The organism is Chroococcidiopsis sp. CCALA 051 (genome assembly GCF_003015105.1).
GTDB classification, from domain to species: domain Bacteria; phylum Cyanobacteriota; class Cyanobacteriia; order Cyanobacteriales; family Chroococcidiopsidaceae; genus Chroococcidiopsis; species Chroococcidiopsis thermalis.
Genome location: NZ_PYCI01000022.1, coordinates 1 through 57,671, shown reverse-complemented (window position 1 = coordinate 57,671; position 57,671 = coordinate 1). Strand labels below are relative to the sequence as shown.

44 protein-coding genes, 1 tRNA gene and 1 pseudogene (1 of these 46 running past the window's edge) are annotated in these 57,671 nt (G+C 44.8%); 23 read left to right on the top strand and 23 right to left on the bottom strand.

Annotated elements, in window-relative coordinates; genetic code table 11:
- From C7Y66_RS07730 to C7Y66_RS07715, 4 genes are all read left to right on the top strand, one after another.
- Positions 1-1,187, top strand: partial view of an EAL domain-containing protein gene (locus C7Y66_RS07730; protein ID WP_106545110.1) — the 3' portion only. The gene continues 1,144 nt to the left of window position 1, outside the view; the window shows 1,187 of its 2,331 coding nt (coding positions 1,145-2,331); the start codon falls outside the window, past its left edge; its stop codon occupies positions 1,185-1,187.
- A 27-nt stretch (positions 1,188-1,214) separates the two neighbouring features.
- Positions 1,215-2,021, top strand: coding sequence for an ABC transporter permease (locus tag C7Y66_RS07725; RefSeq protein ID WP_233222569.1), 807 nt, complete (start codon positions 1,215-1,217; stop codon positions 2,019-2,021).
- 66 nt (positions 2,022-2,087) lie between these two features.
- Positions 2,088-3,170, top strand: coding sequence for an ABC transporter permease (locus C7Y66_RS07720; RefSeq protein ID WP_106545109.1), 1,083 nt, complete (start codon positions 2,088-2,090; stop codon positions 3,168-3,170).
- Between the two features lie 439 nt (positions 3,171-3,609).
- A complete protein-coding gene (locus C7Y66_RS07715) occupies positions 3,610-4,500 on the top strand; it encodes a phytanoyl-CoA dioxygenase (RefSeq protein ID WP_106545108.1) in 891 nt (296 codons plus the stop codon).
- A gap of 93 nt (positions 4,501-4,593) precedes the next feature.
- On the opposite strand, the gene C7Y66_RS07710 is transcribed toward C7Y66_RS07715, so the two are convergent.
- The 4 genes from C7Y66_RS07710 to C7Y66_RS07695 form a co-directional block, all read right to left on the bottom strand.
- Positions 4,594-5,010 carry a DUF2358 domain-containing protein gene (locus C7Y66_RS07710; protein ID WP_106545107.1) on the bottom strand — a complete coding sequence of 139 codons (417 nt, stop codon included), beginning with the start codon at positions 5,008-5,010 and terminating at the stop codon, positions 4,594-4,596.
- Between the two features lie 89 nt (positions 5,011-5,099).
- The gene (locus C7Y66_RS07705) at positions 5,100-6,254 is read right to left on the bottom strand and encodes a glycoside hydrolase family 10 protein (protein ID WP_199197298.1); all 1,155 of its coding nucleotides are present in this window, start codon (positions 6,252-6,254) and stop codon (positions 5,100-5,102) included.
- Between the two features lie 3 nt (positions 6,255-6,257).
- Complete coding sequence (locus C7Y66_RS07700) at positions 6,258-7,076, bottom strand: DUF1206 domain-containing protein (RefSeq protein ID WP_015157053.1); 819 nt, start codon at positions 7,074-7,076, stop codon at positions 6,258-6,260.
- A gap of 722 nt (positions 7,077-7,798) precedes the next feature.
- Positions 7,799-7,870, bottom strand: a tRNA-Thr gene (locus C7Y66_RS07695).
- A 34-nt stretch (positions 7,871-7,904) separates the two neighbouring features.
- On the opposite strand from C7Y66_RS07695, the gene C7Y66_RS07690 reads away from it, so the two are divergent.
- Positions 7,905-8,183 (top strand): DUF3493 domain-containing protein, encoded by a 279-nt coding sequence (locus C7Y66_RS07690; RefSeq protein WP_015157054.1) that lies wholly within the window; start codon positions 7,905-7,907, stop codon positions 8,181-8,183.
- 40 nt (positions 8,184-8,223) lie between these two features.
- Here the strand turns inward: C7Y66_RS07690 and C7Y66_RS30945 are convergent, their stop codons facing one another.
- Both C7Y66_RS30945 and C7Y66_RS07685 read right to left on the bottom strand, forming a co-directional pair.
- Positions 8,224-8,388 carry a hypothetical protein gene (locus C7Y66_RS30945; protein WP_158265883.1) on the bottom strand — a complete coding sequence of 55 codons (165 nt, stop codon included), beginning with the start codon at positions 8,386-8,388 and terminating at the stop codon, positions 8,224-8,226.
- Between the two features lie 385 nt (positions 8,389-8,773).
- Positions 8,774-10,438 (bottom strand): DUF1565 domain-containing protein, encoded by a 1,665-nt coding sequence (locus C7Y66_RS07685; RefSeq protein WP_106545113.1) that lies wholly within the window; start codon positions 10,436-10,438, stop codon positions 8,774-8,776.
- Positions 10,439-10,755: 317 nt separating this feature from the next.
- Between C7Y66_RS07685 and C7Y66_RS07680 the strand changes: the two genes are divergently transcribed.
- Positions 10,756-11,286, top strand: coding sequence for an alpha/beta hydrolase (locus C7Y66_RS07680; protein WP_106545105.1), 531 nt, complete (start codon positions 10,756-10,758; stop codon positions 11,284-11,286).
- A gap of 72 nt (positions 11,287-11,358) precedes the next feature.
- On the opposite strand, the gene C7Y66_RS07675 is transcribed toward C7Y66_RS07680, so the two are convergent.
- The 8 genes from C7Y66_RS07675 to C7Y66_RS07640 form a co-directional block, all read right to left on the bottom strand.
- Positions 11,359-11,559, bottom strand: a complete 201-nt coding sequence (locus tag C7Y66_RS07675; RefSeq protein ID WP_039715142.1) for a hypothetical protein — start codon at positions 11,557-11,559, stop codon at positions 11,359-11,361.
- Positions 11,560-11,565: 6 nt separating this feature from the next.
- Complete coding sequence (locus C7Y66_RS07670) at positions 11,566-12,201, bottom strand: low-complexity tail membrane protein (RefSeq protein WP_106545104.1); 636 nt, start codon at positions 12,199-12,201, stop codon at positions 11,566-11,568.
- Between the two features lie 44 nt (positions 12,202-12,245).
- Complete coding sequence (gene infB, locus C7Y66_RS07665) at positions 12,246-15,278, bottom strand: translation initiation factor IF-2 (protein ID WP_106545103.1); 3,033 nt, start codon at positions 15,276-15,278, stop codon at positions 12,246-12,248.
- Between the two features lie 468 nt (positions 15,279-15,746).
- Entirely contained in the window at positions 15,747-16,004 is a 258-nt protein-coding gene (locus C7Y66_RS07660; RefSeq protein WP_015157060.1) for a YlxR family protein, read from the bottom strand.
- Between the two features lie 65 nt (positions 16,005-16,069).
- On the bottom strand, positions 16,070-17,404 hold the full coding sequence (gene nusA, locus C7Y66_RS07655) for a transcription termination factor NusA (protein WP_015157061.1): 1,335 nt from the start codon (positions 17,402-17,404) through the stop codon (positions 16,070-16,072).
- 145 nt (positions 17,405-17,549) lie between these two features.
- Positions 17,550-18,011 carry a ribosome maturation factor RimP gene (gene rimP, locus C7Y66_RS07650; RefSeq protein ID WP_015157062.1) on the bottom strand — a complete coding sequence of 154 codons (462 nt, stop codon included), beginning with the start codon at positions 18,009-18,011 and terminating at the stop codon, positions 17,550-17,552.
- Positions 18,012-18,239: 228 nt separating this feature from the next.
- Positions 18,240-19,607: a hypothetical protein gene (locus C7Y66_RS07645; RefSeq protein WP_106545102.1), complete on the bottom strand. Its 1,368-nt coding sequence runs from the start codon at positions 19,605-19,607 to the stop codon at positions 18,240-18,242.
- A 200-nt stretch (positions 19,608-19,807) separates the two neighbouring features.
- On the bottom strand, positions 19,808-20,833 hold the full coding sequence (locus C7Y66_RS07640; RefSeq protein ID WP_015157064.1) for an ABC transporter permease: 1,026 nt from the start codon (positions 20,831-20,833) through the stop codon (positions 19,808-19,810).
- A gap of 164 nt (positions 20,834-20,997) precedes the next feature.
- Here C7Y66_RS07640 and C7Y66_RS07635 point away from each other — a divergent pair, with 164 nt between their 5' ends.
- Positions 20,998-21,843: an AraC family transcriptional regulator gene (locus C7Y66_RS07635; RefSeq protein ID WP_106545101.1), complete on the top strand. Its 846-nt coding sequence runs from the start codon at positions 20,998-21,000 to the stop codon at positions 21,841-21,843.
- An 81-nt stretch (positions 21,844-21,924) separates the two neighbouring features.
- On the opposite strand, the gene C7Y66_RS07630 is transcribed toward C7Y66_RS07635, so the two are convergent.
- The gene (locus C7Y66_RS07630) at positions 21,925-24,342 is read right to left on the bottom strand and encodes an ATP-dependent helicase (RefSeq protein ID WP_106545100.1); all 2,418 of its coding nucleotides are present in this window, start codon (positions 24,340-24,342) and stop codon (positions 21,925-21,927) included.
- A gap of 373 nt (positions 24,343-24,715) precedes the next feature.
- Here C7Y66_RS07630 and C7Y66_RS07625 point away from each other — a divergent pair, with 373 nt between their 5' ends.
- Complete coding sequence (locus C7Y66_RS07625) at positions 24,716-24,937, top strand: hypothetical protein (protein WP_106545099.1); 222 nt, start codon at positions 24,716-24,718, stop codon at positions 24,935-24,937.
- Positions 24,938-25,050: 113 nt separating this feature from the next.
- On the opposite strand, the gene C7Y66_RS07620 is transcribed toward C7Y66_RS07625, so the two are convergent.
- Entirely contained in the window at positions 25,051-26,385 is a 1,335-nt protein-coding gene (locus C7Y66_RS07620; RefSeq protein ID WP_106545098.1) for a GIY-YIG nuclease family protein, read from the bottom strand.
- Positions 26,386-26,598: 213 nt separating this feature from the next.
- Here C7Y66_RS07620 and C7Y66_RS07615 point away from each other — a divergent pair, with 213 nt between their 5' ends.
- The 3 genes from C7Y66_RS07615 (at position 26,599) to C7Y66_RS07605 (ending at position 30,335) form a co-directional block, all read left to right on the top strand.
- Complete coding sequence (locus tag C7Y66_RS07615) at positions 26,599-28,083, top strand: TldD/PmbA family protein (protein WP_015157072.1); 1,485 nt, start codon at positions 26,599-26,601, stop codon at positions 28,081-28,083.
- A gap of 184 nt (positions 28,084-28,267) precedes the next feature.
- Complete coding sequence (locus tag C7Y66_RS07610; protein WP_106545097.1) at positions 28,268-29,608, top strand: TldD/PmbA family protein; 1,341 nt, start codon at positions 28,268-28,270, stop codon at positions 29,606-29,608.
- 148 nt (positions 29,609-29,756) lie between these two features.
- A complete protein-coding gene (locus C7Y66_RS07605) occupies positions 29,757-30,335 on the top strand; it encodes a hemerythrin HHE cation-binding protein (protein WP_106545096.1) in 579 nt (192 codons plus the stop codon).
- Positions 30,336-30,411: 76 nt separating this feature from the next.
- Here C7Y66_RS07605 and C7Y66_RS07600 read toward each other — a convergent pair whose 3' ends face one another.
- The gene (locus C7Y66_RS07600) at positions 30,412-31,842 is read right to left on the bottom strand and encodes a lipid-A-disaccharide synthase-related protein (protein WP_106545095.1); all 1,431 of its coding nucleotides are present in this window, start codon (positions 31,840-31,842) and stop codon (positions 30,412-30,414) included.
- Between the two features lie 162 nt (positions 31,843-32,004).
- On the opposite strand from C7Y66_RS07600, the gene C7Y66_RS30465 reads away from it, so the two are divergent.
- From C7Y66_RS30465 to C7Y66_RS07580, 5 genes are read left to right on the top strand one after another with little or no spacing between them, the layout of a single operon-like run.
- The gene (locus tag C7Y66_RS30465; protein ID WP_146149751.1) at positions 32,005-32,253 is read left to right on the top strand and encodes a hypothetical protein; all 249 of its coding nucleotides are present in this window, start codon (positions 32,005-32,007) and stop codon (positions 32,251-32,253) included.
- Positions 32,254-32,310: 57 nt separating this feature from the next.
- Positions 32,311-34,128: a serine/threonine-protein kinase gene (locus C7Y66_RS31645; protein ID WP_199197295.1), complete on the top strand. Its 1,818-nt coding sequence runs from the start codon at positions 32,311-32,313 to the stop codon at positions 34,126-34,128.
- Between the two features lie 17 nt (positions 34,129-34,145).
- Positions 34,146-37,313, top strand: coding sequence for a DEAD/DEAH box helicase (locus C7Y66_RS07590; protein WP_106545094.1), 3,168 nt, complete (start codon positions 34,146-34,148; stop codon positions 37,311-37,313).
- A gap of 5 nt (positions 37,314-37,318) precedes the next feature.
- Positions 37,319-38,158, top strand: a complete 840-nt coding sequence (locus C7Y66_RS07585; protein ID WP_106545093.1) for an SWIM zinc finger family protein — start codon at positions 37,319-37,321, stop codon at positions 38,156-38,158.
- A gap of 59 nt (positions 38,159-38,217) precedes the next feature.
- A complete protein-coding gene (locus C7Y66_RS07580; protein WP_199197294.1) occupies positions 38,218-40,899 on the top strand; it encodes a glucosidase in 2,682 nt (893 codons plus the stop codon).
- A gap of 26 nt (positions 40,900-40,925) precedes the next feature.
- Here the strand turns inward: C7Y66_RS07580 and C7Y66_RS07575 are convergent, their stop codons facing one another.
- The 4 genes from C7Y66_RS07575 to C7Y66_RS30940 form a co-directional block, all read right to left on the bottom strand.
- A complete protein-coding gene (locus tag C7Y66_RS07575; RefSeq protein WP_015157079.1) occupies positions 40,926-41,306 on the bottom strand; it encodes a phosphomannose isomerase type II C-terminal cupin domain in 381 nt (126 codons plus the stop codon).
- A 220-nt stretch (positions 41,307-41,526) separates the two neighbouring features.
- Entirely contained in the window at positions 41,527-41,739 is a 213-nt protein-coding gene (locus C7Y66_RS07570; protein WP_106166625.1) for a hypothetical protein, read from the bottom strand.
- Positions 41,736-42,671 (bottom strand): SPFH domain-containing protein, encoded by a 936-nt coding sequence (locus C7Y66_RS07565; protein ID WP_106545092.1) that lies wholly within the window; start codon positions 42,669-42,671, stop codon positions 41,736-41,738. The genes C7Y66_RS07570 and C7Y66_RS07565 overlap by 4 nt, the downstream gene beginning before the upstream one ends.
- Before the next feature lie 87 nt (positions 42,672-42,758).
- Positions 42,759-42,899: a hypothetical protein gene (locus C7Y66_RS30940; protein ID WP_158265882.1), complete on the bottom strand. Its 141-nt coding sequence runs from the start codon at positions 42,897-42,899 to the stop codon at positions 42,759-42,761.
- 93 nt (positions 42,900-42,992) lie between these two features.
- On the opposite strand from C7Y66_RS30940, the gene gatB reads away from it, so the two are divergent.
- From gatB to argJ, 7 genes and pseudogenes are all read left to right on the top strand, one after another.
- Positions 42,993-44,477, top strand: coding sequence for an Asp-tRNA(Asn)/Glu-tRNA(Gln) amidotransferase subunit GatB (gene gatB, locus C7Y66_RS07560; RefSeq protein ID WP_041463524.1), 1,485 nt, complete (start codon positions 42,993-42,995; stop codon positions 44,475-44,477).
- Positions 44,478-44,963: 486 nt separating this feature from the next.
- Positions 44,964-45,977: a helix-turn-helix transcriptional regulator gene (locus C7Y66_RS07555; RefSeq protein ID WP_106545091.1), complete on the top strand. Its 1,014-nt coding sequence runs from the start codon at positions 44,964-44,966 to the stop codon at positions 45,975-45,977.
- A 104-nt stretch (positions 45,978-46,081) separates the two neighbouring features.
- Positions 46,082-48,670 carry a TonB-dependent siderophore receptor gene (locus C7Y66_RS07550; protein ID WP_106545111.1) on the top strand — a complete coding sequence of 863 codons (2,589 nt, stop codon included), beginning with the start codon at positions 46,082-46,084 and terminating at the stop codon, positions 48,668-48,670.
- A 118-nt stretch (positions 48,671-48,788) separates the two neighbouring features.
- Positions 48,789-49,808, top strand: coding sequence for an AraC family transcriptional regulator (locus C7Y66_RS07545; protein WP_106545090.1), 1,020 nt, complete (start codon positions 48,789-48,791; stop codon positions 49,806-49,808).
- A gap of 97 nt (positions 49,809-49,905) precedes the next feature.
- Positions 49,906-50,244: pseudogene (locus C7Y66_RS33315) on the top strand (AMIN domain-containing protein); the annotation flags it as partial.
- Positions 50,245-50,481: 237 nt separating this feature from the next.
- Positions 50,482-51,366: a TonB-dependent receptor domain-containing protein gene (locus tag C7Y66_RS33310; protein ID WP_370143929.1), complete on the top strand. Its 885-nt coding sequence runs from the start codon at positions 50,482-50,484 to the stop codon at positions 51,364-51,366.
- 100 nt (positions 51,367-51,466) lie between these two features.
- Positions 51,467-52,801: a bifunctional ornithine acetyltransferase/N-acetylglutamate synthase gene (gene argJ / locus C7Y66_RS07535; protein ID WP_106545088.1), complete on the top strand. Its 1,335-nt coding sequence runs from the start codon at positions 51,467-51,469 to the stop codon at positions 52,799-52,801.
- A gap of 34 nt (positions 52,802-52,835) precedes the next feature.
- Here argJ and C7Y66_RS07530 read toward each other — a convergent pair whose 3' ends face one another.
- Entirely contained in the window at positions 52,836-53,927 is a 1,092-nt protein-coding gene (locus C7Y66_RS07530) for a response regulator (protein WP_106545087.1), read from the bottom strand.
- A gap of 134 nt (positions 53,928-54,061) precedes the next feature.
- Positions 54,062-57,436 carry a PAS domain S-box protein gene (locus tag C7Y66_RS07525; RefSeq protein WP_158265881.1) on the bottom strand — a complete coding sequence of 1,125 codons (3,375 nt, stop codon included), beginning with the start codon at positions 57,434-57,436 and terminating at the stop codon, positions 54,062-54,064.
- Between the last annotated feature and the right edge of the window lie 235 nt (positions 57,437-57,671).

Genomic DNA, 57,671 nt, shown 5'->3' with positions numbered 1-57,671 from the left:
GCGACGCTCTTCGAGTTCGACAAATTGCAGAGCAAATTCATCGAGAATTGTCAACCCCATTTAACCTCAAAGGCAATGAAGTTTTTTGCACCGCTAGTATTGGGATTGCTTTAAGTCATAGCGGATACGAACATTCGGAAGACGTGCTGCGAGATGCCGATATGACCATGTATCGTGCTAAAGCTATGGGTAAAGCGCGATCGGAAGTCTTTGAACCTGCCATTCACAGCCAAGCGATCGCCAGAATGCAGCTCGAAATTGACCTGCGGCGGGCGCTAGAACACAAAGAGTTCATGGTAGTCTACCAGCCGATTGTCTCGCTCAACAGCGGACGAGTTGCCGGATTTGAGGCATTAATTCGTTGGCAGCATCCCCAACGAGGTTGGGTATCACCCGTAGAATTTATTCCTGTAGCCGAAGAAACTGGGTCGATCGTCCCGATTGGTTGGTGGATACTCGAACAAGTGTGTCAGCAGTTACGCACTTGGCAACAGCATTCTGTAGTTGACTCTCGATTAACAGTGAATGTCAATCTTTCTGGCAAGCAATTGACGCAACCCGATCTGGCGCGGGAGGTTAAACAAATTCTGCACAAAACTGGACTTTCTCCCAGTAGCTTGAAGTTAGAAATTACTGAAAGCGTACTAATGGATAATGTTGATGCTGCGGTTATTATTTTGCAGCAGTTGAAGACCTTGGGAATCCAATTGGCGATCGATGATTTTGGCACGGGATATTCTTCCCTCAGCTATCTCCATCGCCTACCCATAGATACGCTGAAGATCGATCGTTCTTTCGTTAACGATATTGATTGCGATCCAGAAAAAATTGAGATGATCCGTACTATCGTCTCTATGGCGTGGAACTTGGGTATCAATGTAGTTGCTGAAGGGGTAGAAACGAAAAAGCAAATGTATCAATTGCAAGCCTTAAGATGCGATTACGGACAGGGTTATTTCTTCTCGCGTCCGGCGGATGCTGAAGCTGCCAAGACTCTACAGTATTTTGAGATTAGGGGTAGCCGTTCTTCGCGCAGATCGAAACAACATATGCCAACACGTCATATCGATTTGATGGAAACTCGTCACGTCGATTTATTGGAAAATAGTTCTCAACACGCAACAAAAACATTTAGCCTACCAGATTTAGTCGATCTGGGCGGGCATGGATTAACCGATCGCAGATAAGGAGGAATATCTCGTTTAGAATTAGGAATGACGACCAATAACAGCCTTAACGTGAATCGATACTTAGATATAATTAAGCTGTTGTGGAGTGCCGCGATCGCGGCTGAGTTAGAATACCGCGCTAATTTTGTTTTAGCAACCCTCACCAGCCTCGGCAATCTTGCAGGCAGTTTATTCGGACTTTTCCTGTTCTATCGCACCGGTTATACTTTTGAAGGCTGGCGTTGGCAAGAAGCCTTAATCGTACTGGGTGTTTTTACTGTACTTCAAGGCTTTTCCAGTACGTTTCTCTCGCCTAATCTCAACAAAATTGTCACCTACGTCCAACAGGGAACGTTGGATTTCGTGCTGTTAAAACCAATTAATAGCCAATTTTGGCTTTCTACCCACACCCTTTCCCCTTGGGGAGTTCCCGATATTCTGTTTGGTAGCATCATCATCGGTTACGCTGGTAGTTTACTCGGTTTAACAATTGGTGACTACTTCCTGAGTGCAATTCCATTAATCTTTGGTTTTATCAGCCTCTACAGCTTGTGGTTTATGCTAGGGGCGACAAGTATTTGGTTTGTCAAAATTTATAACGTCACCGAGGTATTACGAGGATTATTAGAAGCAGGACGGTATCCAATGGTAGCTTATCCAATTGCCTATCGTTTCTTCTTTACCTTTGTCGTTCCCGTCGCTTTTCTCACCACAGTTCCCGCCGAGACAATGTTAGGAAGAGTTCAGATAGGCTGGGTAATTGGTGCAGGACTGTTAGCACTATTTCTATTTGCGATCGCTACTGTATTTTGGCGGTTTGCTTTACGGTTTTACACCAGTGCTTCGAGTTAGTAAGATGTAGGATAAGTTACCTTGTTAACGCAGCCCACGAACTTAAAATAAAGATTAATTTTAAAATTGCAGAAGATTTTTCAGCAAATATTGGCAGTTTTCCCATCTTTGCTACCTCCAGTAGTCGCGATCGCTTCAGCGTTACTTGTAGGTGCGGGATTGATGTTAGTTGCAGGGGCAAATCCGATCGCGGCTTATACAGCCCTATTTCAAGAATCCCTCTCTACTTATTTCGGTTTTGGCAATACGCTCACAAAAATGGCTCCCCTACTACTAACCAGTCTAGGGGTTCTAGTCGCTTTACGAGCTGGACAATTTAATATTGGCGGCGAAGGACAGATTTATATGGGGGCGTTGGGTAGCGCGATCGCAGGATTATCTATCAAAGGTATACCTGCATTAATTCACGTCCCTTTAGCACTACTAGCGGGTTTTCTGTTTGGGGGAATTTGGGGTTTAATTCCTGGTTATCTGAAAGCAGTGCGGGGAGTCAATGAAGTCATTACTACGCTGTTGCTCAATTATATTGCTTTCAACTTAGTCAGTTACCTCGTTCAGGGACCGTTAATGGCTCCCAATGCACCTAGCCCTTATTCTCCCATCATTGCCCGTTCTGCCCAATTGCCGATTATTCTACCAGGCAGTTTAGCCCATGCAGGAATTTTAGTCGGACTCGTAGCGGCTGGGGTGTTATGGGTACTGTTACAGCGATCGCCTTTCGGTTATCGTACCGCTGCTGTGGGGATGAATCCAGTTGCAGCCCGTTATGGTGGCATTTCCGTACAGCGCACCATCATGCTCGTCATGGCGCTGGCGGGTGGTTTGGCGGGGTTGGCTGGTGCATCAGAGGTGATGGGGTTGAAATTTCGTTTGTTCGAGCAAGTTTCACCTGGTTACGGTTTCGATGCGATCGCGATTGCTTTTTTGAGTCGCGGTAGCGTTCTCGGAGTTGTTCTCACTTCTCTATTTTTTAGCGCCCTCCGTAGCGGCGCAAATGTCATGCAACGCAGCGCAGGTGTTCCCGTAACGATTGTTTTTGCTATTCAGGGGTTAACCGTGTTGTTCGTGGCTATTAGCCAGCGTTGGTTAGTTAAACCACCGCAGAGAGAAAGCATTGTTCAAACAGTCTCTCCTGCTAACGAATTGTAAAATTGGCGATCGCCGCGCTTGACGGTGCAGTAGATGACGCGATGTATTGCCAATATTCACGAGTTTTTCGTAACAATATATTACATCTATGTGAAATTGAGCTATATTTCGCGGAATTTGCTGATGACAAACAGTATTTTAACTAAATCCACCTCTAGCAAGCGCGCATGACTTCCATTCACACAAAGCCTCGTTCACAGCGAGTACAGCAAAAGTAAGCATCGATCGCTCTCACTTGCATTTTCCACTCGATTCTAGAGCGGCGATCGTCAAGCACTTCATCGTTTCTTCAACTTAAATTTACACTCATTTTATCTCGTCACTCTATCCAAAGAGGTAGTTTGAGTGTATGTTAGAATTTATACATAATATAGAAATGATCGATTAGCCCTGTTAAACAAACACTTTTAAATCAAGAGTAAGCGTATAAGTAACTGAGATGCTCATAACAAAAAGAATACATCAAGTACGTAATAAAATCTTAAGAAAGATTTTTGATACTCCAGTATTTACAATTCCCTCAGAACTTGCTTATAAAGAGGCAGTTGAGCAGCATACTCATAAGTTACCCGTACTTACTCCCAACGACTCTCAGATTGTTAAGACACTTAAACAAGAAGGAATTTTTATAACTTCCTTAGAAGCATTAAATATTTCTTCTACACCTTCAGTTCTGGCATCTGTAAAAAAAATACTGCCAACCTTACGAAACGTTTTACCCAGCAACAAACAAGAATTTGCCCTTCACGCCAGCAACGCACAAATTATAGAACATCCAGAGCTTTTTCTCTGGGGATTAGAAGATAGATTGCTGGATATTACCGAGAATTACATTGGTTTACCGATCTCGTATCACGGCGTATACTTTCGGAAAGATTTAGCAAATGATGTCAAAATTAAATCAAGACTTTGGCACATAGATACAGAAGATCGCTGTGTGTTTAAAATTATCATTTATTTAAATGATGTCAGCGAGGGTAACGGTCCTTTTCAATACATTTCTAAACCTTTGACTGCGCTTTTATCTAATTCGCTGGGATACAAACACGGCTATCTACAAGATAAGACTGTAGAACCAATTATTCCTCAATCTGAATGGATCTCATGCACTGGTGCGGCTGGTACAGTAATTTTAGTGGATACTGGCAGTATTTTCCACCGAGGCAAAGTGCCGGAGAATAGCGATCGATTTGCTCTCTTTTACGATTACAGTTCGAGAGAACCAAAATATCCCTATTACTGCAAGTCTTCTCTACCGCAAAAAGATTTACTTACCTTGATGCCGAGATTATCCACACATCAACAGGATTGTCTTTGGAAGGATAATTAGTCAGCTATAGCGGACTAGTATTGTCAAGAGTTCTTTATACTGAACGCACAACAGTGGTTTGCAGGGTGTGTGGATGATACATCATCCAATTTTTTACCGTCGTAAAAACTGCTGTAATATTTCTTTTGGTGGGCGATCCCAGGTGTCGATATGTTCGTAAATTAAACCATTGTCATTTAATTTGTAGTTGGAATAGCCGTTAAAAAATACTTTAGCTTTCCAAGGTACGCGCAAGACTCCTCGAACAGTCCAAGTTGCTAGAATCGTCTGTTCGTCTTTCTGATGTACGTCGTGTACGTCGAAGTAGATTTCTGTGAAAAATAATTTGGCGTGAAATCGTAACGTCCAAAAGATGATTCGATAATTGAATTTATATTTAAATTTATTAACTGGGTCTTGAAAGTAAATATTTTGTGTATAGATATCGTAGGAAATATCCCGTTCAAACAGAGTTGGTAAATCGTGTTTGAGCGTGGCAATATTTTGTTTTACCTGTAATTGATATTCCATTTATCCCTATTTATTACCGTTTTGTGTTGGGTGAAATCGCGGTTGGTAGTAGGGACGCACAGCTGTGTGTCCCTACAGAGAATTTGTCCTTAAAAGCGATTTTGCCACAATTTGAATAAATTCTGAATTCCTCTAGCTACCGAAGAATCAGCGTTCTCAGGCTGGGGCTGGGCAAGGTTGGCAACAGAGGGAAAGGCAGCAGATTTCGCATAAGCACCGTTACGTAAAACTTTAGCTAAAGCATGATTATCCGATCGCAAGCCTTCGTAAAAGAAAAAGACTTCTCCATTGATACCGCAATAGCGATTGTGGGCGATCGCCTGCGATAAATATTGAGGAGTCATGCGGTAGGAACTAATATTGAGTAAAACACCTGGGGCGACTCGCGATCTCTGTTGTGGGGTAACTTGTTCTCTAACGAGGCGAGCGATAATCTGTTTGTAGCTATTGAAATCGCGCCGATAAGCTTGGGGATGGAGTAGATCGACTAATCCTCGTTGCAGCCAAGTTTGAGAATCTTGCAGATATTCTTTATAACCCCAATCGTAGATACTAGGAGCCATTGATATGAGTAAATTGGGATTAACGGCTTTGACTTCTCGATTCAGACGGGCGAGAAAGTTAGTTAAAATATCTGCCCGCCATTGTAGCCAACGCCGATCCTGGGGGTTTGAGGGCGGTTGACGGCGAAATTTTTGGCGATAGCGGGCTACAGTTCCCGCGTCGTAGCCGCCTTCACACGGCATAGCAGGAATGCGATCGTCGCCTTGAATGCCATCTATATCGTAATTATTGACAACTTCTAAAATTAAACTCAGCAAAAAATCTTGTACTTGGGAATCGAGGGCATTCATCCACTCAAAACCATTCTTTTTCAGTAGATTACCGTTACAATCGCGGGCTGCCCATTCTGGTTTTTTTGCTAATAACTGTCCTCCGTTTTGATTGTAGGAACTAGCAAAGCCATATTCAAACCAGGGAATAACTTTCAGTTCGACTCGTCTTGCTTCAGCTACCAGTTCGGCTAACGGATCGCGCCCAGTGTAGCGCGGATCGATCGCCAAGCCAAACTGCGATCGCATCACTTGACTGGGATAAACTGTAGCTCCTTTACTCCACACAACGGGAAACACCACGTTAAATCCCGTCGCTGCCAAGAAATTCATCGCCTCGGCAATATTAGCTTGAGAGTCGAGAACTGCACTATCGGTATTGGTAATCCAAATGCCTCGTATTTCACTCACGATTTAATCTACTTTCAATCGGCGATATCGTGCTTGCAACACCATATAAATACTGTAAGCAATTAATCCCAAAGCTACAATTCCTAAAATCCACTTACCAAAAGGTTGTTGGGATAGCACCTGTAGCGCCTCACCCAGTCCTCTTGCTTCGTTAGGGTTATTATTTCTTGCCGCTTGGATCAGAAAAAAGCCGATCGCGCAAAATACGACTCCCCGTGCTGCCGTGCCAAATCCACTAATACCTAGTACCCATTTTTTCTCAGTTTCACTTAATTGATGCAGATCCATTTCTTGACGAAATTTAGCCTTAAAAGCGCGGTAAAACTGATAGAAACCCATGCCAATAATAAATGCACCTACAGTTCCAACCAACCATTGTCCGAAAGGTTGAGAAAGTAGCCTTGCCGTCCAATCTTGAGTTGCATTACCACCACTCCCACCGCCAGTTCCAGCAACTAATTGAATTGCAGTAAAAGCTAATCCAGCGTAGATAAAACCATTAATTGCATAACCAAGTCGCTGAAAAATTCCCTTAGCATTTGTACCTTTATGTTCGGGATCTTTAATTGCCTGGACGAACCGCCAAAGCGCGTATCCGAGTAAACCAAGAGCGATTGCGGCTAGTAAAAATTTTCCGAATGGCTGAGTTAATACCGTTTGTAATGCACCTTCGGTATCTGTTGTTTTTCCACCTGCGCCAAAAGCCGCTTGTGCTGCCAACAATCCAACAATACCGTAAACCACTCCCTTAGCTGCATAACCAAATCTCGCCAGTCGCTCCACCCAAGTTGAAGGGTCTTGCCTCGTCAGCTGTTGTGTCATGGTACGTAGTAGAACTCATGTAAGTTCTTTAGCAGTAAAGCATTAATAATTACATCTATCCAAGTGTTTAGCTACGATTTTGATAGCTCGTTGCTTGGTCAGTTGTTAGGATCGATACAAGCGCGATCGCAAATATTATGCCAACTGCTAATTGCAATAAATCCGTAGAGGCGCACATCGGTGCGCCCCTATAGAGTGTAATGCTCAGAGAGCAGGACATAAGCTAGATTCTGGCAAAGAATCTTACTCCGTAAGGCTTTCAGACTTTGCACAAAATTTACGTACGTTAAGCGTACAAATATACACGAAATGTATGTAGAATTTTCTGTACGGAGTAAATAAAACGTTCGTACTATGCGCACAAAAAACGTACAATCATGCCATCCAGCTATCTATTCTCCCAAACCACTTAGAGTATTAACTTAAAGTAGTAGTGCTATTTAGGAAAGGCTAGAGAAAAAAGAATAGGATAGGCGCTCCAACGGTCGGTGTAAAGCACAGCACACTGGACGGTACATCGGTGGCATCGAGTTCCAGAACGCTTTTGCACAGTTGCCACTACGATCGCCAATGTGCAAGCCCACAATCTCTCGTGTTACAACATCTAATGATAACCACACCCACTGGTCATTGCCTTTGCGAAAGTCGATAGGTCTACTTGGCTTACACCACTTTTACACCAATTTTGCAAGTCTACACCACTCATTACTCTCTCTTTCTTAAGCCGATGGCGGGATTTGAACCCGCGACCGCTCGATTACGAATCGAGTGCTCTACCACTGAGCCACATCGGCGCTGCCAAACCTTTATTATACTATCAAAACTTTGATGATAGAGCAAAATCCTAAAAATCGCGGCGACAAACGGTTGACATCAGAACAATACGCTCGGTTGAGAGCAGAAGCAGCCGCTCCTTATCGAGGATTGAGAAAATTTATCTACTTTTCTTTCGGAGCATCGGGTTTAATTGGCGCTGTCATCTTTTTAGCTCAACTAGCAGCGGGACAAAACGTCAGTAATGCTTTACCCAATTTTGCTCTCCAAGTAGGAATCGTTGCCTTGATGATTTTCCTGTTTCGTCTGGAACGGGGGCGAGCAAAGTCGTAGTTAATAGAGACAAGGAGGACTTGGGGGACACGGGAAACTCTTAGACTTCAAAAATCTGAATTCCCCTCACTCCTTCTAAAGAAATTTGGAAGAAATACTCAGGATTATCTCTTGTCAAATGTATACTATTCTCGTTTTGGCAGCTCGGCGGCGCGATCGCCCTGTTAAACAGACCGCTCCTTAAAGAAAGTTCAAGTTCATTCACAACTCTCAACGGTATCGTAGAAAAAATAAAGAAAACATTAGAAAAGTCATTACTTCAGATAGAGTTTGTCATACTATATACATAGGTTCAAACGGGGTCAGCTTATATAAAGACCCTGACTATATCTCCGCTAACTCAAAGGGGTCAGCCATAAATATATAAAGACCCCACTGCATATAAGAAGCAAAATAGCGCCAGCATTTCGACAGGAATGCTGGCGTTGTTAATTCAGTTATCAGTTGTCAGTTACCAGCGATCGGGGTGTGGGGAAAATTCGGAATTCGGAATTCGGAATTCCGAATTCATTGTGACTTGTGACTTGTAATTGCTCCCTCAGCTCTCTTCTTTCCCTGCTCGTGCGCTCGCGCGCTCTCTGCTCCCCGATCTAGGGTAGGCTAACGAGGTAAGGTGAGGGAATCGCTTTAGCTCGTCCGGCGTTCACGAGTGCTTGATAGACAAAAGCAGCAACCTCAGCACGGGTAGCCTCGCGATTGGGATTTAACTGAGTGGGTGTAGGATAGTTGATCACCAATTGTTTCTGAGTGGCAGCGGCTACGGGTTGAGTGGCGTAGTTGGGAATTTGAGCTGCGTCAGTATAAACTGCGATCGCGCTGGAGTTATCCGCACTCAAATTCAGACCGTTTGCTAAGGAAACCAGCGCTTGAACTCTGGGAATTTTCTGCTCCGGTTCAAATAAATTGCCAGGATATCCAGCCACAAAACCACCTTGATATGCCGTTTGGATCGCTTGGTAGCCCCAATATTTACGCTGAACGTCCTGAAAATTAACGGCTGGGCGTTGTCCTTTGGGTGTAAAGGCTTTACTGACAATTGCGGCAAATTGGGCGCGGGTGACAGGTTCGTCTGGCTTAAAAGTACCATCAGGGAAACCAGCAATAATATTTTTAGCAGCTAAGGCTTCAATATAAGGCTGCGCCCACAAACCTTTGATATCGCGCAGAGCAAATTGAGCAGGGGTAAATGTGACTTTGCCAGAAATGCGCTTGGGATCGATATCGTTACCAATTGCAACCAGAGCGTTGCTCCGCGTGGCATTGTATAGGTCATAGCGCTTATTACCGCGAATCAGATTTTGTCCGGCGTTATCAGCGGAACCAATATCGGGTTGAGCGTTGACAGTGGCGACAACTCCATCGCGATCGTTATTTTGAATCACGTTATTGCGTAAAATCGGTTGAGCCGCCTCGGAAACATAGATACCGTCTTTATTTTGTTGAATTTGGTTATCGCTGACTAAGGGTGATGACGTACCACCAATTGCGAGTCCAAAACCTGTAGCTTGAAAGACGTTGTTGCGAATTTCTCCCTGTGCTGCCCGTGCTACAGAGATTCCGTTCCCACCATTTTTAATGAATCGGTTTGCTTCTATTTTGGGGCTAGCCGTTCCAGTTACAAAAATCCCGTCTCGATTGCTGTTGGCAAAAGTACTGTTCGTTACCGTAGGATTAGCTGATTCAATCCACAAGCCCGTGCCGCGTGTATTAGTGTTAGTCACGGTGACACCACTAATTGTTGTTTCTTTCTCAGCACGAATCGTGACGTTCTGTCGGGCAAAGGTAGGACTGATATACTCTCCACCACCACTGATGATAATATTCTCACCTTTAGTTGCTTCATCACCGCGTAGCGTCACGCCGGATTTGAGAGTGAGGGGAAAGGCTTCTCCAGTTTCGTTAGTGTAGTTACCAGCAGCAAGTTGAACGACCGTGCCAGGTTCGGCTTGAGTTAAGGCAAAAGTAATAGTTTTGTAAGCAGATGCTTCGCTCGTACCAGCACCAGGAGTATCCGTACCGACTTCGGGATTGACGTAAATAACTTTGGCAGTGGTGGGAGCGGCAATTGGAGGTGTAGTTGGCGCTTGAGCGTGTACGATAGAAGTATCTGCTAGTGTAGCGATGGGGATCGTGCAACTGGCAACTAACAGTAAGGCGGTTAGTCCAGTTCGCCAAGGAAATAACGAGCAAACAAGCGGTTTGACGGACGAAGCGCGATTGGCAGACGAGAAAATTGGAGAATCTTGGCGTGTCATACTTGTAGGATGTGTCATGTGCTGACGATCTGCATCTAGTAAGACAAGCGATCGCAAAAATTGCACAAAAATTTTACTTTTATTAACATTTTTGTGGAACGAGTTCGCTTGTCCTGAGATTTGAGCTGATGACACATATCACTGCTACTATGTTCCGCAATTTTCTATAAATCTTTCGCAGAGTAGATAGTACCTGCTTTACCAAACTCGGTTAGTTGTGAGAAACAATCTTGTAGGATGAGTCTTGACTGAAAGCAACCGTGCTACCGTGTTGAAGTTAAAACAATACAAACAACTTAAATCTTAACTTTTAATGAATGCGCTTATTTTCGTTGTTGCTGCGTTATGGTTTTGCCTCCTGGGTAAGTGCAGCAATTGTATTTTCTAGCACCTCCGTTTTTGCAGCCGAACGAGTCGTACTCAAGTACCGAGTTTTTCGCGAATCGATCGCGGTTGAGGATTTGACAAAGTTTGCGCGCACTGGAGAAATGTCACCCGATCTACGGGTAAACTTGGCATTAGCACGACAAGATCCCCAGACAATTCGCCAGTCTCTTACAAATACAGTAACGGTCGATCCAATCTTGTTAGATCGATTTCTCAACAATGCTTTAGGAGAATTATTGTTAGATGAAATAGGTAAAACCGTTCATCCACCTTCGCGCCAAGCAAATCGACAAGCTCTACGCGCTGCCATTACCTTATCTGCTCGCGATCGCCAGCTCTCGCTACTGGAAATTCTCCAAAACTACCCGACAACAGATGTGGAAGTGGAAGGCGATCGCCTGGAAGCCGTTTACAGCCAACTGCGTCGCCTAGAAGGAACTCTGAAAAATTTTTTGAAATAGTCCGGTGAGAAACAAGGAGAGTCAACCTAAAATTTGCCTTTTCCCTACTTCCTGCTCCCTGCTCCCTACTCCCTAATAAGCCAAAGTTTCCAGCGTTTCGCGCAAATATAGACTTACTTGACGATCGAGGTTCACCTCTTGCAGTTGGCGATCGCCAGACATCTTTTCTAACCGCCAGCGCTGAAAGCCGGAGCTAGCAGCGATTGCGCCTTTTAGTTCGTCCCAGATTTGGCTATCTTCGGATCTGCTGGTGTCTGTAGCTGGATGAGCCATGTTTCCTCATTCCTTTACTTGAGCTGTTACTTGAGCTGTATCTGTTTGAGAGTTGGTGAGTTGGGGCAAGATGCGGTTAACTTGCCAGCCAACAATCGTAAAGTCTCGCGCTATTCTTTCTACAGGATAAGGTTTTGCCTTAGAAAATTCTGTTTCGCTAGTAACGAAAACCCGTGCCACGCTGACAGGGATTTGCAGAAATAGATTGCTTGCTAAAAAGGCAACGCTAGCTACCAACAATCCTAAGCCTCGCCATTGTGGTGGTAAGGGTATGACATTTGCCGCGATCGGCGCGGTACGATACAACAACCATAATAGCCCTACTAGCAATACTGCTGCTACCATAGCCAGCAGGCGATTGGCAGTCGTACGAATTAACCTGAGAACTTTTCTTTGCTGCTCGTCGAGCTGAGTTGGTTTTTGTGCGACTCCCAGCACGGCAAAGATCAAAAAAGGACGGGATAGCTGCATCCACAGAACGGGTAAGACTCCAATCGCCGCCACAATTGAGAATTCTAAGCACACGGGCAAGATGGGATCGCCCACAGCCAAGCCGAGCCAGCACAACTGCAACAGAATCGGCAGCGTTGCTAACCCAGCTAGGTGAATCCACAAAAATGGTTCGGAGCGAAATGATTGCATAGTTTTCAAGATGTCAAGACGTGCGATCGCACGTCTTGACAGTGCTACCTCGTAAGCGTGCGGCGTTTTGTCACCATGTGATAGGCTTCGACGATATCGCCTTCAACCCAATCGTTGAATTTATCAACACCAATACCGCATTCGTAGCCGGAATTGACTTCGCGGGCATCCTCTCGCATCCGCTTGAGAGAATCTAAAGCACCTTCGTAGATCACCTTACCACCACGACGCACCCGCAGCTTGCAGTTACGCACTAGCTTGCCTGACTGCACGTAGCTACCAGCCACCTTACCGCGACCGACTGGGAAGACCTGACGGACTTCTGCCTGACCGAGAGGTTCTTCTACCAATTCTGGCTCTAGCATACCTTCTAGGGCAGCTTGAATGTCTTCCAGCAGTTTGTAGATAATGTCGTATTCTCGAACATCTACCCCTGCTTCGTCGGCTGCTTGTCTAGCACCGCTAGCAAGCGTGGTGTTGAAGCCGATAATCACGGCGTTACTAGCTGCTGCCAAGTCGATGTCAGTTTCAGTGACTTCTCCAGGTGCAGACAACAACATTCTGATTTGGACTTCGTTTTGTGGCAGTTGTTTGAGCGCCCCGACAATTGCTTCGACGGAACCTTGGACATCTGCCTTGAGGATCAAGTTGAGTTCCTTCAACTCGCCTTCCTGAGCCTGTGCGGATATGGAAGTTAGGGTCGCGCGTCCTTGCAGCAAGCGGAACTGACGTTGTTTCTCTGCCCGTTCGCTGGCGATCGCCCGTGCTTCCTTCTCGACGAGATACACCTCGAAATCGTCTCCAGCTGCTGGCACGTCGCTCAAGCCCAAGACCTCCACGGCGAAGGAGGGGCTAGCGATATCTACTCGCCGACCGCGATCGTCCACCATAGCGCGGACTTTGCCAAATGCCGACCCAGCCACAAGGATATCGCCCACGTGCAGCGTTCCGTTTTGTACCAGCAAGGTTGCGACCGGACCTTTGGCTTTGTCAAGATGGGCTTCAATTACCGTTCCTTTCGCCGTCCGATCTGGGTTAGCGTATAGGTCTTCTACCTCTGAAACCAACAGAATCATTTCTAGCAAGCCGTCAAGGTTTTCACCTTTAATGGCGCTGACGGGAACCATAATCGTGTCACCGCCCCATTCTTCAGGAGTTAGACTGTATTGAGTTAACTCTTGCTTGACGCGATCGGGTTGAGCGCCTTCTTTATCAATCTTATTGATTGCGACGACAATTGGTACTTCTGCTGCTTGGGCATGACTGATCGCCTCAACCGTCTGGGGTTGAACGCCGTCATCGGCAGCAACCACTAAGATAGCGATGTCCGTCACTCGCGCTCCTCGCGCCCGCATCGCCGTAAAGGCTTCGTGACCTGGGGTATCTAGAAATACGACTTGCTGCATTTGCCCGTTTTGTTCGACATCGACGTGGTAAGCACCGATGTGCTGGGTAATGCCTCCAGCTTCGCCCTGCGCCACTTTTGTTTTGCGGATGGCATCGAGCAAAGTCGTTTTTCCGTGGTCTACGTGACCCATAATTGTTACGACTGGCGGACGGCGCTGGAGATTTTCCAAGTCTGCCGCATCGAGCATTTCTGTAACTTTACGGGCTTCTGCTTCTGGCTCGGCAGTTTCTACCTCTACGCCCAGTTCTTCCGCCACCATTTTAATCGTGGCAAGATCTAAACTTTGGGTAATACTAACTGCTATCCCTTTCATGAACAGAATCTTGACAATTTCTGTATCTGGAGTTGCTAAACTCTCAGCTAGTTCTTGCACGGTGAGATTGCCCATGACTACCACTTTTTCTGGGCGTTCGCGTTTCTGTTCTGGTTCGCGGCGACGGTTGTTTTCTCGTGCTTGGCTAAACTTTTTGCTTCTAACTACACTAATAGCAGCAGGCTGCGGCTGTCCTGGACGAGCTGCTGTTTTCTGTTTTGGCGGACGAGCTATAGACAAGCTAACTTGAATTGGAGTATCGCTATCTCCGTCCTCCTCATCGTCAAAGTCTTCTTCGTCATCCAAATCGACTATAGGCTTGAGACGTTTGGTTTTTACACCTGCCTTCGTTGCCTTTGCGTCTTGTCCTTCGTCTATCTCCTCTTCTTGCCATTTCTTGCCACCTTTACCCACTGGACGCGGCATGGGGCGTTTGAGGATTGGCTTGTCATCCACCCCGATCTCGGCGATTTCTTCCGTTCCCGGTAAAGCTTCTGCCCCATCTGGTTTAGAGCGTTCTGGTGCTACTGCTTCGCCTGCCCTCACTGGCTTAGGTCTTTGCAGTTCCAGCACGGGTTTAGGTCTAGCTGGCGTGCTTTCCGAGCTAGCAGCTGCCTCCTGCGAACGACGCATTGGTTTTTCGACTCTATCTGCCTTCGCCACTGGACGATTGGCTGCGCGATCGTCTTGCTCCCGCTTGAGAATTGGTCGCTCCGGTCGTTCCGATCGTTCCAGGCGCTCCGCTCGCTGTGGTGGCGACGGTGGTAGTCCGGCAGTTTCATCTACACCGTCTCTTGCCCCGGACGGTCTAGGGGGTGGTGTTGACAGCTTGGGTGATTCTGGTGGTCTGGATTTGTTTGTAGGTATTGAATTATCGCCCTGCTCGCTTTGGGTTGTAGGCTGAGTTTCTACTGCTTGCACTGGCTTTTGTGCTTCGGGACGGGTTGGCGCTGTTGTCGGTCGCACGGGTGAATTAGAAGCGGTCGGACGAGCTGGAGGTTGAGGTGCTACGGCAACAGAAGGTTCTGGGGGGTTAGGACGATCGGGGTTGTGCTTTGGTTTGCGAATTTCCAAGATTTGCTGTTTGTGAGGCACGACAGGTTTTGGTTTAACTTTGTTAGTGGCTGGTTGAGGATGTGCCTTGTAGCTGTTGGCATGACCTTCTCTACCAGCAGTGACGGGGTTGGCAGCTTGTTTTTCTGCTGCTTGTCTGATTCGCTCTGCTTCTTCTTCGCTAATAGTGCTGCTATGACTTTTCACTGCAATATTAAGCCGATCGCAAATGGCTAATATTTCCTTGTTATCCAAATTCAATTCCTTTGATAGATCGTAAATTCTGACTTTGCCGTTGTTCATCCATTCTTCCCCTTGTACCTACCAGCTATAACTGGATGGTTGCCCGATTTACAACATCTCCATCCTCCGATTTTTGTATATTCGTTTACTGTTTGAATTGCGGTTCTTGCCTCCAAATGATATAACAGAGAAGCTTTCTATTTGGCTTAAATCCCTACTTTGATAGGGTTAGCAGGTGTTTTTTGCTTGTGTTTTTTGCTTGTGTTTTTTGCTAGCGCTCCAACTTGAGGAAATCCGGTCGCAACTTTTGGTTGTCGATCTACTACTAGGATATTTTGACCCATATATTATTTTGGCATCAAGTTAGGTTTGCAGAAATTACCAGCTGCAAATTCCTTAACCTGTCAATGGGAATGCCGATGTGTTTGTATGCTTGATGCTCGTTCGCTCTTGTTAAGTTCAAGGAGTGGGTAAGTATAAGGGGTTGTACATATCACTGCTATCTGTCTCTGTCACCTGGTTTCGTACTTATGGTTCTGTAACTAGGCGCTGCAATAGAGTTTGATAAAGCACCTCTGAGACTGTCTTGACCTTGAGCGATCGCCCCAAGCGGTTTTTCTTTTGCGCCACTTGTAGACAGCTTGCTTGGGGACAGATGTAAGCAGAACGCCCCATGCCCCGATCTAATTGTAACTCTCCCGAGTCGCGATCGCGGACAATGCGCCAAAACTCCGATTTTAATGCCACGCGACCGCAGCTGATACAACGGCGATAGTTAGGTTTCATCAACAGGAGGGGGTTGGGACGGTGAAGAGAGCTTCAGGGGCAGTTACCAAGTCACGAGTCACAAGTCACAGTTCGTTAGTCGCCGATTCTTCTAGCTCCTCAGATGTTTCCAGTTCTTCATCCAATGCTTCGCCAGTGTCATCTACTGTTTCTATCATGTCTTCTAGTTCTTCCTCTGCCAATTCTTCCTCTGCTAATTCTTCCTCTAACTGTGCGGCGGCTTGTTGTCTAGCTGCTGCCGCAAATTTAGCATCTTCAGCGGCGTAATCGTATTTGTCGCGGTCTTTGATGTCAATTTTCCATCCTGTCAAACGGGCGGCTAGACGGACGTTTTGTCCTTCTTTACCAATTGCCAAACTGAGTTGATCTTCTGCCACCAATACGTGAGTCTGACGAGTTTCCGGGTCCATCAACCGTACTTCATCCACCCTAGCCGGACTCAAAGCATTGGCAATATAAGTAGCTGGATCGGGCGACCAGCGAATCACATCAATTTTTTCTCCGCGTAATTCGTTGACTACGACTTGAATTCGCGACCCTCTAGCGCCAATACATGCCCCTACTGGGTCTACATCTCGGTCTAGGGTATCGACAGCTATTTTTGTCCGAGGACCGACATGCCTGGAGGGAGGATTGGCTTCCCTAGCTACAGCGACAATGCGGACGACTTCATCCTCTATTTCCGGCACTTCATTCGCAAATAAATACACGACTAGACCAGCATCAGCCCTGGAAACCAATAACTGTGGACCTCGATGCTGTCCCTGCAAGACTTTCTTGAGATAAACCTTAAAAGTAGCATTGGCGCGATAATTATCGTTAGGTAGTTGCTCCCGCTTGGGTAATTCTGCTTCGACTTCTGGCTGACCGAAGCTGCTACTAACCGCCATAATCACTGACTGTCGCTCAAACCGTAGTACTCTAGCTTGCAGTACGGTATCTTCTATATCTTGAAATTCCTCTTGGATCATTTGACGCTGCTGATCGCGGAGTTTTTGCGACAAAACTTGTTTTGTCTGCATCGCTGCCATGCGTCCAAACTCTTCTTTATCTGGAGTCACGTCAACTAGCACCGAATCACCAATTTGAGCTGCATCCCCTGCAAATTCTTGCACGTCTTTGAGGGAAATCTCGTGGTCGGAGTTGGTGACTTCTTCAATAATCGTTTTAGTTGCTAGAACTCGAAAGCCTTGTTCTTCAACATCCAACTCTACTTCAAAGTTGTCAAAATATTCTTCTTCAAAATGCTTTTTGTCTAAATTTTGCGCTCGCCGATAGCGCTCGTAGCCTTTTAGCAAAGCTTCTCTCAAGGCATTTTGTACCGCATTCCGAGGTAAATTCCGTTCGCGGCTGATGCTTTCAATTAATTCTTTTAGACCCGGTAGGCTAACCATTGACATAATATTTAAACCTCTTTATCTGTAGGGAGTCGGAAGTGGGGACAAGGAAGACAAGGAGGACAAGGGAGACAAGGGAGAAATTGCAATCCGAAATCTCAAATTCACAATTTTCCTAACCTCCAATCCCTCACTCCTAACCCCCGATTTAGTGGCGCTCGTCCAGTTGTACCCTGGTGATGAGAGAGCGGGGAATGGCGATCGCCCGACCTTTTTGATTCAAAAACACTGCGGTTTCATCGCGCTTAATTAATTGACCCGTCCACTCTGTATGACCTTCATAGGGTTCGGATAAGGTGACGATCGCAGGGAATCCTTTAAAAGAAATAAAGTCTCGGTCTGCCACCAGCTGGCGCGATATCCCTGGACTAGAAACCTCCAAAACGTAAGCATCAGGAATGACATCTGCTGTATCTAGCGTTGCTTCTAAAGCGCGGCTCATGCGTTCGCAGTCGTCTAGTCCGGTGTCTTGCTGCGGATTGCGGATGTCCACGCGCAGCACTGGCGGACGATGGTTTGTATGGAAAACAACGTCAACGATTTCCAACCCTAGATCTTCTGCTACAGGCGAGGCGAGTTCAATGATTTGGGGAATTAAGGGATGAGCCATTGTTCAGACATAAAAAAAGCGGGTGGACACCCACTTCCTGAGAAACAGTTATTTTTCCAGAAAGTTTAAAGGCGAAACAAATTCGTTTCGCCCTTACATTTGAGTTTAGCGCATCAATTAGGGGTGAGGAGCGAGGAGCGAGAGAATGAGACAAGGGAGAGGGGAAAAATGTTTTTCTTCCTGTCCCCCTTGTCTCCCTTGTCCTCCTTGTCCCTCACCCCTTACTCCTCACTTCTCACCCCGCTTCAATAGCCGGGTTTGTTCCATAATTTGCTCGACATCCTCTTGTGCGAGTCTGCGGACGTAGTTGAGTTTGACTTCTTCTAAAAAGTCAGAAATCAGAGATTGAATGCGTTCTAAGGTATGTTTTTCCTGCATTTGCCTACCTAAAGCTTGGCTGAAATGTTGAGCTAGCTGGCGGGAAATTTTTGCCCCAACCGGATCTTCTACAGCTTTGACGATCGCGGTATAAAAATTTTGGGTAATGGAGGTCGCTAGTTGCTGGCTCAGCGCGTGGGGGAAGTTGCCGACTCCTGGTAGATTTTGGATGCTGCGGTAGAGGGGGGATTGGTCGAGGGTGCTTTCGATGCTGTGGCGTAAAATGGCAATGATATCCGGTTCGATTTGGGGGAAGACTTGGTAGACGAGGACGTTGACGACCAGAGAAGCGATCGTCTCAATTTCGTTAATATTATTTAAATCTATGTATGGTTGCCGCTTAGAGCTGGCGGATAGCCAATTTGTTAACTCTCCCCGTCGTACCGAAACTTGTAACTGATTAATAAATTGAATTAAAACGACTTCAGTGATTTCCTGTGCCAAACTGGCGACAAATCCTTGAGTCGCTTGTCGTCGGACTGGTTCTAAATTTAATAATTTTGCTTGGTGCAAGCGAACCGTCACTGGAATAATTCGCAGCCACGTCCAGCGCAAAAAAGGTAACAACTCAAAGGGAACGATGAGTAGAATGTCATACCATCGCCATAACATCGCATCTTGCCATTTCAACCCAACATGACGACGGCTAATGATAAAAGTGCGGATGAGAAATTCTACGCCAAACAGGACGATGAAATAAGCGTCAATTCCCCAGAATTCATCGATAAATTCTCCGTTTTCACCGATCGCACGATAATAATTTGTGGCAACTAAAGGGCGAATACTGCGATTGAAAAAGTCAATCTCTTTTTGCCACCCAGCCTTGAGGAGATATTCTTGACTCCAAAAAATATTAAAAGCAGTACGCGAAGATTCTTCACCGATGCGATCGCGCATTCGATTTTTAATTCTTTCTAGCGTCCCCGTCTTATTTGCCAAGGCAAACGGATTAGTTTCGATAATGTCACTGCTGTAGCGGCGCAGTTGCTCTAACACGGCTGCTGTCTGGGGTGACTGCAATCCTGTTTGACTCACTTGTTGTTCTAAGGCATTGACTAGCTTTAAATACTGCTGAGTTTCGCGGTGCGGCTCAATGCCTTTAATTGGATCGTAAATTGTTGTAACTTCGGGAATGCGGTTGAGGTAAAAATCGCGCCAGGGGACGTAGGTGAAGTCAAAAATGACTAGACCAAAATTTACCGTAGCTGCGATCGCCATTAAGCGCTCGAACCATAGAGAAAAGCGACGTTTAGACAAGTCAAAAGTCAAAAGTTAAATGTGAAAAATTAGGATATAGGAGATAACAGTGATGGTCAGGAATGAAAACTAACCCGCTCTAACTAGCAACCACCAACTACCAATTACCCATTACCCATTACTATTACAACCTGCGTGTCTTCTAGAGCTTACCAGTAGTATTAATAACGAATGCGGGGATCGATGGAGGCATTGAGAATATCAATTATGATGCTGGCAAGCACGACGATCGTACCAAAGAATACTAAAATTCCTTGAACGGTAGGATAATCGCGCAAGGAAATTGCTTCGTAGAGGCGGTTGGCTAAACCAGGCCAAGAAAATGTCACCTCAGTTAAGATTGCTCCGCCTAATAAAGAGGCGAAAGTGAGTCCCATAATCGTAATCACGGGAATTAAGGCATTTTTTAAAGCATGGGCAAATAAGATCCGTCGTTCGGGAATTCCCCTAGCACGGGCAGCTTCTACATAGTCAGCTTTAAGGGTATGTTTGAGGTTGACGCGAACAATACGCTCGAAAATTCCCGATAGTAAAAGTCCTAGAGTTAGACTCGGCAGCAATAGGTAATAGATAGCACTGAAAAACTGGGTAAAATTGCCGCTTAATAAACTATCAATAGTGTAGAGTCCTGTAAAACCTTCAGGTGCGGGTATAGAAGTTGGAAAGCGCGTTCCCAAGGGAAACCACCCTAACTGTACCGCAAATACCAACTGCATTAACATTCCTACCCAGAATAAGGGTAAGGCATAAGTGATAATCCCAAATAATCGCCCCCCTACATCTAACCAAGAATTAGGGCGGGAAGCAGCTAGCATTCCGACGCTAATTCCAATGATGAGCGCAAATGCCATGCTAAATACGGCTAATTCTGCCGTGGCGGGGAAGTGCTGTCCGATGGTTTGCCAAACGGATTCCCCTTGAGTTGTAATGGAACTACCGAGATCGAAACGCAAAAGACTACCAATGTAACGAATGTATTGAATTGGCAAAGGATCGAGTAGCCCTAACCGTTGCCGATATTCTTGCTTGACGCTTTCTGGGGCGCGTCCTCCTAACACAGCATCGACGGGATCGCCAGGAGTTGCTCTTAACAACAAAAATACCACGGTCACGATCGTCCACAGCATGAGTGGTGTCAGCAGCAATCGAGCCAGAATGTAATATTGCAGAGATTTTGAGCGAGACATATGAGGGATAAGGGAGCAGGGAGCAGGGGGATAAGGGAGAATTAGCGACCGATCGCTGACTTAAGATCGGGGAAGAACGATTAGTCAGCAATATCTTAGATCGGCAACTGCCATTAGTGCTAATATTCCGTCAGGGAAAGCCGATCGCTACGAACTGCTATCTTATGGATAACGCTGCTAGAACTCCAGCTAGGTGCGAACGTGCTAAGTTTTGGCGACAGCCGGAGTTGGGTAATTTGGAGTTACTTAGAGCAACTTATATTACTCATGCTTTCTGCCGACACATTCACGAAGCTTATACTATCGGTGTCATCGAACAAGGGGTAGAAAAGTTTACTTACCAAGGCGAAATGCATTTTGCCCCTGCTGGTACGGTGGTGATTGTCAACCCCGGTGAGGTGCATACGGGAAGTGCGGGAGTTGAGAATGGTTGGACATATCGCGTGTTATATCCCGATGTGAGTTTATTGCAACAAGCTGCGGCTGAGGCTTTTGTGGGGCGACAGGTTATGCCTTATTTTCCGCAAGCCGTGATTGACGATCTCCAGCTTGCTCAACAGATATTACAACTACATCAAAGTTTAGAAACTTCGCCGTCGCAGTTAGAAAAAGATACGCGCTGGTTGGGGACGCTTGTAAAATTGATTCAACGTCATACAGGCGATCGCCCTACACTGAAACAAATAGGTAAACAAGACAAACCGATCGCGCGAATTAGATCGTATTTAGAAGCAAATTATACAGAAAATATTTCTTTAGAAAAACTTGCCGCGATCGCCAATCTCAGTCCGTTTTATTTATTACGAACATTTCGCGATCGCGTTGGTATGCCACCTTACGAGTATTTAACTCAAGTGCGGGTGGCAAAAGCAAAAAGGCTTTTATCACAAGGATATGCGATCGCGCAGGTGGCGCAACAAACGGGTTTTGCCGATCAAAGTCATTTAACCAGGCAATTCAAGCGTTTTGTTGGAGTCACGCCAGGGAAGTATAGTAAACCAGTCGGATAATACCATCACTTCGCGCTCTAAGCATTTGTGGCGACTAGAGAGACGAGCTGCTGATAATTATGTTCGGGACAGTCAATATTGTTATGTTGTGACTAGCGATCGCGGAAATTGGCGCACTAAAGCCGAAAATACCGGACAGGGGCGACTGTTATCTAAATTTTCAGGTTTGCTCCAGGTGAAAGGTGCTTTTTGTGCCGCAGAAATCCACAGTAACCGTTTGGCGCGAGTGATGGCAACATAAAGTAAGCGAAACTCTTCTGCTGTCTTGAGTTGTTTTGCCTGTTCCCACGCCGTAGCAACATCGGGTAAGGGAAATTGTTCGTGCAAAGCAGCGCGAATTTGGGCGCGGGCAACTTCTGCAACGGTGAAATCTCCCAAAAAATGAGCTTGAGGTAAAACGCGCAGATTTCCAGGAATTGTATTTTCGTGTAAAAACGGAATGAATACGCAGTCCCAATCCAATCCTTTAGCTTTGTGCATGGTAATAATTGTCAGTTGCCCAGGACGGGTATAACGCGCCTCGGAATCTTCCGTATCCACGGCTTCAAATTTTTCCGAATTGACAATTTCGCTCAACACTAGCAACATGGCAGCCAAATTATGACTGCCATTACCAGCAAGTTGTTGCTGCACTCGTTCTGCTAGCTTATCTGCTGTCGCGAGTTCTGCTTGGTCGTAATTCAGGGTTAAGGCAAGGAAGGAAATTAATTGATAGGGAGGTAACTCCATGCGAGCGCGGAGCAGGCTGCGGCACAAATGACTGGCTTTTTGAGCTGGTTCGGGTTGAGGTGCGTCTAAAGGACCAGGATACAGAAATTGTTCGGGAATGGTTGCCAGCGCGTTCAAATCTTGCGGTTGGATTAACTGACGCTGTACCAAAACTTCCAAGGCAGCTTTGAGATAATCGGGGGAGTGAGGACGGTCGAGGAATTGCAGCAGTGCTAGCACTTCCGCCGGAACTCGAGAATGGCGATCGCTTTCTGAAACCTCGTACACTACGATATTATGCTCTTGGCAAATCGGCGCGATCGCTTCAGCCAGCCATCGTCCCTGTCTGTTTTCCCTCACTAAAACCGCCATGCGCAGATTATTCGGCGTTTCTGGAGTTTGTGTTTCTCCATTTGATTCTGCTTGACATAATGCCACTACCCGCCGACCGATCAATTCTGCCGTGTGATGAATATCGCGAGGCGTATGCAACTCCAATCCCCCACCAATCGGTGCAGGATTAGCATCCGGCTGTGGGTCATCTAAGCTAACTGGATGAATCGTTTGCGCTCGAAATGGCAAAGAGGTAATGGGTAATGGGTAATGGGTAATTGGTTGACCGCTCCCTTGTCCCTGCTCCCTACTCCCTACTCCCTGCTCCCTTCCATTCACCCACCCCAACATAAAGTTAGCTGCGGCAATGACAATCCTAGTGCTGCGTCCTGCCATATCCATTGTCGCCAAACGTTGTTGCTGCTGGCACTCTTCGCAGAAGCGACGAAAATAAATTGGGTCGGCAGGGGTAAAGGTAGAATTAATTGCTTGGTTGGGATCGCCAACGCGGATTAAATTTGGTGGTAAATCTGGGTTTTCTGGATCTTGCGCCAGAATTTCTAAGAGTTTGGTTTGCAGGGGTGAAGAGTCTTGAGCTTCGTCTTCAAATACGGCAAAAACTTGCTTTTGTTCGTTGCGTCTGGCGCTAGGATTTTCTAGTACCCGTAGCGCTGCCAAAATCATATCGTCGTAGTCGATTAAATCGCGCGATCGCATTAAATTCTGATACTGTTCGTACAATCCGGCAGCGACGGTTAAAATTTCATATTCATCTATTGCCTGTTCGCCCAACACTCGCAACTGTTGCGGTTGATATCCAGAGCTTTTCGCTTCGTGAATCACCAAATAAGCTAACGCTGGTAGTACTTCTGTCCGCAATACTGATTGTCGCCGTAAGCGTTCTGTTTCTTCGCCGTCAAATTGTCTACCTTCGAGTAACCGAGAATACAAGCGGGGATTAGCAGCAATCCACTGTTCTACACAAGTCCGAATCAGGCGATGGCTCTGATTGGGCGTAATTAACGTCGCGCTATCCAAGGGCAATCCCGACAAGTCAGGATAGCGGCTGGCAATATTCAGCGCCAAACCGTGTAGGGTATTGACAGTGAACCCTCTTGGTGGTAGAGAAAATTCTTCTCGTAAATACCTGCGAATCTTACCTTTAATGTTTGCTGCCGCAGAACGAGTAAATGTAACAACAACGATCGCACGTTTGGCATGTAATTGATAGCGGGCGATCGCAATTGCCGTTGCTGCTGCCATTCCCGTCGATTTGCCTGCCCCTGGCACTGCCGAGACTGCCAACTGTCCCCCCTGCCAATCTGCCATTTGTTGCTGTCCTGGGCGCAAGCTGTTGCGGATCTGTTCCCATTTATTTGTAGGGGCGCACAGCTGTGCGCCCGTACTAGAGTCGGGAGTCAGGATGGATAATTGGTCGGTGAGGTTGGCTTCTGGCATCGGGAGTTTTGGACTCAATCTAGGTATCTAAATCTAAAAGAGAATTTATGTTTTCAGCGTAATTTTTCAATATTAAGCCCAGATTGTCGTTGGATGACAAGTGAGACTACAGTATTTGTACAGGATAAAGCGATCGCGCTTACCATGTGGGGAGAGTGGGAGAGATGCGATTGGTTTTTGTCTCAGGTTGAGAGCGATCGAGTTTAGTTGAAATTTTGTTTTAGCCAGAATACCAAATCGGTTAGACATACAGAACAATCCTGAATAATGTCCTAAATAGGGTAGTTATGCCGTTTTTTAGGGCTGTTGCTCAGATCCAAAGTCAAATCCGATCGCGATACTATCAAATTAATCTGAAGTGCGGGTTTTTCCTATGACTACTTTGCCTGAAATTGAAGCAGCAATTAAGCAATTGCCTGAAGGCGATATTCGCCAACTTTCAGTTTGGTTACAAGAATATTTGGATGAAATGTGGGATCGCCAAATTGAAGCTGACTTAGCATTAGGTAAACTAGACAAGCTCATTGCTAAGACAGAGGCAGAGATTGCGGATCGTAGAGTGAGGGATCTTGATGAAGTCCTTCGCAGCATCTGATTTTTGGGAAGCATATGCAGAGTTAATTCCAGAAGTGAAGGAACAAGCTCAAAAAGCGTATCAACTTTGGCAAGAAAACCCGCTGCATCCTTAGAATTAATTTGATATCAGAATTATTGATTTATTGCTGGCTTGAGCAGCGAAAACAACGAATTATGCTGTAACCAAACACACAATTTTATACTTGCTTCGTCATTTGTCTGCGGTTGATATTCGCCACTTTGAATTGTCTCTTTTAGCGGACTTCTAAATCTCAATATATCTTTTATAAGCTCTTCAAACATAGCTAATGGTAGAAGTAGTGTATCCTCTACTTCTACATCATCTTCCTTGAAAAAAATAGTTTCAAATCTAAACTTATATCCAGCCCATCTAATGGTAGGTAGTCTATTTACTGCTGCCTTCAAATTATCTATTATGCAATTATACTGTGGATGAGGGTTTTTCTGTCTGTGTTCTATCCACCAGTAAACATTATGCCTAACAAAATACTTACCATTTCTATTAGTACATACTTCTACTTCCACGTCATTCACATACAAAAATTGACGGCTCATCACTCTAGCTTCACCTTCTGGCATTGGTTCTAATTCCTCCCACGGTTCGACTTCAACAACATTCTTATTATTCCCTTGACAAAGCTGAAGATTACTAGCAAGCTCCAGAGGAATCGGATCTTTCTCTAAAGCCTCCAAACTAGAGAATTCTTCTTTAAAATCTGGTGAGTTTTCTATCAGTATTTCTAATTGCTGACTGCTAAAAGCCATTAGCTCTACACCAGCTACAGTTCTACGAGTTGCATCAGACATCATATTGACTAATTCCTGAGCTGGAGTTAAATCTATTCTTATACCTTTGTAATTCGTCTCCCAATATCCAAATTTGCCAAGGGATTTAGGTTCTGTATGATATTCTTTCCACTTTAACGAGCTAGCTTTTTTATTAATATTTTTTAAAGCACTCCTTATGCCTCCCGATACACCATGTCTACCGTAGACAGGGTAGAACAGATATATTGTTGGTAGTCCTTCACCCGCAATCGGATTGAATCCAAATATCATTGTGTTAAACTTAGCCAGATGTAGAAAACTTTGTTGTAATGCTGTCTCAATTGGAGTGATTCTTCTAATCGGTGCAACTACTTGTGACCAGTTGAGCGGTGGTTTATACAACTCAAGAAATTCAGTTTCAAGATTTGAAAGAGTATTTATATCGTTATTACATCTAAGCCAGCTAATACTGACTTGATTTTTGCGATTCAATTTTTTTAATTGTCTAAATCTATGATGTTCTCTCCACCTAGAAACTAAATTTCCCGTCCTACCAATATATAGAATTTGTCCCGTGCTATCAGATACAAAATAAATAGCTGCACAACTAGGTAAATTATCTTTATTCAGTAAGTAGACTGATGGCAATTCAGAAAGCTGAAGATTCTCTATTGGCATTGTTTCAAAACTAAGCTTGACCGATGAAATATCGGATGCTAGCTAACACTAGCTAAGTAGAAAGACTATAGCTTTTCCAGAAACTGGTATAAATTATAACTAAATTAAGAATAAAAATTACTGAGCGATCGCAAGTCCAATAGAGCTGATGGTAGTTTGTTAGACTGAAAGTCTAAAGTGTCAGTAAATCCTCAACAAGGACGCTCAAGCCCGATGATGCTATCGACGTATCCGAGTAGCCTACTGCTATCGAGAGAACTGCCTAACCTGGACTATAAATTAAAACGCGATCGCTTTGATGAAACGTGGGAAGCACCCCTTGCTACCCTACTTGGTTTAGGACGAGCAGCAGGTGCAGATTTTGTAGAATTTTTCTTGGAACGAGTTAACTATATTAACTGTTTAGCAGAAGACGACACGATCGCCAGCATCTCCCCCAGATTATCTACTGGTGCAGGGGTGAGAGTGTTTCGCGGTAAGGCTGATTGCTATGTCAGCACCAACGATTTAACATTTAACGGACTCAAAGCCGCTTTAGAAAAAGGACTTTCCATTCTAGGGTTGCAACTCCCAGCACCCAACGCCTACATCCCTGCGATTAATTTAGAACTACTACGCGACTACGCTACCACTAAAGGTAAAGATAGCTGGTTTGCTAGCTGTAGTTCGATTCGCGAAATGGGAGAAGTGCTGCTAGATGCCAACCAACAGTTACAACTTAAAGCAAACCACGTCCAATCGAGACGCGCTACCTATTTCCGTGACTGGCAAGAAGTCCTAGTTGCTTCCAGTGATGGCACATTTGCCAGAGATATCCGTCTGACACAATCGGTAGGATTTAACTTGTTGTGTGCGGATGGCATCCATCGGACTTCCATCGGACAACGGGCAGGTAGTACTAGCGATCCTAATTTTCTCAGAGCTTGGGATTACAAATCAACCGCTGAGGAAGTGGCAGAATCGGCAGGTAAGATGTTGTATGCCGATTATGTAGAATCGGGTACGTATCCAATCGTGATGGCAAATCAGTTTGGTGGTGTCATCTTCCATGAAGCTTGCGGACACCTGCTGGAAACCACCCAAATCGAACGCAAAACCACTCCTTTTGCTGACAAGAAGGGTGAAAAAATCGCTCATGAAAGCCTGACTGCTTGGGATGAAGGACTGTCAGATAGTGCTTTCGGTACGATTGACATGGACGATGAGGGAATGCCAGCCCAACGGACATTATTGATCGAAAATGGAATTTTGAAAAACTTCTTGAGCGATCGCGCTGGTTCCTTACGCACCGGACACCCTAGAACGGGTAGCGGACGCAGACAAAGTTATACCTACGCCGCCGCCTCGCGGATGCGCAACACTTATATCGCACCAGGTAGCTATACCAACGAAGAAATCTTTGGTTCGATTGATAAAGGGATCTATTGTAAGAAAATGGGTGGCGGTAGCGTCGGCGCGACGGGACAATTCAACTTTGCGGTGGAAGAAGCTTACTTAATTGAAAATGGCAAAATTACCAAACCCCTTAAAGGTGCTACTTTGATTGGTGACGCGCAGGAAATTATGAATAAGATTTCTATGTGTTCCCAGGATTTGGGATTAGCGGCGGGTTTCTGCGGTTCTGTTAGCGGTAGTATCTACGTTACTGTCGGACAACCTCATATTAAGGTAGATTCGATTACGGTTGGCGGAAGATAAGAATTTTGTCACGCAAAGACAAGGACACTTGCGTGCGGGGGTGTCCCCCGTTGAGGAGCGACTGCGTTGCGGGGGTTCCCCCCGTTAAAGCACGTCGCGTCAAAGTGTCCGTGCAAAGGCGCAAAGGATGCTTAGCGTCTCTGCGTCTTTGCACGATCGCATTTTAAGTAGATAAGTAAAGAGTATGACGAATATTCAAGAACTTGCAAATTACGTTCGAGATAGTGCTGGTAAAATTGGTGTTCAAAAATTTGATATTTTCGGTTCTTCTGTTGATGAAACTAGCGTGCAGGTAGATTCAGGCGAACCAAAACAAGTCAAAGCCTCAAATCGTTCTGGGGTGACGGTGCGGGTGTGGAATGAAAACAATAACGTAGGAGTCACTAGCACGACTGACGTGTATCCCGAAGGTATCGAACTTGCTTTGAAAACTGCCTATGAAGCGAGTTTCTTTGGGGTCAAAGAAAATGTACCAGATTTTAGTCCAGAAGCAATCGCGCCGATTACTGCTGATACAGAAGCTACAGCACCTCAAGCACCTGTAGCTAAGTTAATTGAAACCCTCATCTCGGCTGAAAAGGAACTCTTGGCTGCTCACCCGGCGATCGCGGGTGTACCCTACAATGGTTTATCGCAAAGAGATTTAGATCGGTTTTATCTTAATAGTGAAGGTGCGACACGTCATGAAGCTCGTTCCTATGCTTCGATCTATCTTTACAGCAAAACCGATGAAGAAGGGAAAAAACCCCGTTCTGCTGGCGCATTTCGGATTAGCCGTAATCTAGACAACTTAGATATTCAAGCTTGTCTGAAAGAAGCAGCCGAAAAAACTATCAGTCACTTGAATTACGAGAAAGTTAAATCAGGTAAATATCGCGTTGTCTTCTCTCCCGAAGCTTTTTTAAGTCTGCTGGGTGCTTTTTCTAATCTGTACAATGCTCAAAGTATTCTGGATAAACAAAGTCTGTCTACACCAGAATCTATCGGTAAGCAAATTGCCTCGCCTTTGCTTTCGGTGTGCGATGATGCATTACATCCTGAAAATATTGCTGGAGAAACCTTTGACGGTGAAGGTACGCCTACCCGTCGCATCTCGATTATCTCTGATGGAGTATTAACAAATTTTCTCCATAGCGCAGGAACTGCAAAGCGCTTAGACGCAAAACCCACCGGACACGCTAACATTGGGGCAAAGGTGACGGTTAGTCCTCATTTCTATCACGTTTTTTCTAACCAACCAGCCAGCCAAACATACAACTTAGATACGGCTGAGAATGTCATTTTTGTTGACGATTTACATGCCTTACATGCCGGAGTCAAAGCTTTGCAAGGTTCTTTCTCCCTCCCCTTCGATGGTTGGGTCGTTAACAATGGCAAGCGGACGAGTATCGAATCTGCTACTGTGGCGGGAGATTTTCTGGAAGTGTTGCAGTCAATTATTTTCGTTGAACCAGAGGCAGAATTAACCCCATCTGGGGTTTGCCCTCGAATTTGGATCGATAATTTATCAATTACTGGGGAATAGTTGTTGGTTGCTAGTTCTTGGTAGGGACGCACACTGTGCGCCCCTATCGATTGCAGATTTCTTGAGAATATATCTCAAGTAAGATTCAAATAAATAGCTTTATATGAGAGCTTATAGCTTGACATAGCAATTGGAGGGAAAGTGAAATATGGTCGCAACTTTAGACGATACTAAGCGTAGAGCGATCGCAATGGAACTAGCAGATTTAAAAGCCCTACAAGAGTTGCTAATTAGCAATGAAGAGAAACTGATTCCATCTATCAGTAGCGATAAAGAAATTAGCGATCGCTTAAACGATTTTCTCAGAGACGACAGGCAAAATTTGACTGTCATTAACGAAGTTATTGCTAAGTTTGGTGGTGGTTCTGTCGGGCATAGAGATACAACGGGGCAATATGTAGAGCAAGTCAACCGTTTAATGGATGGTAACGAACTATCTTTGTATCAAAAAGTCTCTGCTCACGAGCGGATTAAACACCAAGCTGTTATGACTGGCTTAATTATTCACAAAGCATCCCAGGTGACAGGGGAAGATGTCAAGGATGCGATCGCGCCTCTTAACCAAGTCAACTTTGAAAACCGCGCCCACCAAGAGCAATTGAAAGGAATTCTAGAGGTTTTGGGAACCCGCGAACTAACGGGTAAAGATCCAGATCAAAGCGTTTGGGCAAGAACTCAAGATGCTGTCGCTGCTTTGCGGGGCGTATTTGATGGGTTGACGAAGTAGGCGATCCCCCAATCGCTTTTCAAAAGGATTATAGTTTGGTTACATGTCATTTGTAGGGGCGCACGGCTGTGCGCCCCTACAGGCATTTGCTATATTTCTCAATTAAGCACTCGGCAATGCGGCGGGCTGCACCCGGTTTACCCATGCGGCGTATGCCGTTCTCAGCGATAGATTGTAGCTTTTCGGGGTTAGAGAGTAAAGCCGCGATCGCAACACCAACTTGGTGAGGGTTTTGGACGAAAGTAATCGATTCCCCAAAATGACGGCTTTGTGCCTCAGCAAAAGCATAGGTAAATTGCGGACCTTGACCAGGCATGATAATGGCAGGTTTGCCTAGCCCAATGAATTGTTCTGTCGCCGTTCCTGCCATTGCGATCGCAATTTGGGCTTGATGCAAGCAGTCGTTGTAGGCGTGTTGAGTTAAGATAACAGACGCATTTTTTTGTTGAAATGTCAATGACTCGGGAAGATCCCCCCAACCCCCCTTGGAAAGGGGGGCTTTGGTATTGGGAAGATCCCCCCAACCCCCCGATCTTCGGGGGGCTTTGGAAAATCTAGTATTTACAAGAGATTGACAAAAAGGCTCTAAATCGAGATTAGGGGCGATCGCAGCTAAAAATACCAATGGGCGATCGCCGAAAGTCACGATTAAATCTTTGACTGCTTGCAATATCAGTTCCCAATTTCTATGGGCTTCGGGAGGACGAGAACCAGGAAGGAGTAGAATTTGCAAAACTTGGTTCGCCGCCTGCAAAACTGGTTGGGATGGTTCGAGGCGATCCATCATGGGATTTCCCAGATCGAAGGCAGGAACGTTATGCTGTTGCAAAATTTTAGCAGTCAGCGAGTCTCTAGGAAATACCGCTCGACAGCGGCGATGGCTCATAAAATAGCGTTCCCAAGGATGATAGATCGAACCCGACCAATGTTCTAAACGGGCAAAAGGCGATCGCCCAGGCAAAACACCATTTTCATCCCGCACGTAATATTCAGATTTAGCTGTCCCCACAAAAGCATAATTCGCTCCACTCCGCCAGGCAAAGAGTAATGGAACGATATCGCCTACGGCTAATACTAAAGAATTCGGAATTCGGAATTCGGAATTCGGAATTAATTTTGAATTTTGATTTGCTTCCTCAGCTTTCTCAGCTCTCTTCTCCCCTGCTCCCTTCATCCATTGACGTATCGCCCTCAACTGATGCCAAGTCAGTTGTAACAAGCCACCTTGAAGATCTCCTAGCAGTTGCCGTCCATCCATGTAAATGAAGCCACCAGAAGGCATGATTTTTACGCTACCAATTAGGGGAATACCCAGACAAGCGTAAGCTTTACCTTCACCGACAATTGGTAAAGCAGCAATATCGAGGTTTGGACAAAGCTGCTGGAGTTCTTGGACGATCCGAACTGCAATGATATCTTCGCCATGACCGTTACTTAGACAGAGTAACCGCGAATGAGGGGCGAGTATAAAGTCAGAACTGAAGCAGGAATGAGATCTATAGTCCATTTCAGTAATAAAAATTAATAAAAGAGCGAGGGAGTTGTTTAAATTTTTAGCATTGAAGAAGCGTTGTTACTAGGTCGCTAAGAAGCGATTTTGAGGCTTGTGGGTTAGTTAACAAACCATAACTTCTCAGCCAGACTAATTGGGACTAACTTAGACTGATAGATGTATGGCTTTGGATTTCATCGCTGTAGCCCTCACTGTTTCTCGTCTTTCATCTCTAAAGAAAGAATAAAACTGCACGTCACGCCGCGATCGCTTTCGCTACGCAGCAAGCAGATTGGACGACTGGATGAGTGTACGGCTGGTAGCAGTGGTTGGTATAATCCATACTGGTTTTTTGTCGCGTCGGAGGGTGACAGGTCTATAAGTGGAACCAAGTTAAAAATTCTACATAAAAGCGATTTAGCATAGGCAAGAGGCAGAAAAATTAAGCAAGCCTAAAGGTCGTGCATTAGTCTTGAGGGGAGTATGCTAGCTGGCAAAACATTACAGCGTGGGAAATATACCCTGGAACAAGAAATAGGACGGGGGGGATTTGGCATTACTTATAAAGCCACCCACCAATTTTTAGGGCAACCAGTGGTAGTCAAAACGCTGAATGAATTGCTCCGGCAAGCGCCGCAATTTGCTAAGTTTCAGCGCCAATTTCAGGATGAAGCCCGACGCTTAGCAGCCTGCGTCCACCCCAATATTGTGCGAGTCAGCGACTTCTTCATTGAGGATGGCTTGCCATTCATGGTGATGGATTATATTCCCGGGCAAACTCTCGCCAAGGTGGTGTTTCCAGATCGTCCCTTGCCAGAAACGCTAGCAATTCACTACATTCGGCAGATTGGTGCGGCATTAGAAGTCGTGCATCAGAAGAACTTGCTGCATCGGGACGTGAAACCCCAAAACATTATTTTGCGCCAGGGAACTCAGGAAGTCGTACTGATTGATTTTGGGATTGCGCGGGAATTTACTCCAGGTTCAACCCAAACTCATACCAACATGGTTTCGGAAGGGTACGCACCCATAGAACAGTATCTCGCCCATGCCCCCCGTACTCCAGCCACAGATGTTTATGCCCTAGCAGCAACGCTATACGCGATCTTGACAGCCAAAGTACCAGTTGCCGCTAGCCTGCGCGATCGCATCCCTATGCCCAACGTACGCCAAATCAATCCTCGGTTAAGTGTTGACGTGGAACGAGCGATTATTTTGGGAATGGAGATTGAAGCTGTCAATCGACCTGCTACCGTAGCCGATTGGCTGGAACTATTGCCTCATACTTATTCCCAAAGTTTCTCAGGTGGTCTGACGGGTGGCGGGCGATCGCCAACTCATAATTCTTCGATCCCGAGTTGGCTTTCTCAGTCCAGCCAACCTGGAGTATCGGTTATGGAACCCCCATCTATCGAGAGCGAGGAGATCCCCGCCAAACAATCTTTTTTACGCGGTTTGTGGATTGGTGGTGGTTTAGCTGCGATCGCTGGCATTGCAACTCTAGCGATCGGCACAGTTTTTCCTAAGTCTGTACCTCAGTCACCTCAAAATTCGATACCCGCGCGCTCCAGCCAGCCTGCACCTCAGCCTACATCGCCCACCGATGCTAGATATGAGAAAAACATTACACTTCCACAAAAAGAAAACTCGCAAAAAGCAAACTCAACCGCTCCCCCGCCAACTCAACCTGTAAAAAATACTACCGAGCAACAGCCAGCAGCCAATACTTCTGGGCAAAGTGGGACGCAAAATCTCAGCAGCCCCGTCAACCCAACAATTCGATCTGGCACTCGCAGATGGAGACAAGATCGGAATAATGCTGGGCAAGGTTTTAACCGTAGAGTGAGGGCTACCTCATCAACCAGAAATCGCTCAACTGTCACGCCTACTCAACCTAAAACCAATCCTCAACGTAACTCGACAAAGACAAATAAGAATAAATCACCTCAACCTGCACCATCCCCTACACCAAAACCAGAACAATCGCCAACATCTAAGCAGTCCCCAACCCCATCCTCGCCAACACCATCCCCATCCCCAGAAGCATCACCCTCACCGCAAAACGCTCAGCCATCACCAGAACCATCACCCTCACCCCAGAACGCACCAGCACCAACACCAGAAGCCTCCCCAACAACCAACAACCAACCACCATCGCCAACACCCGCTGCACCAAGTTCAAATTCCTCTCCAGCAAAAGGAGGAGAGCCAATGTTGCCTAGCGATTACGAGTCTGGTAGCATTACGCCATCACCAACGCCCACAGCTGCACAAACACCCCCTGCCAATCCACCACATTAAAAACCTGGTATCTATCCATGAAAATCATCCACGGTACTTGGATTCCCTCTGCCGAAGCTGATTTCATTCAAGATGGTGCATTTTACCTGTGGGTAGAAACTTCAACTGTCCAAAAACGTCGCAACACCGATCGGCGCACCCATCCTTTTCATTTGGCTTCAGCAGATCTAGAAGCCTTCTTAACTGAGCAATTGGGAATTGCCTCAGCTACTTATAGCAAGACGAACGATCGCATTTCTACTAAAAACTTTGCCCTGCCAACTGCAAGCGATCGCCCCCTTCCTTCACCAGAATTAGCCAGATATCTTGATGACATCGAGCTAGAAAATGAAGGATTTGCATATTGGGCGATCGCTTGTTACCTAGTTAATACCAGCGTCAAAACAAACAGTTACAGCTATAGTCAAGTCAGTCATATTATTAAACTGCTCAACGACATTCATTTTTTAGCTTTAAATAATGCTGATGAAATTCAATTTGGTTCGGATTTAGTATTTTGGTATCACTACACCCAAGCTTTTAAAGAAATTATCTTTAAAGACCAATATATCCCAGCACTAAAATATCGCGAACTGCCAGCAACCAAAAGTAAACGCAAACAGACAGCTAATCGATTTGAAATTTATCCAGCTTGGGAAATAGTCTCCGAACAATACGATACGATCGTCCAAAAATATGTTGATTATATGCCAGCTATCTGCACGGCGGGACGGGCAAATTCTGGCGATCGCGTGGAGTTTTTTACTCCAGAAACTTTGCTGCGACACTTTTCCGAATATCTACTGCGAGACATTATAACTCATACCCCTTCCACGGCTGCATTTGATAGCTTAATCTCTGATTCTTTGCTGCAAAAATGCTTTCAATCTAACAATACTCTTCAACAAAGCGATCGCGCTTTAATAGAATACAAACAGTGGTACGCCTGGAAAGAAAAAATTACCCGTACCCAAACTGCTACCTCTTTTGACCTCTGTTTTCAACTCCAGGAAGCGCCAGCCGATCGCGTAGATAATTGGAAAATTGAATTTTTAGTAGCGGCAAAACAAGACCCTTCTTTAAAGCTATCGCTATCCGATTATTGGGGTATGAACCAAAGAGCTAAAAAAGCTTGGTTTAAACATTTGGGTACGGATTTTGAAGCCGATTTGTTATTGAATTTGGGATACGCAGCAAGAATGTATCCTTTGCTTTGGGAGGGATTAGAAACCGATCGCCCGATTGGGTTACAACTAAGTTTGACACAAGCTTTTGAATTTCTCAAAGAAAACGCCTGGGTATTAGAAGATGCAGGCTACAAAGTTATCGTTCCTGCTTGGTGGACTCCTGAAGGTCGTCGTCGCGCCAAGATTCGTCTCAAAACGTCTTCACGTGGTGCTAAATCGACAACTACAAACCAGGGATATTTCAGTTTAGACTCTTTAGTGCAGTATCAATACGAATTAGCAATTGGCGGTGAGGCTGTCACGCAAAAAGAATGGCAGCAACTTGTGAATGCGAAAACTCCGCTCGTACAATTTCGGGGTCAGTGGATAGAATTAGACCAAAATAAAATGCGGCAAATGTTGGAATTTTGGCAATCGCAAGCCAAAGAACAGCCAGAAATGTCGCTACTCGATTTAATGAAATTAGCAGCTTCAGAAGATGAATTAGAAGTTGACCACGATGATGCTTTAGCAACAATGATGGCGAAGTTGCAGGACAAAAGCAAGCTAGAACCAATTTCAGATCCGCCGCAGTTGCAAGGTACTTTACGGGAATATCAAAAACGTGGTGTAGCTTGGCTGCAATATTTAGAAGCTTTAGGGATCAACGGATGTTTAGCTGATGATATGGGACTGGGAAAATCGGTACAAGTGATTACCAGAATCATCAATGAAAAAGAAGCGATTGCTACACCACCAACTTTATTAATTGCACCTACATCAGTCGTAGGAAATTGGCTGCGAGAAATTGCTAAATTTGCACCGCATCTACAAGCAATAGTACATCATGGTAGCGATCGCCTCAAAGATGAAGCTGAATTTAAAGCCACCTGTCTCAACCACGATGTGGTAATTACTTCATTTACTCTTGCTCGTAAAGATGAAAAACTTTTAAGTAGTGTAACGTGGCAGCGCATAGTAATAGATGAAGCCCAAAATATCAAAAATCCGAAAGCAGCTCAAACTCGTGCCGTTTTAAAATTACAAGCTAAACATCGACTAGCTTTAACGGGAACGCCTGTAGAAAACCGCTTATTAGATTTATGGTCGATTTTCAATTTTCTCAATCCAGGTTATTTGGGAAAAGAAGCACAATTTCGGAAATCGTTTGAAATCCCAATTCAAAAAGATAATAGTAAAGCCAAATCTAGCAGTTTAAAAAAATTAGTCGAACCATTTATTTTACGGCGAGTCAAAACTGATAAATCTATTATTAACGACTTACCGGATAAAGTCGAACAAAATTTATATTGTAACTTGACAAAAGAACAAGCTTCGCTCTATGAAGCTGTCGTGAAAGATGTCTCAAAGCAAATTGAAGAATCAGAGGGAATTCAACGCAAAGGGCTAATTCTATCGACTTTATTGAAACTCAAACAAGTCTGCAATCATCCGGCACAGTTTTTACAAGATAGTAGCGAATTTTCTCCAGAGCGATCGCACAAACTTAGCCGTTTAATAGAAATGGTAGAAGAGGCGATCGCTGAAGGAGAAAGCATGTTAATCTTCAGTCAATTTAAAGAAATTTGCGACCCTTTAGAAAAGTATTTGAAGCACAATTGTCATTACAATACTTATTACATTCACGGTGGGACAAACCGTAATAAAAGAGAAGAAGCGATCGCTGAGTTTCAAGACCCTGAAACAGAACCATCGGTATTTATTCTATCTTTAAAAGCGGGAGGAGTGGGAATCACTCTGACTAAAGCCAATCATGTTTTTCACTTCGATCGCTGGTGGAACCCCGCAGTAGAGGATCAGGCGACAGATAGAGCTTTTCGGATCGGTCAAAAGAAGAATGTTTTCGTACATAAATTCGTTGCAATGGGTACGTTAGAAGAACGCATCGACCAAATGATCGCCGACAAGAAAAAGCTATCTTCTACAATTGTTGGTAATGATGAATCTTGGCTGACAGAACTTGATAATGAAGCATTTAAACAACTAATTGCATTAAATAAAACTGCAATATTGGAGTAGCGATCGTGGCTAAATTCAGTCGAACTTGGTGGGGAAAGCGTTTCATTGAAGCCTTAGAAGCATTCAGCGATTCTGGTAGGCTGGGGCGCGGACGTTCCTATGCTAGCAATGGTAAAATTATTGAATATAAAATTGACGGCAATAAAATTACGGCTAAGGTGAGAGGTTCGATAAATCCCTATTTTGGGGTATATAAAGAACCAAAATACGATACAAAAATCGAAATTACTCCAATTGATAAAGCGAGTTGGTCAAAGGCAATTAAATACGTTTCTTCTAAAGCAAGTTTTGTGTCAAGATTGTTAATGAATGAAGTGCCAGACAGTATTGACTCAGCTTTTGCTGACTTAGGATTGCATTTACTACCGCATAGTAGAAAAGACTTTAAAACGAGCTGTAGTTGTCCCGATTATGCTAACCCTTGCAAACATATTGCAGGTGTTTATTACTTAGTTGCATCTCAACTCGACCATAACCCATTTCTCTTATTTGAATTGAGGGGTTTATCTAAGGAAGAATTGCAGTCAGAACTCGTGAAATCTCCTTTAGGACAAGTTTTATCTGCCGAGTTAACTACTAAAGAAACTCCTTTAGTAGCAGAAATATCTTACTATACAAAACTCGAACAAGTGCCTGTAACCGAGCAGATGCATTCTAGAGAATTCTGGCTTGGAACTAAGCGCTTACCATCAAATATTGAAGTTGCCGAACCAGCAATTATTCCAGCAATTGTCGTGAAAAAACAGGGGGACTATCCCGCTTTTTGGCAAAAAGATACTTCCTTTATTACCGTGATGGAAGAATTATATCAGCGAGTGAGAACAAAAAACAAAGACGTTATGTAAGAAAGTCAAAAATTACTAATTTTCTTTGTCCCCCATATCCTCTATTCCTCATTCTCATCATGACTCAAGAAGAACAAAGATTACAAGAAGACCGCGATCGCAAAGCACACTGGCGGCGCTGGGGTTCGTATTTAAGCGAACGACAATGGGGAACAGTCCGCGAAGATTACAGTGCTGATGGTTCGGCTTGGGATTATTTTTCTCACGAACAAGCGCGTTCTCGCGCTTATCGCTGGGGTGAAGATGGAATTGCAGGTATTTCCGACAATCACCAACGCTTGTGTTTTGCGATCGCGCTTTGGAATGGTGTCGATCCAATTTTAAAGGAAAGGCTGTTTGGTTTAACTGGTAATGAAGGCAATCACGGCGAAGATGTCAAGGAATGTTACTTTTACCTTGACAATACTCCCACTCACTCTTACATGAAATATCTCTATAAATATTCTCAGCAAGCTTTTCCCTATACTCAATTAGTGACAGAAAATCAAAATCGCAGCAAGCGCGATCGTGAATTTGAATTACTTGATACAGGAATATTTGACAATAACACTTATTTTGATGTTTTTGTTGAATATGCCAAAAATACACCTGAAGATATTTTAATTAAAATTAGTATCGCTAATCGTGCTTTGGAAACTAGAAATTTATATTTATTGCCTACATTATGGTTTCGCAATACTTGGGCTTGGGGACGAGCCGAAACCGCTAAACCCAGACTGAAAAAGCTGCATCAAGATAGCAATCTGAGTATTATCGAATCTACTCATCCTAGTTTAGGCGATCGCTGGTTGTATTGTGAAGGTACAGCAGAGTTATTATTCACTGAGAATGATACGAACTACCAAAAGTTGTTCGGGGTCGAAAATAAATCTGATTTTGTCAAAGACGGAATTAACGATTATCTTATTAATCGCGATAAAACCGCGATCGATCCTCAACAAATTGGTACTAAATTTGCAGCCAATTATAATCTAAAGATTGCCGCAGGCGAAACCGTAACTATTTGCCTACGTTTGTGCGACTCTCCTTATTTAGTCACCCCATTTGGTAAAGATTTCGAGCAAATATTTCAAACTCGCATTCAAGAAGCAAACGAGTTTTACGATCGCATTACTTCTCCTTGTCAATTAACACCAGATCGACGCAATATCCAGCGACAGGCTTTTGCGGGGATGCTATGGGCTAAACAATATTATTATTATGTCATCCATGAATGGCTGCAAGGCGATCCGGCTCATCCTACACCAGCAAAATCGCGACAAAACGTGAGAAATACTGATTGGATTCATCTATTTAACGATGATGTTATTTCCATGCCCGATAAATGGGAATATCCCTGGTATGCAGCTTGGGATTTAGCCTTTCATGTCATTCCTCTTGCCATTATCGATCCAGATTTTGCCAAGCGTCAATTAAGTCGTTTGACGCGAGAATGGTATTTACATCCTAACGGGCAATTACCAGCTTACGAATGGAATTTTAGCGATGTCAATCCGCCCGTTCATGCTTGGGCGACGTGGCGCATATATAAGATCGAACAAAAGATCTACGGACGCGCCGATCGCTTATTTTTAGAACGGGTATTTCAAAAGCTCTTACTCAATTTTACCTGGTGGGTAAATCGCAAAGATATAGCTGGTAAAAACGTTTTTCAAGGCGGGTTTTTGGGAATGGATAATATAGGAGTATTCGATCGCAGTACCCAAGTTCCTACTGATGCCTATTTACAGCAGTCAGATGGTACGAGTTGGATGGGTATGTATTGTTTAAATATGCTGGCGATCGCGTTAGAATTAGCTAAAGAAAATCCCGCCTATGAAGATACTGCCAGTAAATTTTTCGAGCATTTCCTCTACATTGCTGATGCGATGAATAGTATGGGAGAGGAACGCAAAGGTTTGTGGGATAAAGACGATAGTTTTTATTACGATATGCTCCACGTTCCCGCTGATGGGGATATAGTCCTGAAAGTGCGAAGTCTTGTAGGACTGATTCCCTTATTGGCTGTTGAAACTTTAGAACCAGACGTTTTAGAACGATTGCCTGGTTTTAAAAAACGCATGGAGTGGTTTATTAACAATCGCCCCGATCTGCGTCAAAATGTTGCTTGTATGGAAACAAAAGGAATTGGTGCAAGAAGGCTATTAGCAATTTGTTATAAACCACCAGGAGGAACGGAAGCAGAAAATAAGTTGCGCTGCATTTTGAAAACAATGCTAGATGAGAACGAATTTTTAAGTCCCTACGGTATTCGTTCCGTATCTAAATATCATGCTTCTCATCCCTATTCCATGAAATTAGACGGACAAGAATATCATGTCAAATACGAACCAGCAGAATCAAGTAATGCCATGTTTGGTGGTAATTCTAATTGGCGAGGTCCCGTTTGGTTTCCGATTAACTACCTAATAATTGAGGCATTACAAAAGTTTCATTATTATTTAGGTGATAATTTTAAAATTGAGTTTCCCACTGATTCGGGTCGCGAAATGAACCTTTGGGAAGTTTCTCAGGAATTGTCGCAAAGACTGATTAAAATATTTCTGCAAGATGAATCGGGGAAAAGACCAGTTTATGGAGATCTAGAAAAGTTCCAAACCGATCCACACTGGCACAATTTAATTATGTTTCACGAATACTTTCATGGTGATAATGGTGCGGGTTTAGGGGCAAATCATCAGACGGGTTGGACGGGTTTAGTGGCGAAATTAATTCAGCAGTGTGGTGAATACGATAGATGAAGAATTGATTTCGCAGGTAGATAATCTTAAGTCAAATCGTAAGGACGTTCGGTATCATCTTCACCCATATATTCGCCATTTTGAATTTCTAGTAAAATTAGAGGAATTGCCCCAGGGTTTTCAATACTGTGTAGCGTTGCTACAGGTACGTATGTTGACTCATTGCGATGTAGTAACTTCTCATCATCACCGCAATTAACTTTAGCCGTACCAGAAACAACAACCCAATGTTCGCTACGATGGTAGTGAATTTGCGATTTTATGCGGTGCTTCGGTTTAATTTCAATCCGATTAATTCGATAATTTTCTCCTTCTTCTATTACCTCAACCAAACCCCAATATCTCTGACCTGCGTGTGGAGAGGATTCAATTAAATCTAGCTGAGCCTGATTCCCGTTGTTACTCATAAATAGCCTGAAAATAAACGTCAATCGCCATTATTAGCAGAAGTATGGCATTTCAGCTCTGGAAGAGTAGGTTGGTTAACAAAATCTTCAAATTTGTTTAAACTTCAAAATGTACTCTTCACAATCGGCTTTTTGGGGATTTGTCTGAAGTAGTTTCAGCACGATCGAAATTTCGTTGCTAAAACTTCGATATTTTGAACTAAACATCTCGATATCCTCATCACTCTAAATCTTCCGAATCTGTATTTTCTGGGAGAGATTCAGAAACTTTCTTGTGCCGATCTTCCTTCCATCTTCCCGTTTTTCTTGCCGCGTCTGTGAGTAAGTATTCAATTTGAGCATTGACACTTCTGAGTTCGTCAGCCGACCATTTTTCTAATACTTCATACAGTTTTAGATCTAGACGCAGCAAGAATCTTTTTTTTTGACTCATGTATACAAACTACCAGTATTGACTACAGGCTGAGCGTTTTGTTCCGAGGTTAAAACCACAAGTAAATTATTCACCATCGTAGCTTTGCGTTCCTCATCCAATTCGACGATTTGTTGTTCGCTTAACCTTCTCAATGCTTCGTCAACCATCCCTACAGCACTATCTACAATCTGCCGTCGAGCGTCAATTATTGCTTTAGCTTGTTGGCGGCGGAGCATTACTTGAGCAATTTCTGGCGCGTAGGCAAGGTGAGAAAGCCTAGCTTCAATAATCTCTACCCCCGCAACTTCTAACCGTGCTTGTAATTCTTGTTGAAGCGATCGCGCTACTTCGTCAGGAATGCCTCGCAGCGAAGGTATACTCTCATCATCACCTGTGTCATAGGGGTAGCGGATGGCTAAGGCACGAATTGCCGTTTCACTTTGGATGGCAACAAATTCTTCGTAGTCGTCTACTTCAAAATAGGATTTGGCAGAATCTACAACTTGCCAAACTACCACGGCTGCAATTTCAATTGGGCTACCTTGAGCGTCATTGACTTTGAGAATTTTGCTGTTAAAGTTGCGTACTCGCAATGAAATCTTGCGTTTGCGGGTAAAAGGATTAGTCCACCAAAATCCTGCTTCTCTAACGCTACCAGCGTAACGACCCAAAAATGTTACTACAACTGCTTGGTTTGGTTCCACCGTAAAGAAGCCTGAAAATGTGGGAATGATGACTGCAATTAGAGTTGCTCCCAGCCATGCACTTATTTCTGCTGCGGTGTCTTCTCCCAGAAAATCGGTAATTTTCAGAGTTCTACCTAAGATTGCCTCCCATCCGTGGATAGTCGTCCACAGCCACCAAATAGCCAAAATTGCGATCGCACCTAATACTACCAACGCCACAAAACCATCAACCTTAAAGGCAGGACGCTCTTTTAATCGCTCCATAGATTTTTGTTACCTGATTGTAATGTGATATCACAACGATATAATTAGTTTGTTCGTAATGTCAATGTGATATTATTGCAGTATCACTTAGTTAAAGTTTGTCTGAGAAAATGTCACGCAAAGACGAGCCAGCGCCGTGCGGGGGTTTCCCCCGTTGAGGAGGCAGCGCGTTGCGGGGGTTTCCCCCGTTGTAGCGACTGCCGTGCGACTGGCGTAGCAAAGACGCAAAAGATTCTTAGCGCCTTTGCGTCTTTGCGTGACCAAAAACCAGAGAAGTGTAAAGATTGGAAAGTATTACAATCACAGCGGCAAATAAAAGATATGACTACTGCTGCACCGACAAAAACTAAATATGAGGCGATTATTGGTTTAGAAACCCATTGCCAGCTGAATACGAATACGAAAATTTTTTCTAGCAGTTCTACAGAGTTTGGCTCGCCTCCAAATACAAATATCGATCCGATTTGTATGGGTTTACCTGGAGTGTTGCCCGTATTGAATGAGAAGGTATTGGAATACGCAGTGAAGGCGGGTTTGGCGTTAAATTGCCAAATTGCACCTTATAGCAAGTTCGATCGCAAACAGTATTTTTATCCCGACTTACCGAAGAATTATCAAATTTCTCAGTATGACTTGCCAATTGCCGAACACGGTTGGTTAGAAATCGAACTTCTCGATGCGGATAACAACCCTATCAGTAAGCGAATTGGGATTACGCGCTTGCACATGGAAGAAGACGCAGGCAAGTTAGTACACGGGGGTAGCGATCGCCTGTCTGGTTCTACTTACTCTTTAGTAGACTACAATCGTGCTGGCGTGCCTTTAGTCGAAATTGTCTCAGAACCCGATATGCGTTCTGGACAAGAAGCGGCGGAATACGCCCAAGAACTACGCCGGATCTTGCGCTATTTGGATGTCAGTGACGGCAACATGCAAGAAGGCTCTTTACGTTGCGATGTCAATATCTCCGTGCGTCCTGTCGGACAAAAAGAGTTTGGCACGAAGGTAGAAATTAAAAATATGAACTCGTTCAACGCCATTCAACGGGCGATTGAATACGAGATCGAACGGCAAATTGCGGCTGTAGAGTCTGGCGAAAGAATAGTTCAAGAAACCAGGCTATGGGAAGAAGGTAGCCAACGCACTGTTAGTATGCGGACTAAAGAGGGTTCTAGCGACTACCGCTATTTCCCCGAACCGGATTTAGCGCCGATTGAAGTTTCCAAAGAACAGTTAGAAAAATGGCGGGCTGAGTTACCAGAATTACCAGCCCAAAAACGCCATCGCTATGAAAGCGAACTGGGACTTTCCGCTTACGACACCCGCGTACTAACCGATGAGCGAGCGGTAGCGGAATATTTTGAAGCAACTGTGGCGGCTGGAGCCTCGGCAAAACAAGCTGCTAACTGGATTATGGGAGATATTGCAGCTTACTTAAATAGCAATAAACTCAACATTACCGAACTTGCCCTCAAACCAAATACTCTTGCCGAATTGATTCAGTTGATTGAAGGCAATACAATCAGCGGCAAAATTGCTAAAGATATCTTGCCTGAACTGCTAGCTCAAGGTGGTTCGGCGAAGGAGTTAGTAGAACGTAAAGGATTAATTCAAATTTCCGATCGCAGCGCCATAGAAGCGATCGTCGAGCAAGTCATTGCTGCCAATCCCAAAGAACTAGAACAGTACCGTAACGGCAAAACCAAGCTTCTCGGCTTCTTTGTCGGGCAAGTGCTGAAGCAAACAGGCGGAAGGGCAGATCCGAAGTTGACAAACCAACTGTTAGCGGAAAAGCTCAATGGGTAATAGGTAGTTGGTAGTTGGTAGTTGTTGGGTATTGATGAGTGACTGGTGGCTAGTAGCTGGAATTTTTTCTAGTCTCCAGCCGCGCTTTTACTAGCCACTAATAACTGATAACTGGTTACTGCTCCCTGCTCGCTGCTCTCTGCTCCCTCCAAAAACAGCAATTCTTCATCGGATCTTTAAGAAAATCCCGTAGAAAGCCGTAAGATTCTTTACACACCACCTGTTATATTCTACTGAGTAGATGCACCCTGATGATTGGGAGAGTCACCGAACTGACTCTCTTTTTTTTTGGCTTTTTTCAGCGAGCGGTGAATAGTAGTAATGGGTAGTTGGTAGTTGGCAAGAGGCTTTCTTGTTTTTCTCCCCTGCATTCCGATCGCAAGTAACTGATAACTGATAACTGATAACTGAAAAAGCTACGATCGCTTCAAGTAGAAAAAGGAATTAATGAGATAATTTCTTATTAAGTTCTATGCCTCCGTTGTCATGACTATCACCATTTCCCCGCAAGCCTACGACGAACTGTTTCATCAGGAGACAGTAGAGCGATACCTTCGGTCAGCTTCGCTAACGCAACACCCAGATCCCGACGATCCTTTGGATGCAGTGTATCGATTTCCGCAAGTGTTGGGACAGGGTTACTGGCGGGAAATTCAACTGCGCCAAGGATTGCAGTTGACAATTGGAAACTTGCAAATGCGCGATCGCATTATTACCGGAGCGCCAGAACGGGAAGATTGGTGGGAATATCACTTTCATTTTTCTGGAGAGCATCAAGACAGGTACAACTCAATATGTGGCGGACAATACGCACTTTATGGCAATGGTTTAGCTCCTCAAGAAGTTTGGGATTGTTCGGGTAAAGAACCATACTTTGAGATTCTGATCCACGTACAGCCGGAGTTACTTTACTCCTTCGCAGGCGATTGCGAAGGAGAATTACCGCGCTGCTTGCAACCGTGGATTAGACAGATTGAGGGAGAGCGTTACAGCCGTCTGGGAACTGCAACCCCTACCATGCAGACTGTAGCTAAACAAATCGTCCAGTGTCCCTACCAAGGAATTGCCAAGCGAGTGTACTTGGAAGGTAAGGTTTTGGAGTTAATGGGAATGCTGATTGCTGAGGAAATTGAAATCGGGGACGGCAAATACAATCCTTACTCTTTAAAATCTGATGCAGTAGACAGAATCCACCACGCCAGAGATATTTTGCTACAACGATTGGACGATCCGCCAACTCTAGCAACACTGGCAAGACAAGTAGGACTCAATGAATGTACTCTAAAACGGGGCTTTCGGCAGATTTTCGGGACAACAGTATTCGGCTATCTACACAACTATCGTTTGGAGCAAGCACGGCAACTGCTTGAAGCAGGAACCTGGAGAGTGGGAGAAGCCGCTCAAATGGTCGGTTACAGGGATTTTACTGCTTTTGGCAGAGCTTTTTATAAAAAGTTTGGGATACGACCGCGCGACTGCATGAAAAAATATTCCGTTTGAGCTGAAAAGAAATTCCGTTTAAGCCGAATTACGATCGCTTGAGTATCATTTGTTTCCTGTAAGCTAACTGAGAGAAATTCCTAGCTAGTTTATAGGTGTGGGTTGTGAAGTTGAAATTGTGGTGGCGATCGCTATTATTCGCAGGTGTATTTTCTGTTTCGGTGATTCCAGCAGTATCGATCGAAAAGAGAGTTTTGGCTCAGTCACCAGCAAGTCATGCATCACCCATAACTGTCACCGGAGTAAGGCTGAAGCAAACAGATAGTGGTTTAGAGGTGTTATTGGAAACTACAAGCCAGCAGCCACTCAGTATTGCGACTTCTGGTTACGGAAAAACATTTGTTGCCAATATTATCAATGCTCGCTTAGCTCTGCCAGAAGGTAAAAGCTTTCGTCAGTCAAACTTAACTGGAGGGATAGCAGTTGTGAGCGTCACTCAGCAGGGAAGTAGTATTCGGGTAAGTGCGATCGGTTCGGCGGAATTACCGACGGCAAAGTTGAGACAGAGTAATGGCAATACCATTCTCGGTTTATCTGCGGCGATCGCTCCCACAGCCCAAACACCCACACCTCAGCCAGCAGTACCAGCAACTCCAACTCAGCCAGAGGCGATCGCACCAGAAACAGAAGAAATACCCCCACCAGTTACGCCCGACGAACAACCAGAGGGATCGGCACAAGGGGACGAAGAAATGGAAATTGTGGTGACAGGAGAGCAAGATGGGTATCTTGTCCCCAGTGCAACGACGGGAACGAGAACCGATACCCCCTTGCGCGACATTCCCCAATCGATTCAGGTAGTACCACAACAAGTGCTGCGCGACCAACAGATTACTCGCTTGGATGATGCACTCAGAAATGTTGCTGGTGCAACTCCAGATTTTAATTCTGGTCCATATGTTACCTATAGAATTCGTGGATTTGAGGCATTAAATAATAATTTGCTCAGGAATGGGCAAGTTGATGCGGGGGCGGGAGAATCTGTTGAACTTTCCAGTGTCGAGCGAGTCGAAGTCCTCAAGGGACCTGCATCAGTGCTATTTGGCTTAGGTAATCCAGGTGGAAGCATCAACATCATCACTAAGCGTCCCTTAAGCGAACCTTTTTATGGTGTCGATGCAACTGTTGGTAGTTATAGTTTCTACCGAGGTGCAATTGATTTATCTGGTCCCTTAAACGATGCAAAAACCGTATCGTATCGTCTCAACACAGCCTACAGAAATTCAGATAGTTTTATCGATTTTTACAATAGCGAGCATTTTAATATATCACCTGTCGTCAGCGTGGCAATTGGTGAGAGAACTAACCTGACTATAGAAGGAGATTATATCGAAACCAGGGATTCTGGATTCACACCTTTTGTACCCGTTGTTGGCTCGGTATTAAGCAACCCTAATGGCAAGATCCCACGCGATCGCAACGTTGGCGAACCTTCAGATGAAATCAATGCATCGTTGACTAGGCTGGGATATCAACTAGAACACAAGTTTAGCGATCGCTGGTCGTTACGCAATACTTTTGCATACAATTTTCGCGATTACAGTGACAAAAGAACGCTTCCCGGAACTTTGGAAGCAGATAATCGCACGCTGAATCGTTCCTACCGAGATTACGAATTTCAAAGCACATCTTATGCTTTAACTACGAATGTTGTTGGCAAATTTTCTACTGGTTCAATTCAGCATCAGTTGTTATTTGGAGTTGATTTGAATAGTTATGAGAACGAAACACTAAAATTTGCTGAAGCTACTGCTGCACCAATTGATATATTCAATCCTATTTACGGTCAGCCACGAGGTGAACTTAGTTCAGAAACTAGTAACACCACAATTACAGACTCATTGGGGATTTATCTTCAAGACCAAATTTCACCAATAGATAGCTTGAAAGTGATATTGGGTGGTCGCTTTGATACTTTCGACCAAAAATCTGAAGATTTTTCTGCTGACACGGAAAGCAGCCTATCAGATAGTGCATTTAGTCCTCGTTTTGGGATTGTCTATCAACCTATTCCAGCTATTTCACTTTACGCTAGCTATATCAGTTCATTCACTCCAGCAAGAGGCACATATCTTTTTGGTGGTAGTTTGGACGATCCCTTTGAGCCAGAACGCGGTCGTCAGTATGAGGTTGGAGTAAAAGCAGATTTAAACGATCGGTTGTCAGCTACACTTGCATTGTACGATTTAACTCGTACTAATGTCTTAACAGAAGACCCTGATAATCCAGATTTTTCTATCCAAGTAGGCGAGCAAAATAGCCAAGGGATCGAACTGAATCTTGCAGGCGAAATTTTGCCAGGATGGAATATTTTTGCAGGCTACGCTTATACAGATGCACGAATCACTGAAGATAATACTTATGATTCTGGAAACCAATTACCCAACACTCCCTACCATGCTGCTAACTTATGGACTACTTACGAAATTCAAAAGGGTAACTTACAAGGGTTAGGTGTTGGCTTTGGCTTGTTTTTTGTAGGCGATCGCGCTGGAGATTTGGACAATACTTACGATATACCTAGTTATGTTCGGACTGATGCGGCTGTTTTCTATAACAGAGATACATTCAGAATTGCACTCAACTTTAGAAACCTATTTGATATAGAGTATTTTGAAAATGGTTCTAGTGCTACTCGTGTTAACTACGGACAGCCTTTTACGGTGCTGGGAACGATTTCGTGGCAGTTTTAGGTGACGTACTAGGCGATCGCGTCTTTGTCATGCTTTAAGTTAGGCGATCGCCAAAAGGCTTTAATGCGATAATTTCTTATTAATTGCCAAAGCCTTTTATCTGCATGGCTGAACCTTCATGACTATCACTATCTCCCAGCAAGCCCTCAACGACCTATTTCAGGAGACTGTGGAGCGATACCTTCGGTCAGCTTCGCTAACGCAACACCCAGATCCCGAAGATCCGTTGGATGTGATGTACAAGTATCCACAACCGCTAGGACAGGGCTACTGGCGAAATATTCAACTGCGACAGGGACTAGAGTTGACGATTGGAGATCTTCAGTTACGCGATCGCATGGTGACAAAACACCCCGAACAGGAACGACAGGACATCCAGTATCACTTTCATTTTTCAGGTAGACATGAGGATCGTCGCGCATCTATTGGTAGCGGCGAATATGGGTTATTTGGAATTGGCATCGATCCGCATAGAACTTGTGATTGTTCGGATAGGCAACCCTATCTGGAAGCGATCGTACATATAAAGCCAGAGGTGCTGTACTCTTTTGCCAGTAACCAGGCAGGAGAATTACCACCAGCATTGCAGCCGTGGATCGGACAGTTAGATCGGGAACACTATTGTCGTAGGGGAAATGCTTCACTGGCAATGCAAAGAGTGGCGCGGCAAATTGTACAGTGTCCCTATCAAGGAATTGCCAAACGATTGTACTTAGAAAGTAAAGCTCTAGAACTAATGACAATGTTGGTTGTGGAGGAAATAGAAATTTGGGAAGGTAGAAACGAATCTTACTCCCTCAAGCCCGATGTAGTGGAGAGAGTTCACCACGCTAGAGAAATTTTATTGCGAAGGCTTGACAATCCGCCATCGTTGATAGCTCTAGCGCAACAAGTAGGGCTGAATAGCCGTGCGCTCAAAGAGGGATTTCGTACCTGTTTTGGCAAACCTGCCTTTGCCTACCTGCACCACTATCGGCTAGAGCAAGCGCGTCAACTATTAGAAACTAAAGAAATGAAAGTAGCTGAAGTTGCTGCTGCCGTGGGATTTAACAATCAAAGCTATTTTGCCGAGGCATTTAGAAAAAAATTTGGTTTCAATCCCAAAGCTTATCAGATGCAGCGAAAAAAGTTCTTCTAGCGTTCAAAAAAAGTTCCTCCAACCGCCAAAATATCTTTCGATCGCCCTAATCTGTCCTGTATTGTTTTTGACAATTCTTCTCAGTTTGGTGTGAGTGATGTTGAAATTGTGGTGGCGATCGCTGTTTCTAGCGGGTGTCTTTTCTCTTTCGATCGTTCCAGTCGTACAGGTACGAGTTTTTGCTCAGTCAAACATAAGTATTCCATCGCCCGTAACCGTTACAAGCGTGCGACTGAACCAAACGGATAGTGGTTTGGAAATATTCTTGGAAACTACAAGCAAGCAGCCACTCAGTATTGTGACTTCCGGCTATGGAAAAACTTTCGTCGCCAACATTACCAATGCTCGGTTAGATTTATCAGAAGGTAAAAGCTTTCGTCAAGAAAACCCCACAGTAGGAATTACAGTTGTTAGCGTTACTCCACAAGGAAACAATGGTATTCGGGTGAGTGCGATCGGTTCTGAAGGATTGCCAACAGCAAAGGTGAGGCAGAGTAATGGCAATAGCATTCTCAGTTTAGCCGCCCCCGCCGCTCCTACAGCTCAAACACCCGTATCACCTCCAACCATACCGCAAACTCCTACCCAGCCAGAAGCAACGACACCAGAGGCAGAAGGCGAAAGCACTCCACCAGCTGCACCCGAACCAGCAGATACAGCGCCAGGGGAAGAAATGGAAATTGTGGTTACGGGCGAGCAAGATGGATATAGTGTTACAGATACCAGCACTGGAACCAAAACCGACACACCTTTGCGCGATATTCCTCAATCGATTCAGGTAGTGCCGCAAGAAGTGCTACGCGACCAAAATATCAACAGTTTAGAGGATGCTACCCGCAATGTCAGCGGCGTGACTGGAACGAGAGCATCTTATGTAAGAGACGGGATTGAACCGATTTCTCTTTATGCCAGCTATATTCGCTCGTTTACACCAGCAATCGGCAGATCCTTTGATGGCAGCCAATTTCAACCAGAACGGGGAACGCAATACGAAGTCGGAGTTAAAGCAGATTTGAACGATCGACTATCTGCAACTCTTGCCTTATACGATCTAAGCCGCTCTAACGTGTTAACCGATGACCCAATCAATGAGGGTTTTTCTATCCAAACAGGCAAGCAAAAGAGCCAAGGTATTGAACTAAATATTTCGGGTGAAATTCTACCAGGTTGGAACGTATTTGGTGGCTATGCTTACACAAATGCGCGAATTACAGAAGATGAAACTTTTGATGTTGATAATCGCCTGAGTAGTACTCCTGAAAATGCTTTTAACTTATGGACAACCTATGAAATTCAACAAGGTTCTTTGCAAGGGTTAGGCTTTGGCTTGGGATTATATTTTGTAGGAGAACAGCAAGGCGATTTAGCCAATACATTTCAACTTCCTAGCTATTTTCGTACTGATGCCTCGATTTTTTACAAGCGCGATCGCTTCAGAGCTGCTCTAAATTTTAGGAATCTCTTTGACGCAGATTACTTTGAAGCCGCGACAAGCAGACTTCGCGTTTTCTATGGCGAACCATTCACTGTGCAAGGAACGGTTTCCTGGGAGTTTTAGTAGCTGACAGCACCCCTTAATTCCCAAAATCTCTCACCCCTCACCCCTCGCTCCTTGCCCCTTCTGATATAATCGCAGGCTATGCGTTGGGAGAGAGAACATGGCATGGCATGAGATCGGCGGTGGAATTACTGCGCCAAGGGGTTACAAAGCGGCAGGCATTAGAGCGGGGTTAAAGCCTTCAGGACTACCAGATTTAGCCCTAATTTTGTCAGATGTAGAAGCGATCGCCGCAGGTGTGTTTACCACATCTCAAGTCCGTGCTGCTTGTGTCGATTACTGCAAGCAAAGATTACAAGACAAACCCAGCGCCCGTGCGATTCTTTGCAATGCAGGGCAAGCTAATGCTGCTACGGGTTCTCAAGGTTGGTTGGATGCCCTAGAGTGTGCGATGGCACTGGGGCAAGCATTGAGTATTCCCTCAGAATCGGTGTTGCTTGCCTCTACTGGGGTAATTGGCAAAAGAATTGTGATGGACAAGATGCACGCTGGCATTCCCCAACTAGTTGCAGAGGCTTCCGAAACAGGTGGAGATGCGGCTGCACAAGCGATCGTCACTACAGATTTGGTGACAAAATCGATTGCTTTAGAAACGACAATGGGCGATCGCCCCGTGCGAATTGGTGGAATTGCCAAGGGTTCGGGCATGATCCACCCCAACATGGCGACGATGTTAGCTTTTGTTACCTGCGATGCGGCTGTCTCTCCTGCTCTATGGCAGCATATGTTGAGTCGAGCTGCCGATAAAAGTTTTAACCAAATCACCGTTGATGGCGATACTAGCACCAACGATTGTTTAATTGCCTTAGCCAACGGACAATCGCGCACCCCAGCAATTACCGAAATGGGTGCAGAGGCAGAAAAGTTAGAAGCAATGCTCACAGCCGTGTGCCAGCATTTAGCCAAAGCGATCGCCCGCGACGGTGAAGGAGCAACTTGTTTAATTGAAGTGCAAGTATCAGGGGCAACCGACGAAAAAGCCGCGCGTCAGGTAGCAAAAACCATCGCTGGTTCTTCCCTGGTTAAATCAGCCATTTTCGGACGCGATCCCAACTGGGGTAGAATTGCAGCTGCGGCGGGACGTGCGGGAGTACCTTTCGAGCAGGAACATCTCAGAATCCAATTAGGAGATTTTCTCTTAATGGAAAACGGACAGCCCTTAGACTTCGATCGCGCTGCTGCTAGTACATACTTAAAGCAAAAAGCAGCACAAAAGTCTCAAGTGGAAACCGTTAGTACTGCCCAGAGCAACGAATTATTAGCGGTTAAAGATGGAGAAACAAAAGCTTTCGAGCGTCAAAGCGGAGGCGATCGCTTTCAAGACGAAACCGTTTTAATTGCCGTCAGCATTGGCAGTGGTTTCGGTTCTGGCATAGCCTGGGGCTGCGATCTCAGCTACGATTACGTGAAGATTAACGCTGAATATACGACGTGAAGATGTAGAGACGTTGCGTGCAACGTCTCTACATCTAACGTTGCAACAACACGCTGACAGTCGTTTTCAATTCTGTCCCGCCACTTTCAATAAATAATTTACCTCCATGTAATTCTGTGATGCGTTTTGCCAAAATTAAACCCAAGCCTAAACCCTGTTGTTCGTAAAATTTGCGCTCGAATTGCATATAACCGCCAATACTAGCAATTTGTTCGTTAGACATGGCGCGTCCGTAGTTAGTAATACTAATTTTGAATCCATCTTTCTCAGTGGCAGCTTTGACATGAATAGATGTGCCAGATTCAGAGAATTTAAAAGCATTATCGATAATTTCTTCGATCGCTTTCTTCAAGTCTCGCTTCGCAATTTTGACATTAGAATTAGCAACTTGTAAAATTAAATCTGCTTCTCGTTGATATTGTTTGGCTTTTTGTATTGCTATAGCAAAGATAATATCGCTAGGGTTGAGGGTTTGACAACTGCGTAAAGCTTGTAGTTCTTCAGGATTAGTGGCTAAGAGTTCAATTTGAGCGTACATAATAAAATTCTCAATCATTCGTTGCAGGCGTTGAGAAGAATTATGTAGATTTTGGGCGGTTTCTAATAGTTCTTGAGGTTTAATTGTATCGTAACTTTCAACTAGGACTTTAGAAAAAGCTAGGACTTCGCTTAAAGGTAACAATAGTTCTTGCGGTAGAGCATCGGTAATACTTCTGCGTAACTCGGCTAGCTTTTTTTCGGACTGTTGGGCGACAAATGCCTGCTTTTGCAATCTCGCCGCGATCGCCCCCAATAGTTCTGTGCGTGTAAATGGTTTGCTGATGTAGTCATCTGCTCCCATTTCCATGCCTTGGCGCACGTCTAATTTATCAGCTTTAGCCGTTAAAAAAATAAATGGAGTTGATGCTGTGAGCGGATTTTGACGTACCATTGTTAGTACCCCATAGCCATCCATTTCTGGCATCATCACATCGCAAATAATCAGATCTGGCTTATGTGCCAATGCCATCTGATAGCCTTTCAATCCATTTTCTGCATCAATCGTATCAAATCCTTCTGCTTCCAAACGGGCGAGTATATTTTCTCGCACTGATAGTTCATCTTCAATCACTAAAATTCGGCTCATGTCGATCTTTCCTAATTAATTTAGAGTTAAAAACTGTGTTGCAAAGAGGCGTTCTGAAATTAGTAGATAGAACCTAATCGTAAAAATCAAATACCTCTCGTGTCATATCTTTATAAATAAATTGCTCGTGGCTCCTAACTTCGTTCGTAAGGAAGAGAAACAACAAACGTCGTTCCTACTCCCACTTCACTTTCAACAGTAATATTGCCGCAGTGCAAATCGACTGCTCTTTTGACAATAGCTAAACCCAAACCCGTACCGGATATCGTGCCGACATTGCTAGCCCGATAGAAGGATTGAAACAACTGTTCTCGGTCAATTTTGGGAATTCCAATGCCTCGATCCTGCACCTGAAAGATAACTTTTTTTGCATCAACATTCAGATTGAAACTGACGATACTACTAGTAGGAGAATATTTAATTGCATTTGATAATAAATTAATCAAAATATGGCGCAATAACTTTTCATCCAACGCCACCTCGCTAGATTCACATTGAGAATTCAAGTGAATTGTGTGGCTGTCAGTAATCATTTGCATTTCCTCTACTAGTTCGCGGCAGAACTGGACGATATCGAGTTCGATTGGGTTACACTCTAGTTTGCCCGCTTCGGCTTTCCCAATTAACAAAACATCATCTAAAAGTTGATTCATGTGCTTGACAGTAGTGACAATGCGTCGTAAGTGCAGCAGTTTCTTTTCTTCTGCCCATTGAGAGCCGAAATCTTCCATCAATTCGGCTGAAGACAGGATAGTGGTTAGTGGCGTGCGGAATTCGTGAGAAGTCATGGTGACAAAGCGAGACTTGAGTTCGCTAAGTTCTTTTTCTTTAGCCAGCGTGTGCTGCATTTCTGCTTCAGTTCGCTTGCGATCGGTAATGTTGCGGACGATCGCCATCACTTCATTTTCTGCGCTCACGACAATTCGCGCTTCGTAATCGCGCAATTCATCTTCGGTGTAAAGTTGGTATTCAAAGATTTGCAATTCTCCCGTAGCTAAGGCTTGCTGAATGTAATACATCGTCGGCTGAGCGATTTCTGGTGGCAGTACTTCATCAATTCGTCTGCCCAAAAACCGATCTGGCGGGACAATTAACTCTTCTGCTTTAGAAACTTTGTAGTTGACAAAAATTCCATCACCGCTCATGCGGAACATTAAATCGGGAATCGCATTGATCAGAGCGCGGTTAGTAGCAAGGCTAGAACGGAGAGCTTCTTCTGCTCGCTTGCGCTCGGTAATATCGGTAGAGATACCCCCAACAGCGTAGGGTTCGCCAGCAGCATTGAATAAGGGAAACTTGACTGAAAGGTAAGTATGCAAACCGTCATCGTGGGGTAGCACCTCTTCCCAATCCAATGCCGATTTTGTCTCTAACACCTGGCGATCGTTGGTTCGCAGCACCTCAGCAATTTCTGGCGGGAAGATCTCGTAGTCAGTTTTGCCAATTGCCTCAGTTCGATCTAAATGGAACAGAATCCCGTACCAAGAATTGATCGTGAGATATTTACCTTCTAAATCTTTGACGTAAATTAATGCCGTAGAGTTATCTAAAATTGCTTGTAACCGCTCCTCGCTCTGCCGCAGTGCCTCTTGTACTTGCTGGCGTTCTGTGACATCGTGGGCAACGATGCAAAAAACTTCTTTGCCACCATAAAAAATTGAGTTGAGATGAACTTCTGCATAAGCCACGCTGCCATTGCTGCGGTGATGTGGCACTTCTCCTAAAAATAGATTTTTTCCCCTCAGCGCGCGCTGGGCATTGCGATCGATTGTCAGGCGATCGCCTGCGAAAATATCGTATAGCGTCAGTTGTAAAAGTCGCTCGGGAGAATAACCGAGGAAACGCGCAAAAGCATCATTTGCTTCCAAAATACGTTTTGTCTCGATATCGACGAGACAAATTCCTTCAGCAGTTTGCTTGACTACAGCACGATACCGAGATTCGCTCTCATGCAGTCCCTCTTCCGCTCGCTTGCGTTGCATTAATCCGCCTAGCTGGGTAGCAACAGTTGAGACAATCTCGACTTGATGCTTGTCTTCAGCGCAAGATTCGGACATGAAAAAGGCGATAACAGCTAGTACTTCCGATTTATCCGCAGCGCGATCGGCGACAATGGGAATGGCTAAACTTGCTTTGAGACCAGCAGCCCGTGCTAAATGGCTGCGGACGATCGCCATCTCGGTCTCGTCTTCTAGACTCGGAACCCAATGCGGTTGCTGAAAACGCCAAACATGACCGATTAAACCAACTCCAGGGGAGAATTTAAATTTCTTGCTCGAACTACGGAAACTTGTGACGTTATAATTTTTGCCATACCAAGCAGGACTGCTCTGAAGGATATCGTTTTCTGCACTGGGTATCCACGCCTCACCATAACTCCAACCCGTAAATTCGCAGATCTGACGCAGTGCCACTCCCAAAGCAGCATGAAAGTTTTGGGCATCTCCGATCGCCTGAGCGATTTTTTGTAACAGCCGGACTTCTGCCTCAGCGCGGTGACGTTCTGCCATTTCACTGTGGAGTTGCTGGTTGATGCTGACCAGTTCGGCAGTCCGCTCGGCAACTTTGGTTTCTAACTGACAATAAGCATCATGTAGGGCTAATTCCGCAGCTTTGCGATCGCTAATATTACGAAAAATTCCGCGAGTCGCCGTTGGTTGAGACTCGACAAATTGACAGTTGATGCTACCTTCTACCCAAATTTTTTCGCCTTGCTTGGTGACAAAAATTGTTTCAACTTGCGCGAATTTCTCGCCAGCCATGATGCGCCCAAAGACTTCGAGGCAGTGAACCAAGCTATCGGGATGAATAATATCGTAGATTTTTAGCTCGGTAAGCTCTGCTTCACTATAGCCAAGAGTTTCTTTCCAGGCGCGGTTGACATAGATAAATCTGCCATCTGGCGTAACCGATTGAATCAAATCGTTAGCATTTTCAAATAAATCTCGATAACGTTCTTGGCTCTGTCGCAGGGCAAATTCAGTTTGCCGCTGCTGTTGATGTGCCTGCTGTAAATCGATAAGATTCCGTCTTAGCTCCAACTGTGTCATTACCTGACGCGCCAGAATTTCTAAAGCCTCCAACTGTTGGGGACTCAACTCGCGAGGTACGTAGTCGATCGCGCAGAGAGTTCCCAAAGCAAAATTGTCCGATGTCACCAGTGGTGCGCCCGCATAAAACCGAATTTTGGGTTCTCCAGTTACGAGCGGGTTGTCAGCAAAACGCTCGTCTTGGTAAGCATCAGGCACGATCAGCAAGTGGCGTTCGGCAATTGCCCGATCGCAAAAAGCAATATGACGAGGAGTTTCTGGAATAGTTAAACCAACTTGAGACTTAAACCATTGGCGCTCGGCATCGACCAAACTAATGAGTGCTGTAGGAGTCTGGCAAATTTGGGCAGCCAAACGAGTGAGATCGTCAAACGCCTGTTCTGGTGAAGTATCCAGAATATCGTACCGCTGTAGGGCATGAAGTCTATCTATTTCGTTACTAGGCAGTGAATCTTTCACCGTCATTTTCCTACTATGATTTAGCGATCGCCTTTATCAGTGACCAGTGACCAGTGACCAGTTAATTCTGAATTCTCCAAGGGTTATTCTTAACAGTTAGTATTCCCAAGTTTTTGCATTGACTTACATTTTTACTGCTGGCGATGTGAAAGATTGGGAATTCTGGGTTTAAATGTTATTTGGCAAGCGAGTAGTGAAGAGTGGTGTGTGGTGCATGAAGAAGGGGTGTAGGGTG

Excerpts from the sequence above, each read along its gene's own strand:
- C7Y66_RS07725 (WP_233222569.1), top strand. The coding sequence starts at position 1,215 with ATGACGACCAATAACAGCCTTAACGTGAATCGATACTTAGATATAATT.
- C7Y66_RS07715 (WP_106545108.1), top strand. The coding sequence starts at position 3,610 with ATGCTCATAACAAAAAGAATACATCAAGTACGTAATAAAATCTTAAGA.
- C7Y66_RS07710 (WP_106545107.1), bottom strand. The coding sequence starts at position 5,010 with ATGGAATATCAATTACAGGTAAAACAAAATATTGCCACGCTCAAACAC.
- C7Y66_RS07700 (WP_015157053.1), bottom strand. The coding sequence starts at position 7,076 with ATGACACAACAGCTGACGAGGCAAGACCCTTCAACTTGGGTGGAGCGA.
- C7Y66_RS07690 (WP_015157054.1), top strand. The coding sequence starts at position 7,905 with ATGATAGAGCAAAATCCTAAAAATCGCGGCGACAAACGGTTGACATCA.
- C7Y66_RS07685 (WP_106545113.1), bottom strand. The coding sequence starts at position 10,438 with ATGACACGCCAAGATTCTCCAATTTTCTCGTCTGCCAATCGCGCTTCG.
- C7Y66_RS07680 (WP_106545105.1), top strand. The coding sequence starts at position 10,756 with ATGCGCTTATTTTCGTTGTTGCTGCGTTATGGTTTTGCCTCCTGGGTA.
- C7Y66_RS07675 (WP_039715142.1), bottom strand. The coding sequence starts at position 11,559 with ATGGCTCATCCAGCTACAGACACCAGCAGATCCGAAGATAGCCAAATC.
- C7Y66_RS07670 (WP_106545104.1), bottom strand. The coding sequence starts at position 12,201 with ATGCAATCATTTCGCTCCGAACCATTTTTGTGGATTCACCTAGCTGGG.
- infB (WP_106545103.1), bottom strand. The coding sequence starts at position 15,278 with ATGAACAACGGCAAAGTCAGAATTTACGATCTATCAAAGGAATTGAAT.
- C7Y66_RS07660 (WP_015157060.1), bottom strand. The coding sequence starts at position 16,004 with ATGAAACCTAACTATCGCCGTTGTATCAGCTGCGGTCGCGTGGCATTA.
- nusA (WP_015157061.1), bottom strand. The coding sequence starts at position 17,404 with ATGTCAATGGTTAGCCTACCGGGTCTAAAAGAATTAATTGAAAGCATC.
- rimP (WP_015157062.1), bottom strand. The coding sequence starts at position 18,011 with ATGGCTCATCCCTTAATTCCCCAAATCATTGAACTCGCCTCGCCTGTA.
- C7Y66_RS07645 (WP_106545102.1), bottom strand. The coding sequence starts at position 19,607 with ATGGCGATCGCAGCTACGGTAAATTTTGGTCTAGTCATTTTTGACTTC.
- C7Y66_RS07640 (WP_015157064.1), bottom strand. The coding sequence starts at position 20,833 with ATGTCTCGCTCAAAATCTCTGCAATATTACATTCTGGCTCGATTGCTG.
- C7Y66_RS07635 (WP_106545101.1), top strand. The coding sequence starts at position 20,998 with ATGGATAACGCTGCTAGAACTCCAGCTAGGTGCGAACGTGCTAAGTTT.
- C7Y66_RS07630 (WP_106545100.1), bottom strand. The coding sequence starts at position 24,342 with ATGCCAGAAGCCAACCTCACCGACCAATTATCCATCCTGACTCCCGAC.
- C7Y66_RS07625 (WP_106545099.1), top strand. The coding sequence starts at position 24,716 with ATGACTACTTTGCCTGAAATTGAAGCAGCAATTAAGCAATTGCCTGAA.
- C7Y66_RS07620 (WP_106545098.1), bottom strand. The coding sequence starts at position 26,385 with ATGCCAATAGAGAATCTTCAGCTTTCTGAATTGCCATCAGTCTACTTA.
- C7Y66_RS07615 (WP_015157072.1), top strand. The coding sequence starts at position 26,599 with ATGATGCTATCGACGTATCCGAGTAGCCTACTGCTATCGAGAGAACTG.
- C7Y66_RS07610 (WP_106545097.1), top strand. The coding sequence starts at position 28,268 with ATGACGAATATTCAAGAACTTGCAAATTACGTTCGAGATAGTGCTGGT.
- C7Y66_RS07605 (WP_106545096.1), top strand. The coding sequence starts at position 29,757 with ATGGTCGCAACTTTAGACGATACTAAGCGTAGAGCGATCGCAATGGAA.
- C7Y66_RS07600 (WP_106545095.1), bottom strand. The coding sequence starts at position 31,842 with ATGGACTATAGATCTCATTCCTGCTTCAGTTCTGACTTTATACTCGCC.
- C7Y66_RS30465 (WP_146149751.1), top strand. The coding sequence starts at position 32,005 with ATGTATGGCTTTGGATTTCATCGCTGTAGCCCTCACTGTTTCTCGTCT.
- C7Y66_RS31645 (WP_199197295.1), top strand. The coding sequence starts at position 32,311 with ATGCTAGCTGGCAAAACATTACAGCGTGGGAAATATACCCTGGAACAA.
- C7Y66_RS07590 (WP_106545094.1), top strand. The coding sequence starts at position 34,146 with ATGAAAATCATCCACGGTACTTGGATTCCCTCTGCCGAAGCTGATTTC.
- C7Y66_RS07580 (WP_199197294.1), top strand. The coding sequence starts at position 38,218 with ATGACTCAAGAAGAACAAAGATTACAAGAAGACCGCGATCGCAAAGCA.
- C7Y66_RS07575 (WP_015157079.1), bottom strand. The coding sequence starts at position 41,306 with ATGAGTAACAACGGGAATCAGGCTCAGCTAGATTTAATTGAATCCTCT.
- C7Y66_RS07570 (WP_106166625.1), bottom strand. The coding sequence starts at position 41,739 with ATGAGTCAAAAAAAAAGATTCTTGCTGCGTCTAGATCTAAAACTGTAT.
- C7Y66_RS07565 (WP_106545092.1), bottom strand. The coding sequence starts at position 42,671 with ATGGAGCGATTAAAAGAGCGTCCTGCCTTTAAGGTTGATGGTTTTGTG.
- gatB (WP_041463524.1), top strand. The coding sequence starts at position 42,993 with ATGACTACTGCTGCACCGACAAAAACTAAATATGAGGCGATTATTGGT.
- C7Y66_RS07555 (WP_106545091.1), top strand. The coding sequence starts at position 44,964 with ATGACTATCACCATTTCCCCGCAAGCCTACGACGAACTGTTTCATCAG.
- C7Y66_RS07545 (WP_106545090.1), top strand. The coding sequence starts at position 48,789 with ATGACTATCACTATCTCCCAGCAAGCCCTCAACGACCTATTTCAGGAG.
- C7Y66_RS33310 (WP_370143929.1), top strand. The coding sequence starts at position 50,482 with ATGGAAATTGTGGTTACGGGCGAGCAAGATGGATATAGTGTTACAGAT.
- argJ (WP_106545088.1), top strand. The coding sequence starts at position 51,467 with ATGGCATGGCATGAGATCGGCGGTGGAATTACTGCGCCAAGGGGTTAC.
- C7Y66_RS07530 (WP_106545087.1), bottom strand. The coding sequence starts at position 53,927 with ATGAGCCGAATTTTAGTGATTGAAGATGAACTATCAGTGCGAGAAAAT.